General features: G+C 42.8%; 27 protein-coding genes (2 of these 27 only partly in view). 1 reads left to right on the top strand and 26 read right to left on the bottom strand.

All coding sequences use genetic code 11. The features are described 5' to 3' along the window. The 14 genes from ACFEL9_RS04270 to ACFEL9_RS04335 all read right to left on the bottom strand — a co-directional run. Positions 1 to 1355 carry the 5' end (the start) of a family 43 glycosylhydrolase gene (locus ACFEL9_RS04270; RefSeq protein WP_385886430.1) on the bottom strand. Its footprint begins 2029 nt before the window's first position, so only the first 1355 of its 3384 coding nucleotides appear in the window; it begins with the start codon at positions 1353 to 1355; the stop codon falls past the left edge of the window. A 20-nt stretch (positions 1356 to 1375) separates the two neighbouring features. Beyond that, positions 1376 to 2800, bottom strand: a complete 1425-nt coding sequence (locus ACFEL9_RS04275; RefSeq protein WP_385886431.1) for a glycosyl hydrolase family 28 protein — start codon at positions 2798 to 2800, stop codon at positions 1376 to 1378. A gap of 281 nt (positions 2801 to 3081) precedes the next feature. Beyond that, positions 3082 to 4011, bottom strand: a complete 930-nt coding sequence (locus ACFEL9_RS04280) for an ROK family protein (RefSeq protein ID WP_385886432.1) — start codon at positions 4009 to 4011, stop codon at positions 3082 to 3084. A gap of 244 nt (positions 4012 to 4255) precedes the next feature. Then, on the bottom strand, positions 4256 to 5662 hold the full coding sequence (locus ACFEL9_RS04285; protein ID WP_385886434.1) for a sugar porter family MFS transporter: 1407 nt from the start codon (positions 5660 to 5662) through the stop codon (positions 4256 to 4258). 40 nt (positions 5663 to 5702) lie between these two features. Further along, positions 5703 to 7385, bottom strand: coding sequence for a GH39 family glycosyl hydrolase (locus ACFEL9_RS04290; RefSeq protein ID WP_385886435.1), 1683 nt, complete (start codon positions 7383 to 7385; stop codon positions 5703 to 5705). 22 nt (positions 7386 to 7407) lie between these two features. Continuing rightward, positions 7408 to 9306 (bottom strand): glycoside hydrolase family 97 protein, encoded by a 1899-nt coding sequence (locus ACFEL9_RS04295; RefSeq protein ID WP_385886437.1) that lies wholly within the window; start codon positions 9304 to 9306, stop codon positions 7408 to 7410. A 7-nt stretch (positions 9307 to 9313) separates the two neighbouring features. After that, positions 9314 to 10525 carry a glycoside hydrolase family 88 protein gene (locus ACFEL9_RS04300; RefSeq protein ID WP_385886438.1) on the bottom strand — a complete coding sequence of 404 codons (1212 nt, stop codon included), beginning with the start codon at positions 10523 to 10525 and terminating at the stop codon, positions 9314 to 9316. Between the two features lie 358 nt (positions 10526 to 10883). Continuing rightward, the gene (locus tag ACFEL9_RS04305; protein WP_385886440.1) at positions 10884 to 15011 is read right to left on the bottom strand and encodes a DUF4979 domain-containing protein; all 4128 of its coding nucleotides are present in this window, start codon (positions 15009 to 15011) and stop codon (positions 10884 to 10886) included. 199 nt (positions 15012 to 15210) lie between these two features. After that, a complete protein-coding gene (locus ACFEL9_RS04310; protein WP_385886442.1) occupies positions 15211 to 22434 on the bottom strand; it encodes a LamG-like jellyroll fold domain-containing protein in 7224 nt (2407 codons plus the stop codon). A gap of 43 nt (positions 22435 to 22477) precedes the next feature. After that, positions 22478 to 25297, bottom strand: coding sequence for an RICIN domain-containing protein (locus ACFEL9_RS04315; protein ID WP_385886444.1), 2820 nt, complete (start codon positions 25295 to 25297; stop codon positions 22478 to 22480). Between the two features lie 466 nt (positions 25298 to 25763). Continuing rightward, entirely contained in the window at positions 25764 to 26966 is a 1203-nt protein-coding gene (locus ACFEL9_RS04320; RefSeq protein WP_385886445.1) for a DUF5013 domain-containing protein, read from the bottom strand. Positions 26967 to 27008: 42 nt separating this feature from the next. Beyond that, entirely contained in the window at positions 27009 to 28796 is a 1788-nt protein-coding gene (locus ACFEL9_RS04325; protein WP_385886447.1) for a RagB/SusD family nutrient uptake outer membrane protein, read from the bottom strand. A 20-nt stretch (positions 28797 to 28816) separates the two neighbouring features. After that, positions 28817 to 32008: a SusC/RagA family TonB-linked outer membrane protein gene (locus tag ACFEL9_RS04330; protein WP_385886449.1), complete on the bottom strand. Its 3192-nt coding sequence runs from the start codon at positions 32006 to 32008 to the stop codon at positions 28817 to 28819. 135 nt (positions 32009 to 32143) lie between these two features. Then, positions 32144 to 33187 (bottom strand): LacI family DNA-binding transcriptional regulator, encoded by a 1044-nt coding sequence (locus ACFEL9_RS04335; RefSeq protein WP_385886451.1) that lies wholly within the window; start codon positions 33185 to 33187, stop codon positions 32144 to 32146. 413 nt (positions 33188 to 33600) lie between these two features. On the opposite strand from ACFEL9_RS04335, the gene ACFEL9_RS04340 reads away from it, so the two are divergent. Further along, positions 33601 to 34641 (top strand): LacI family DNA-binding transcriptional regulator, encoded by a 1041-nt coding sequence (locus ACFEL9_RS04340; protein ID WP_385886453.1) that lies wholly within the window; start codon positions 33601 to 33603, stop codon positions 34639 to 34641. A gap of 240 nt (positions 34642 to 34881) precedes the next feature. Here the strand turns inward: ACFEL9_RS04340 and ACFEL9_RS04345 are convergent, their stop codons facing one another. From ACFEL9_RS04345 to ACFEL9_RS04400, 12 genes are all read right to left on the bottom strand, one after another. After that, the gene (locus tag ACFEL9_RS04345; protein ID WP_385886455.1) at positions 34882 to 37452 is read right to left on the bottom strand and encodes an alpha-L-arabinofuranosidase family protein; all 2571 of its coding nucleotides are present in this window, start codon (positions 37450 to 37452) and stop codon (positions 34882 to 34884) included. 431 nt (positions 37453 to 37883) lie between these two features. Further along, complete coding sequence (locus ACFEL9_RS04350) at positions 37884 to 39857, bottom strand: glycoside hydrolase family 97 protein (protein ID WP_385886456.1); 1974 nt, start codon at positions 39855 to 39857, stop codon at positions 37884 to 37886. A 203-nt stretch (positions 39858 to 40060) separates the two neighbouring features. Further along, positions 40061 to 42142 carry an alpha-L-fucosidase gene (locus ACFEL9_RS04355; protein WP_385886457.1) on the bottom strand — a complete coding sequence of 694 codons (2082 nt, stop codon included), beginning with the start codon at positions 42140 to 42142 and terminating at the stop codon, positions 40061 to 40063. A 10-nt stretch (positions 42143 to 42152) separates the two neighbouring features. After that, positions 42153 to 42620: a DUF1565 domain-containing protein gene (locus ACFEL9_RS04360; RefSeq protein ID WP_385886608.1), complete on the bottom strand. Its 468-nt coding sequence runs from the start codon at positions 42618 to 42620 to the stop codon at positions 42153 to 42155. Positions 42621 to 42780: 160 nt separating this feature from the next. After that, a complete protein-coding gene (locus ACFEL9_RS04365) occupies positions 42781 to 43917 on the bottom strand; it encodes an acyltransferase family protein (RefSeq protein WP_385886458.1) in 1137 nt (378 codons plus the stop codon). A gap of 128 nt (positions 43918 to 44045) precedes the next feature. Further along, entirely contained in the window at positions 44046 to 45683 is a 1638-nt protein-coding gene (locus ACFEL9_RS04370; RefSeq protein WP_385886460.1) for an alpha-L-fucosidase, read from the bottom strand. 42 nt (positions 45684 to 45725) lie between these two features. Further along, a complete protein-coding gene (locus ACFEL9_RS04375) occupies positions 45726 to 47678 on the bottom strand; it encodes a sialate O-acetylesterase (RefSeq protein ID WP_385886461.1) in 1953 nt (650 codons plus the stop codon). A 31-nt stretch (positions 47679 to 47709) separates the two neighbouring features. Further along, on the bottom strand, positions 47710 to 49641 hold the full coding sequence (locus tag ACFEL9_RS04380) for a glycoside hydrolase family 97 protein (protein ID WP_385886463.1): 1932 nt from the start codon (positions 49639 to 49641) through the stop codon (positions 47710 to 47712). 272 nt (positions 49642 to 49913) lie between these two features. Further along, positions 49914 to 51740: an alpha/beta hydrolase-fold protein gene (locus ACFEL9_RS04385; protein ID WP_385886465.1), complete on the bottom strand. Its 1827-nt coding sequence runs from the start codon at positions 51738 to 51740 to the stop codon at positions 49914 to 49916. Positions 51741 to 51872: 132 nt separating this feature from the next. Beyond that, entirely contained in the window at positions 51873 to 53474 is a 1602-nt protein-coding gene (locus ACFEL9_RS04390; protein WP_385886466.1) for a GH39 family glycosyl hydrolase, read from the bottom strand. Positions 53475 to 53753: 279 nt separating this feature from the next. Next, on the bottom strand, positions 53754 to 57290 hold the full coding sequence (locus ACFEL9_RS04395; protein WP_385886467.1) for a T9SS type A sorting domain-containing protein: 3537 nt from the start codon (positions 57288 to 57290) through the stop codon (positions 53754 to 53756). A 121-nt stretch (positions 57291 to 57411) separates the two neighbouring features. Further along, positions 57412 to 57671: the end of a cellulase family glycosylhydrolase gene (locus tag ACFEL9_RS04400; RefSeq protein WP_385886469.1), read on the bottom strand. It continues 1204 nt past the right edge of the window; only the last 260 of its 1464 coding nucleotides appear in the window; its start codon lies off the right edge, out of view; its stop codon occupies positions 57412 to 57414.

Below are 57671 nucleotides of genomic sequence, written 5' to 3' on the forward strand. Positions count from 1 at the left end.
AATGAAGACCATGTAACACCATCCTTGCTGACTCCAATCCGGACATTGTTCCCACGGTTTTGAATTTTTACAAAGAAATGCTTCCCTATTTTATTGGGAACTTTCAATGAATCTTTTGCATTTTTATAAACTGTAAACCAACTTCCGTCAGAAATCAATCCCGCATACGCTTTCTCATTGTAATAGAGGATTAAACCGGCAGCATTTCCTTTGCCTGCTGTTACTTCAACTTGTGTTTCATAATTTTTATCAGTAACAGTGGTCAGCAGAATACGACCATCAGCAGGAGTTGTTCCTTTTGCTTCAACAAAAAGACTTTGTTGTTTGAATGCAAGAAACTGCAGTGCATATTCTTTCCAAAAGGTCCATTGAATGCCTAACGTATCGCTTTTAAAATCGTCGGAAAGTTCAAGTCCATGTTTAATACTTGTTGAAGACTTTATAGGAGGGTTTGTGGCCTTGGTCCGAAACCATCCGTCACTTGTCCACTCAATCGGTTCTATCAAAGTTTGCCTTCCCAGTGTATGATAACCATTTGCATAAGCATGATATACCATCCACCAGTTTCCATTCACATCATCAATCAACGTACCATGTCCTTTCGACCACCAGTTATCATCCGCACTATACGTATGCACAATTGGATTGTAAGGAGAATTTTCCCATGGACCGAAAATACTTTTTGAACGGGCTGAAACAACCATATGGCTGGTTGCCGGACCAGCAGTACCGCCTTGTGCAGAAGTCATGTAATAATAACCATTGTGATAATTCAGCTTTGGCGATTCGAGGCACATACATTCTGTTACCCAGCTTTTGGGATACACCCAGCCTTCATACATTTTTTTCTTTTGGCCAACAGTTGCCAAACCATCTTCGGTTAGTTGAATCATTTCACCTTCATTCACATACAGGTAGCGGCTCCCTTTTTCATCAGTCACATGCCCGGGATCAATGCCTGCAACTTTCAGATCAATGGGTTTGCTCCATGGCCCTTTTATGTTATCTGCCCAAACAACCCAGTTGGTATTGGCAGCCGGATAGTAGATGTAATATTTTCCTTTATACTTCACCAGATCCGGCGCCATTGCAGAACCTTCATATTGTGTGATTGCACGGCCAACCGGTTCCCAGTTCATCAAATCTTTCGAATGCCAGATCAAAAAACCGGGAGCATAATAAAACGGTGAATGTGTCATGTAATAATCCTCACCGTCACGTATAATCGAAGGATCGGGATAATCGCCTTGCAAAATGGCTTTCGGAAATTCCTGCGCCTGGCTGAATAAAGATGCCAGAACCAGCAAACTAAAACACAATACTTTTTTCACTTCTCTTTTAATTAGATTATTCATTCTTTTTTTGAAGGAGATAATTATTTTCTGAATTCAATTCCCTCTGCATCCTCACCTACAAAGAATCTTGCCATATCAGAAGTTTTATACCATTTGGGTTTGCCCGGCATATCATCGGTAATAAGCTTGCCATTTATCTGCAGGTTTTGGAAGATCACATTTTTAATCTTGCGGCTTTCATCATAACCGGATATGATTGATATTTCAGCATTCTTTCCGTTATAGGTAATATTCTTAAATAAAACATTTTCGATTCCCCGACCGGGTGCCGTACAATATTTCTTATTATAAAAGACACGGAGATTTACCAGTTGTCCCTGCCGGAAATCTTCCACCCGGATATTTTCAAACCGTACATTACGCACCAGGTTATTATCCCCTGCATTAATGCTCATGCATCCCTGGTAATCCAATTGAACCTCTTTATGATCGAGAATATCAATATTGATGTAATTCAGGTTTTCAAGAACTTCCGGATTGGGGCTGTTACCATGTGTGCCGATCAAAATAGGATGGGCAACATCAGCCCATAGTGTTGAATTTTGCATGGTGATATTTCTGCAACCGCCTGTAAAGCCGCCCCGGGTTCCATATACGGTGGTACAATCGTCTGAATTGCGGCAAAAAACTCCATCGAACAGCACATTGTTACTTGCAAAAACATTCATGCCATCACCCCAACCGTAATAACTGATGCTTTTTACATTCCGAATTGTTACGCTGTCCGATCCGCCTGTAGCACATTGTGTAGTCAATATCCCTTCGACCGATATATTCTTTGAATTTGCAATGCGGACTCCCATTTTTACTGACGGATCTATAACTCCACGTCCCATCAGTTTCACATCACGAACACCTTCTATCAACACTTGCCCCATGAGCACGGCACCGCCAGCCAAGTAAACTGTTTTTCCCGAAGGCACTTTCAGTTTACCACTGTCAACCTGGTGAACACCTGCTCCGAAATAAACCAGGTTGGTGTCTTTTTTATTGGGAACAAAATCATCAATGGGATTTGCAAAAAGATGAAGGTTGTGAAAAATATCGTCATTAATTTCTACAGAAAGATTTCGGGGCTGATTCAATTTAAAACTAAGTGTATTGCCTTTTATATTGGGCTTGATGCTATAAGACAACGGCCGTATACGTGCCTGCCGAATGTTGACTCTATTGCTTGTAACCGACACCTCCACTTCGCCTGAGAAATCAAAGCTGCACATTGAAGCGTTCTCAACATGATGAGACGTTCCCTTTACTTCATCCACCTTTACATTGTATTCATAAAGATCCTGCCACCTGCCACCTGGTTTTCTTACCCTAACAGTAAAATCATCATTATGCATAGAACTCTCTGCTTTCGCAGGAGCCGGATAAACAACCAACTGCTGTGTATACCCACTTGTATAAAAAAAGAAGACGGGAAAAAGAATAAACAAATTTTTCATCTGTATATTTTTTAATTTGATTTTAGTCAGATGGAACTTACCATGATAATCCGCCGCGACGGAATCCTGTGTGATAAACATGAAAATTTTATCATGGACGTTTCATGTGTTAATTTCTATTGTGTTGTTTGTCATCCCGAAATGTTTCGGGACAGCTAATTGAATCCATCTGCCGGCAGACAGGTTCGACATAAAATTTGCATTGGCGGTCCCGATAGCTATCCGGATAATTTGTCCCGAAAATTTTATGTCTCATTTCATTCGGAAACAATGGGTAATTTTTAATGAGTTATGCCTGCAGGAGCGGCTGTTTTTTGCCACAACAATGCTGCCCCAAATACTCCGGCACTGTCGCCGAGCAATGGTTTTACTATCGGTGTAGAAAGCCGGCCATCATTAAACACATATTTTTTGATGCGTTCATAACCTTCTGTATAAAGCAGGTCAATATTACCCACGCCGCCACCGATAACGATCAGGTCGGGATCAATCACATTGACCAAAGTGGAAATAGCCCTGCCATAATATTCCAGCAGTCGTTTGATTGTTGCCGTCGCATAGGTATCGGCTCCGAGCTGGTGACGCTGGTATATCTCAGAAAGTTTTAAATGCACACCGGAAATTTTTTCATAAAAATTTTCCAGCGCAACGCCACTGATCACCTGTTCTACGCAACCCTTCTTCCCACAATAACAGGGAGCACCACCTTCTTCTAAAATATTATGCCCCCATTCGCCGCCGAGCCCCTGTCTTCCTTCAATGATCTCATTATTTACCACCAATCCTCCACCGACACCGGTACCCATGATAACGCCAAACACCAGTTTTGCATCGGGATAATTTTTCCCCGCTCCCATCAATGCCTCGGCAAGGGCGAAACAGTTGGCATCATTGGCGATCCTTACCGGCGCATTTAAAACATTCTCCAAATCATCTTTCATTGCCTGGCCATTCATGCAAACCGTATTGCAATTTTTCATTGTTTGCGTTTCGGGTTCCAGCATACCTGGTGTGGCAAAACCAACCCTATCCGGTCTTTCATTTATTGCTTCCGCCACTTCATCCACCAGCTTCAGCACCTGCCACAGAATATGTTTATACCCTTTCTGTGCTTCAGTAGGTATGCGTTTGCGAATGATAACACTCATATCTTCATTCAGTACGGCACATTCAATCTTTGTTCCGCCCAGGTCAATACCCCATAGTTTCATTTGTATATTTTTTATTGTTTATTGGCCAAATGAAATTCACCATAAGAATTTTCATCACCCGATCCTTCGACAAGCTCAGGACTATCGGGAGTATGATTTTGCCCGAAAATTTGTATGGTTCATTTCATCGTATGATTATTTAAGTTTTAAGTATGTTAAGTAAAACATGAGTGGTGAGTAATCAGTAAACCACTTTCACTATTGACTATTGACTATTGACTATTGACTTTTGACTATTCACTATTCACTCTTCTTTTACCAATTTCATTTCCAATTCTTCCAGCGACACTCCTTTTGTTTCAGGCATTTTTGTCAATACCCAAATCAACTGAAGACACATCATAAATGCAAGAAAGGCAAATATGGGCCAGGGATTGTCTTTATATATCCCATTAGTTTCATCCAAAAAAACAGGAGTGATCAATGTGATAATGGCTGCAAATACCCAGTGTGTACTTGCTCCGAAAGATTGGCCCCTTGCTCTTATTTTATTGGGAAAAATTTCCGCAATAAAAACCCAGATCACGGCGCCCTGCCCGATAGCATGCGATGCAATAAACAGCAACAAGAATGTAAGCAAGAAGGCGGGACCTGCTGATGCCTTAAATGCATAAGCTACCAATGCCAGACTAAGGATATAACCTAATGAGCCAATGATCAATAATGTTTTTCTTCCCAGCCTGTCAATCAGGTATAAACCAACAAATGTAAAAATGAGATTGGTGCCGCCGATATAAATGGAATTTTTCAATGAATCGACAGAGGCAAGCCCGGCCCTTTCCAATATCTCCGGCGCATAATATAAAATGAAATTGATGCCCGACCATTGATTGAAAAATGCGATCATGAAGGCGAGCCACAAAATTGTTTTATGCCTGCGATGAAAAAATCCAATATCATGTCCGTTTGAAGTTTCATGCCGGATGCCTTCCTTTACCGATTCAATCACTTCATCAGCATTAGCAACACCTATTCTTTCAAATACTTTTTTGGCACCGGCCGTATCATTCTTCCTTGACAGCAGCCACCGCGGGCTTTCGGGGATACTCGTTACCATCAATGTATATAGCAACGAAGGGATTGCCATTACACCAAGCATCCAACGCCAGTCATTTTCACCTCCCACTCCTTTTAGAAAATAATTGGAAAGGAAAGCGATCAATATTCCGAATACAATGTTGAACTGGTACATAGCAACGAGGCGGCCTCTTGTCGCCGGGGTAGAAATCTCCGAAACATAAGCAGGCGCAGCAACAGAAGAAACGCCGATACCCAAGCCACCCATAAATCGAAAGAACGAAAACGTATATGGATCGGGCGCAAGCGCAGAACCGATTGCCGACACACTAAAAAATATTCCAATCCAGAACAGAACTTTCTTCCTGCCAAATTTATCGGTGGGTATGCCGCCAAATATTGCGCCAACTACAGTACCCCACAGGGCCATTGACATAATAAAGAAACCATGAAACCACGGAGAAATTTCCGTAGTATGCCAAAGGTCTTTGATAGGTTGGTTGGCGCCGGAGATCACCACGGTATCAAAACCGAAAATAAATCCGGCCAGCGCAGCTATCAATGAAATACCAAAAAGATTGGAAGAGCCTTTTACCGTCACAGATGCGCCGGCGTCGCTTGCTTGTATTTGCATAATGATAATTTTAAAAAAGATATGCTTTAATCATGATTTCTCAATAATCCAACTTTATTAATGATACGCCCTGGCGTGGGAGCGACAGCTCAATTACTGCTTCTCCTTTTGCCGTGCTTATCCAGGAAGGTGATTGCAACAATTGCAATTGCCCTTCTGTCTCCAAAATTTTATACTGCTCTTCGGTTACGTTTTGCGGCGAACCCATTTTTTTCCAAACCTCATAAGCATTGCTATGGTTAGCATCTATGCGGTAATGCTGTAGCAATACTTTCTTAGCAGGAATATTTTTGATAATAAGTTTTACAGGTGATGGTTCATCTGTTACATCAGCATCATGATAATTCCAAACCATCACGGATGTGGATGTTTTATCAGCGGTAGCCAGTGCATGGATGTCCGGCTGATTGCCACGAATACTGTTTTTTAATAAACTATCCAGCAAAATTTCATTGGCATTTTGCACGTTTATCCTGTTGCCTTTCATCAAACCATACATGCGGAATACGTTCAGCACAGGTTTATCAATACCATTGGTAGCAAGATCACGAAAGCCATCAAACCATTTTTGATTTTCAAATTCAAATGACCAACTGGTGGCGCCTTCTAAGTTTACCTTATATTTTTCAGCAAGATCATATAAGCGGGCAAAAGACGAAGCCGTATAACTTGAATACATGGTGCCGTTGCGATAAGCATTTTCAGGATTGGTAGTCATACCGCAGGCGGCACAGCCTTCGGGATCAAATTCAGTAATGAAGATGGGTAACTGTTTAAATGGGGATGCAGCTACTATTTCAAAACCTTTGGCCACATCTTTCAACTGCGGCGCCATATTCATCTGCACATGACCACTCACCACTTTCGGACTACCTTTTGCATGAAAGCTGATGAAATCCAGTGGAACTCCTTTCTTTCCCGTTGCATAATTTTTACCTTCAGCACAATGCAGTAAAAAAATTTTTAACCAGCCTGCCGCTTTATCCCATCCGGGGCCAGTGGTAGAAGGTCCGCCAATGAGTGCAGCAGGCAAAGCTCTTTTCACTGCATCGGCTGCATAATCATAGATCATAAAAAATTCTTCCTGTGTGCCCTTCCAGTAGCCGATGTTGGGTTCATTCCACACTTCCCACAACCATGTTTTTACTTCAGCTTCACCATAGCGCTTAATGGAATGCTTTACCCATTGATAAATCAGTTCGCCCCACTTTTCATAGTCCTTCGGGGGATAAGTCCAGCCGGTATAAATGCTGTCGTACTTCACGCCGGGTTTCCAGTAGTGACGATAAGGTTGCGGATGTGTTGACATCGCTTCGGGCATAAAACCAATTTCAACGAGCGGTTTCATCCCTCTTTGAATGTAAGTATCAACAATGCTGTCCACAATGCGCCAGTCGTAAACGGGATTGCCATTGGCATCTTCCGTGTACGCATTTGTAGAACCCCATTTCAATGCAGCCGTTCCATCGCCGGTGGTTAAGAGATTATGACATCTTACATACACCGGCACGGGACTTAATGCTGCAATTTCACTCAACAGTTTTTTCCCATCTTTCATATAGGTGTAGTTCGGTTCATCATAACCGAAATGAGCCCATACAGGTTTTAATGGCTTGCCTTGTTTTTTTAAATCAACATTTATCTGCCATACATCAGGCTGAGTCATGGCCTTTGTAAGTATTGCAAATAAAAAAACGATTGAAACAAAATATTTTTTCCTCATAAGAAAATTTTTCGGCAATATATTATTTAACTGGTGTTATCCATACAGCCTGACCGCCCGACGCCTTCAACTTCACTTCCATCATTGTTGCTGATGTTATTGTTTTTCGTTCCACTTTCACTTTGGTCTTTGTTTGCACGGCATCATCATCGCTATAAAAGCTTGCTGTATATTTTTTTCCTTTCGGTAAAAAATCAAAAGATAACTTCAGTGTTCTTGAATCATCATTTGTAATGGTTCCTACAAACCAGTCATCGCCTTTTCTCCTTGCCGTGGAAACAAATTCGCCGGGTCTACCCTGCAATACTTTTGTTTCGTCCCATGAGACGGGTATCTTATCCCAGAATTCCAGCTCGGGTTCATTGTTGCTGTAAACTGGCTTATCGTACCAGTACAATGTTTGCAACGGGCTATAATAAATAGCTGCTAATGCCAATTGATGAGCATGTGTTGTTTTTATTCTTTTATCGTAATAACAAATAGTATAATCAGCTGCCCCGGCAATATATCTTGTAAAAGGAAGAACAGTATTGTGTGTGGCATCCGGCATTTCTTCGTTGCCTCTTATACCTTCCGCTGTCATTAAGTTGGGCCATGTTCTTTGTTCTCCGGTGGGTCGCCAGTCATCATGTACATTTACCATTATTTGGTTCCCGGCGCATTTCTTAAACATTTCTTCGATCCATGTTGTCCAGCGATGCGAGCCCACCTGTACAAATCCAAATTTCACTCCTTTTACGCCCCATTCCTTATACACCCTGAACAACGAATCAGATTGTGCATACAATCCCTGCAGGTTACAGTACAGCCAAACACCAACACCTTTTTCTTTTCCGTATTGAATAATAGCAGGCAGATCAAAATCAGGGATGGCGACCTTCGTAGCGTCGGAATTGAAAGTAAAGGAAGGCCCGTACCACTTCCAGTCGAACAAAATGTATTGCAGGTTATGCTTTTCGGCAAAGTCAATGTTTTCAAAGGCATCTTTGGTTGTTTGCGTCATCACCCGTATGATCTTGCCGGGCTTTATCCAACTAAAATCTTTGATTTTTGAAGGTTCATTTAAATTCAATAAAAGATCATTGTTCTCAACAAGGTCGCCGGCTTTTTCCGCCACCATGATCACCCTCCACGGTGTAGCGAAAGGTGAGATCAGGTCGGCCGGCGTGTACATGGATGTAAGAACTGTATTTGGTTTTTCATTGCTCAGTTTAAATTTGGTTCTTGCATAGTCCACCATCTGTGCTTCTGCAAGACAGGCAAACCATCCATTGGGTAACTGCAGTGTCAACGGTCTTTCACTTTCATCAGGCCAGTTGTTTAACGGCAATAATTTGTACGGCGCCTGAGCCCATGAATGATGCCACGCTTTTGTTCCTTCGGGCAAACTGAATTCCGTGTTCTCACCCATCACCCGGTAATAAGTTCCTTTACTATTTTCAGGAAAAAAATATCGCAAAGCCACCCCTTCATTATAAGCTCTTATTTCCACATTCATTAAGTAAATGGGATTGTCATCTTTGATCATTTCAATGGTCACTGCATTATAATGATCCCTGATTTTATTTCTTTCTCCATAAACAGGAATCCATGAAGTATCAAACGATGAAGAATTGATTTTTTTAACTGTTAAATTCTCACACCACTTCGCATGCCGGTCAACCGGCAGCGCCATTGCTCTTTCAGAAAGATTATTGTCAAGCTGAATGTCCAATACCGATTCATGAATCACGGGTTGATTTTTAAAATCAACTTTATAAAACATGGTTCTTGTGCCATCCATATTTTTTTTCTGATAAAAAGAAACAGTGTAATTCTTATCCGGGGATGCCACCGTTGTTTTAGTGGAATCAATAATGTGCTGGCCGGATACATCAGCTAAAACAAGTAAAAAAATAAGTATAGTGAAAAATGTTTTCATTAGATTCTTATAGCTTTTCAAAAATAGTTTTTCCTTCCTGCAATTTCTTAAGACGCAACAGGGCTTCTATATAATAATAATCTGCATAAATAATAGAAACGTCTATCTCGCCACCATTTGGCTTATGACCGGTGCTGTGCAGCAGAAAGGCATTATTCACATTCCGGCTTTGATATTCATCCGATGAAAGAGTTGCCAGCATTTTCTCTGCTTTACTCCTGTATTCTTCTGATTTCATTTTATCGGCAACAAATGTCGATAGTTCCAGCAAAGCTGAAGCTACCACACTGGCAGCCGATGCATCTTTGGGAACATTGGGAGTAGCAGGATCATTAAAATCCCAGTAAGGAATCAAATCGCCGGGAAGATTTTTCAGATAAACATCTGTTACCTTTTGAGCAAAATCTAAAAACTTCGGATCCTTTGTTTCCCGGTAAACCATTGTATAACCATAGATGGCCCAGCTTTGTCCTCTTGCCCACATGCTGCTGTCGTTGTATCCCTGGTGTGTGATGCCTTTTATTTTCTTACCAGTTGCGGTATCATACACCACTACATGATAAGAACTGTGATCATCACGAAAATGATTCTGCATGGTTGTTTCCGCATGCTTCACTGCTATATCATATAAACTTTTACTGCCACCATTCTTCGCAGCCCAGAATAACAGTTCAAGATTGATCATGTTATCCATAATAGTGTTGTGACGCAAAGGCCAGTCAACACCCGGCACTTCCCTCGGCCATGATAAAATGGTTCCTACTTTTGGATTGTATAGTTTAGAAAGGGTATCGGCAGCTCTCAGCAAAATTGTTTTATAAGATGAATCATTTGTCAGCCTGTATCCATTACCAATGCTGCAAAAAACCTGAAAGCCGAGATCATGATCAATAGCTGCCGAATCAACAAGGGGTTTGAGTACGGAAGAAAAACGGGCCGCTTCTTTCTTCCATTTATCGTCCTTTGAGTATTCGTATGCATACCAAAGAATACCCGGCCAGAAGCCGCTTGTCCAGTCGCGATAGTTCACAAACCGCCATTCTGTTTTTCCATTGGCGATGCTGCGTGGTATGAGGGACGAATCTTTCAATGTACCGGTCGTTTTCGATGCCTGGGCCAGGCAATATTCAATCTCCCTGTTGACACCAGGCTGAGGCGAATCCGTTTTGCAGGAAGCAAACGATATCCAAAGCAGTAATATGATAAAAAATGATCTCATTTCAATTCAATTTTTTACAAAGAGTGATGCGGGTAGTTCAAAAAAGACACAAGCTATCAAAAAACATAACATCAATACCGGTTCTGACATCATTGTCGTTTAAAGATATTAGGAAATGGTTTTATGTTTTTGAATGTTATAAAATATAAAGTCTATGCAGGTAGTATTTTTTGGCGCCTGTCATAGACTTTATTGTGAACTCATCAAGGGCAGCCATTGAAACGATCAACTGCTAAACTGATTATGAAAAAACTGCTGCCCTGATGAATCCTTTCTAGTAATTATTGCCAACCCCACGATTTAGTCCCAGTCTTGTTTGCCTCATACGTACTATTTGGTTTTTCATATGTTGGTTCTTTTATTGTTTTACAATTTTCTCCGTAGTAATAACACTGCCATTTATTACCTGCACATAGTATATGCCTGCAGCCAGTGTTTGTACAGGAAGACTTTGTGTGGCATTGGTCAACCTTGCCGATGCAACCACCGCTCCATTTACATTGTACACATTCACCAAAGCGCCTTCCTGCAACCTGTCCACTTTAATAGTCAGCCTGTCTGCGACAGGATTTGGATAAACTATCGTGCCTTCGTTAATTGGTTCTACTGATGCAACTGCTGTATTTGTATTTGCCGAACGGGAAGCGATAGCATTGCAGGTTCCCAAATAATCGCCGTGATTCAAATGATCCTGTACGTCGGCAGATGCGATACATATCGTTTTACTATTGTGACAGATCATAACTTTATCACTTCCATTGCCGCAGCGTACATCCAATAGCTGTATTGTAATAGATGTCGTTTGTACGCAGCCCTTTTGATCTGTAACTGTCACGCTATAAGTTCCTGCTGAGCTTACCAGTAAGGACGACGTAGTTGCACCAGAACTCCATTGGTAAGTATAGGGCTCTGTCCCACCATTGGCCATTGCATGAAGGTCAAGAGAGGAAGGACCGTAACCCAGGTAAAGGGTGTTCTTCAAATCCACTTCAGGGTTCATGGCATATATATCAGGGATGCTTGCGGTAAGAGGTGCATTTACTGTTACATTAGTAGTAACCGTTTCTACATTACTATGAACATCGGTAACCGTCCATGTTATGACAGACTGGCCTGCATTAAACAAACCGCTTGCATCTGTTCCTGAACCGCTTCTCGTGGTAGCGCCACTGATCGCATAACTTACAGAGGCAATAGCACAATTATCAGTTGCCTGGAGAGCGGGAACGGGGTAAGAACCCGTTGCGTTATAGCAAAAGAACTGTTCAGACAATAAAACCAGCACCGGCTTTTTATCATCTATAACCGTAACGGTTGCCGTTGCAGTATTCACATATCCTTTTTCATCCGTCCCCGTAAGTGTTACCGTAACAGGAGTACCAATATCGGAACAACGAAACGCAGATTTGTCAATGCTTAAGGTCAATGCTCCGTTAAAGCTGACAGAACCGCTATCCAGTTGTTCAGGCGAAATAGAAGCGTTGCCATTTTCATCCACCGCTATTTGTATATTTTTTGCTTTTACAACCGGTGGCAAAAACGCCGTAAGCATCCGCTTCACTGCATCGGCAGCGTAATAACTATTATCTCCGGGCTGCGATGCAGTTATTTCCGTTGTGCCTGCGCCCACAATATGTATTACTCCATTTATAATTTTAGCAACTGATGTATCGGAAGTACTGTAAGTTACTGGCAAACCTGAGCTGGCGGTTGCAGGAGAAAAATCTTCATCGCCAACTTTCTTTTCCGCTATTGCGGGAAAGGTGATGGTTTGATACATGGGTACAACAAAGCTTTGCAGTTCGTCAACCGTCTTTGCTGTTTTTACCCAATCCACCTGGTAGCTCAATTCTCCCGAAGTAATATCAGCCACTTTAAACTGGAATAAAGTCAAGGCCGTAGGATTAGTCAATAGTGTATTGCCGGAACCAAATCCTGTTTTTGTAAGATCAAAATAAAAAATATTCTCACCGACTTTACCAGTGTACTTATTAGAACCGTTACCAAAAGAACCGAGGTTGGTATCAAAAGTCAAATTTACTACGGCTGGCTTCTTTAGTTTAACCGCTACAATGGGATAATTGCCCGCATACAGCGTAGCCCCCGCTGTTCTTTTAATATCACCCCGATAACTACCGCTGGATTGTTGCGCCAGGGTTATTCTTAGTTGCCCATTTTCTGCTACAGCAGAAGAACCTGATGTTGCGGCTAACCAACCATCGGTGCCCGAACTAAAATTATCATTGATCAAACCTGTATTAGGATCAAAGGCCAAAACATCATTTAAACTTTTAAAGGTTTTTACCCAATCTACCGTATAAGTAGTATCGCCACCTGCCGGAACATCTGCTACCTTGAACTGGAACGTACTTAAACTGGTTTGACCAGCGGTAGAAAGAAAATTGGGTGCAGAACCAAAACCCTTGGTGAGATCGTAATAATAAATATCGGAACTTACTTTACCTGTCCACTTATTGGCACCGTTTCCATAAGCACCCAAATTCGTATCGAAGGTCAGGTTTACCACCGGTGGCTTTTTCATTTTAATAGCCAGTATGGGATAGTTGCCTGCATGCAACACAGCTCCTGCACTTCTTTTAAAATCGCCGCGATACGTGCCATTGGTTTGTTTTTTCATGGTGATGGTTATCTCTTGCGAACCAATGGTGGCAACTGCGCCACTTGTGGCTGCAATCCAGCCATCCGCATAACCGTTGAAATTATCATTGATCAGGCCCGCCGAATTGTTTCCGTTACTTCCGCCGGCAAATACATAATTGCTATCCGGATTCAAATAAAAGAACAAAGAACCATAACCCGGATTGTCAGCACCAAAAGGAGCACCTTCCGGACCGATAACAGTCGCTAACGCTTCCAGGGTGTAAGGCATAGCCTTGCTCCTGCGATATACATAATGGCTATAGCCGATCTCAAAAACGGCGCGGAAATTTCCACGGCCATTTGAAGAGATTGATTCCGGAGTATAGTCCTGGTAATTTTTTTCGCAATAATCATAACTGGTTTGATACGGCACATCATAACCCAAATTGTATTTGGCTGTATATTCATAACCACGCATAATGGCGTTATTGTTTGCCGAGTACAAATCAAATCCCTGCTTCAACGCTACCTCGGCCAGTTCGGCCATTGAACCAATAGCCAGCATGGTGTGAGGCTGGTCGCGGTTGCTTTCCTGCAACTGACCGGCATCCGTCAATACATAATTTTTAATACTGCCATTTCCTTCGCCATAATAAAAATAGTTGACTACTTTATTGAACATGGCATTGTCGTTACTGAATACCGCAATGGCCATTAGTGCTTTCATACAGATTATATCCCAATTACCATGTGCACAGGGTCTGAAGTTTTGCAGCGTGGGATAAAATACATTTTTAAGCATGTTCTCACATTGCAGCACTTTATCCTGTGCCCAGGATGGATAGGTATGACGCATAAGTTCCGCTGCATTGGCCAGCATAAAACCATACAAACCGTTCAATTCAGCATCGGCGCCAATAATGCCAACCGTATAAGCAGAATAAGCATCCAAAATTTCTATCGCCTTAAGAGCATGTGCTTCATTGCCTGTAATATTCCACATTAAGGCATTGTAGTAAGCCGCTAAAAAATCGCTTTCCACGCCATTCTTTACTGTTCCACCAGCAGCAGTGCCGGAAGGTGTTTCAATGGTAAGGGAAGCATCACGGGTCAGGTATTTAAACGGGCCAGCCTTGGTATAATTAAAAGATGAACGGCTGGAAGCCAGCAATAGCTGATAACTTTTATAAGGTCTCGACACCTGCCGTGTCACTAAATCTTTGATCCTGGTTAAATCTGCATTAGTATGAAGCAACCCCGGATGCGCAAATGCGCCGTTATATTCAAATACTGGATTGGACGTCCCTGAAGGATTCACAAAAGCTCTCAGCTCATCTACCGAGCTAAAAGTTTTTACCCAGTCTATTTCGTAAGAATAATCTCCGGCAGCCAATTCAGCAGAAGAAAATACAATGTCTGCGATTTTGAATTGAAACAAACTGACTGTGGTTGGTTGCGTCAACGATAGCACAGTGCTGCCAAGTTTACCAGTTGACAAATCCCAGTAATAAACATTTCCACTATCGGTTACAATTTTAGTGGAATTGTTATTGGAGTTATTATATGAACCCAGGTTGGTATCAAAAAACCAGTTACATCTCGGAGGCTTGTTTATTTTGATGGCAACAATAGGATAGTTACCTGCATGTAGAGTTGTGCCACCAGTCTTTTGAAAATCGCCGCGATATTTTCCGCTGCTTTGCAAGGCGGCAGTAATTACAAATTGGCCGTTCACTACCTGGCCTGTCGCACCGCTTGTAGCAGTTGTCCAGTTAAAATTGTTTCCTGTAGAAAAATTATCGTTGATCAGCCCATCCTGTGCCAATACTGTTTTTTGACACAGTAGTGAAACAAGAATGAGTAATAAATAAAAAGAGATCTGCAATTTTTTAAACCCGCTTTTTGATTGCGATGTTAAAGCGCATTGCAGAAAGATTTTATGTTGGGTAAAAAGGGTCATGACAAAATCGTTGGTTGTTTTAATTAGCCGTATGTGTTCTGTTTTTTTAAACAGAAGGGGCAGAAACCCCTTCTGTACTTGTCATATAAAAATGTTTGTTTGCCGAAAGTCTTACTGTCTTTTTTTACAGCTTCATTATTTTTTGTGTTACCAGGCTGTTGCCATTTTTTACTTTTATAAAATATACACCAGCCGCAAATCCTTTCATTGAAATTTCCTGCGTAAGATTTGTTAAACGGTATGAACCTACCATTGCACCATATGCATTGTATAATTCTATAGCGGCATTTGGTTCCAGCTTACTTACATTAACTTTCAAATTGCTGATAACGGGATTAGGATAAATAACAATAGCGCCATCGCTTATACCAGCCCGCAAATCGCTTTTAGCTGAAATTTGGGCCGTTCTGCTGGCTACTGTTCCCGAACAAGTTCCCAACTCATCGCCGTGGCTTAAATGATCCTGCACATCTTCATAAGGAACGCATAGCGAATTACCACTATGACACACCATTCTGCTTTTGTTTTTATTACCGCAGCGTACATCAACTACTTTAATTGTGATGGAGACAGTTGCCTCACATCCTTTGGCATCTGTTACAGTCACAGTGTATGTCCCTGCTGTAGTAACAGTAATTGCCTGTGTTGTTGTAACCGGAGAAGTGTTCCAACTATACGTATAGGGAGAACTGCCACCTGCAGGTAACGCAGTAATGACAAGCGATGTAGCGCCATAGCCGGTATAGATCGTGTTGGCATCAACGCCTGCGCTTAATGCATATACATCGGGAATGGTAACAGCAAGCTGTGCATTTACAGTTACAACAGTACTTGCAGTACTTACATTTCCATGAATATCTGTTACTGTCCACGCAATTGTTGATTCACCTGCATTAAATGAACCGCTTGCATCTGACCCATTGCCACTTCTTACAGTAGCACCACTTACACTGTAACTAACAGAGGCAATACCACAATTATCCGTAGCAATCAATGAAGGAACAGTATAAGAACCTGCAATACTGTAACAGAAGAATTGTGCTGATGGCATTGTTACAGTTGGCTTCATATCATCAATAACAGTTACCTGCGCCGTAGCAGAACCCGAATGCCCATCAGCATCTGTTGCAGTAAGCGTTACGGTTACTGGTGAACCAATATCAGCGCAAGTGAAATCTGTTTTGTCTAAACTTAATGTCAGAACTCCTGAATAACCTATCGAACCATCATCCACTTGTTGGGGTGTGATGAATGCTTTTCCATCTGCGCCCACTGCTGCTTCGATGTTCTTTGTTTTAACAGTTGGAAATCTGTACACCGTCAGTGTCATTGTATCATTTACCGAACCCCAATCATTTGCTGCAGTAAGTATTACAGAAAAAGTTCCTGCAGTGGTTGGTGCACCGGAAATAATACCGTTGCAGGTATTCAGCGTTAAGCCATCGGGCAAACCTGCGGCACTGTAACTGTTTGGTCTGTTGCTGGCTTGTATTGAATAATTGAATGATGAATCATACCAAATGTTTTGTGTACCTGCCTTAGCCAATATCTGTGGTGCACTGGTAAGAAGTCCGTAAAATTCAACTTCAGCAACATTACCAAAACCGGTGCTTGAAGAGATATAACGGACATAGCGGAAAGCTGTAGTATCTGCAATGGCCTGCTCTGTATAAACACCAACTGTTGGTTGGGCCGTAACAGTGAACAATGTTGTTGCAGTACTGAAATCTGCAACATTAGAACCCTGGAACATGCCGCCTACCATGCGAGGTGCAAAATTGGCACGTGGCGCATATCTCAGCCGGGTAATGACATTGTTATTGTTTGCTCCCAAATCATATCCAACCCAGGCTGTACCTGTTGGAGCATCAAAGAAAGTAGCAAGGTTGCCATCCACTGCTGCTGCTTTGGTAGTAGCAGCATTATTGCCCCATGAACCGTTTGTACCGATGAGTGCACCTGTAAGCTTTTTACCAAATGAAAGACTTGCTACCGATGAGTTTGTTCCTTCACCTACACTGTTAATTGCCGATACTACATAAAAATAGGTTTTGCAATTTTCAGCCGTAGTATCAACATAGCTAGTGCTGGTTACGTTCGCAATAGTTGTGAAAGGCCCTTCAGCAGTTTCGGCACGTTTTACATTATAGCCGGCAGCACTCGTTGGTGCAGACCATGTCAATGCTATTTGATTATTACCACCAATAACAGAAAGATTGATTGGTGAGGGCGGCGGTACCGATTGGTAAACCAGTGCCAATATTTCTGATGCACTTAAACCTTTATTGTAAATTCTGAACTCGTCCACCGAACCATTGAAGAGTGGATCGCTACTCCATTGCGATTTGCCAATCCAGTTCTGTGTGGTATTGCCCAGTGAAGAGGGTTTTTTCGTCATAGCAGTATTACGTCCTATTTCAACTCCATCAACATAAAGTATTCCCACTGTACCTGCCAGCGTTACGGCAAAATGATGCCAGCCACCAACAGGAATGGCAACAGTACTATTGATTTGCTGTACCACACCGCCATTGATAATTTCATACCGTACATAGCCGTTGCTTGCCCTTGCTGTTAAGAACATATAGTTAGTAGTGCCTGAACCAAAATCAAAAATCCGTGCCCAGGTTGCACTCGCATCTACCTTTGCCCATGTAGCAATGGTGAAATCATTGACAGAACTCATCAATGCTGTTGGAAGTGTTACATATCCACTGCCATTCAATTTAACAGCCTTACCCTGAAGGCCGTCTGTCCAACTAGCTCCGCCGGTAAGTGCACCATGACGGGCACCCCAGGAATCAATAGCTTTTGTACCGGTGCTGTCGTTAAACTTATAATAATCCCATTGGCCCAATTGCGGAGTAGCAGCTATTGGAGAAGTTCCGGGATATTCTACACTTCCATCTATGCTTGATATAATGTAATAATAGGTAGTGCCATTGGTAAGCAGAGAATCCGCAAATCTTGCAGTTGTGGAAGTGCCCACCAAAGTAAACGGACCAGACTGTGATGTAGAACGTGTGATGTTATACGTCAGGTTCAGAATGGGATTCCATTCTAAAACCACCCTAGTATCGCCTTCGGCAGCCAGCACATTTTCCACTACTGTTTTCAATACTGCAAGACGCAGTGTATCTGTTGCTGAAGCTGTATCATTAGCTGCCGTTAAAACAATTGCAAAGTTGCCGCTTACAGTTGGTATACCGGATACTACACCGGTTGATGTATTTACACTCAGGCCATCAGGCAGTCCTGCAGCATTAAAGCTGGTTGGCGAATGAATAGCCTGTATGGTATAACTGTATGACTTGCCCACCAGTGCAGTATCTGCTTTAGCACTTACGATGGTCATTGGCACAACACGTTCATCCCTCAGCACAACATCATTACCATCACCTCCGATATAAGTAATGCGGAAATTATGGTTGCCAAGTTTTATAAGACTTAACTCGGGAAGATCTTTGAAAGTGCCTTTTACCGCATTACTGCCGGTGTTTTCGATAATCGTAAAGTTGGTTCCTAATGCCAGAGCAGCAGAATCCATATTGACTACTGATAGTGTTGGGTAACCCACCAGATTAACAGTGCCGGCCTTTATTTTATCTGCTATTGTATCTTTTGTGCTTACCTGTACATTATAGATTGCATTGCTATTGAGTGTGAGACTGCTTGTAGTAGTGAACGTACCGATACTGCCATTGCCGGGTTCGAGCATAGCGGTTGCGGAAGTTCCCGTACCGATTGTTACAGATGCCTGGCTAAGACCAGTTCCTCCGAATATACCGCTGCTGTCCACAACCGGGCTTGCAAAAGCGCCATTAGTTGAACTATTGCTCAAAAGGAATGCACCGTCTTTGATGGTGGTAGTTCCCCAATAAGTGTGGTTACCGCCAAAAAACAGCGTTCCTGTACCTACTTTCACAACATCAAAATAATTAGCCATAGTTCCACCAAACCATGTTGACTGATTTAATGCACCAATGCTGATCGTTGGTGTACCGCCACCATTATTACGAATATAACCACGGCCAGAAAGCGCACCAAAATGAAGTGTGCCTGTCTTGAAACCAATGCCTATGCAATCAATTCCATTTGCATCAAGATTCCAATATGCGTTGGCACTGCCGGCCTCCGGAACCATAAAACGAACCCGGTTTCTTCCGCTGCGAAGCGCTGCAACAAATGTTCCTGTGAATCCGCTATTATCTCCATAAAGATTGATGCCCGGATAATCGTTACCATCTTCCCACAAAGTGCCACTTCCTGTAATCCTGCCATAAATCGTCATGGAATTGACAGTTTGATTGAGAAAACTTCGTTTCCCGGCAACAACTTCAATATCATTATAGATGGTAGCTGCACTATCACCGGATTGTATGGTGCCTCCGTTCATAATGATTTTACCTGTGCCCAGCGGACCTGATGTTGGTGCACCTGATGTTCCTTTACCATGCGCCTGAATAGCAACAACCCCGTTAAGGATAGTATTACCGGAGTATGTATTTTGTCCCGACAGCATAAGCCAACCACCGCCATTTTTTGTCAAGCCTCCTGAGCCACTCAGAACACCGGTGTATTTAATGGTTGAAGTAGCAGTTACATTCACCTGTTCATTAATTGTAATAGGTGTTGTGATGGTTTGTGTATTGGAAGATATGTTCACCAGGTCGGTCTTCAGCGTAAAGCTGTTACCATTGACGGTATAAGCGCTGGCTGTTGTATCGAACAGCATTCTTGAAACCTCGAGACCTGTCAGGTTATTTGTCAAAACACTATCTGCAGTGTTTTTGAACGTTATGACAGCAGGGCTTTGCGGCACGCTGTTCTCCACCCAGTTGCCTGCTTCGCTCCATAGATCACTACCAGGAGCAGTACTCCATGTAGAAGAATTAGAACCAGGTACACCGAACGATTCTAATGAATTGGCACTTTCAAGACTGGTGCCCGCAGACGAAACCACATAATAATACCCTGTGCCGTTGATGACATTTACATCAGAATAACTGTTCGCCGAAACTTGTGCAATAACCGTGTAAGGTCCGCCGGTAGTTAATGAACGTTTTACTTTATAGGAAGTGGCGCCGTTAGCTGTAGCCCAGGTCAGGTCTACCTGCCCGTTTTTGCTGGTTACTACTGGCTTGCCGGGAATTGCCGGTGGCACAGAACCAAATACTTCGCTGGAAATTCCGCTTTCCAGTTCACCGGTAAGAGCTGTTACCACATAATAGTTGTTCACTTCAGGAACAGGAGCAGCATCGGTAAAGCTGGTGACATTAATACCACTCTGAATAAGAGAATAAGGTCCGCCCGGAGTGAGTGAACGTTTAACCGAATAACCGGTAGCGTTGGCAGAGGCCTTCCAGGTAAGTTTAATTTGCGTGGTATTAACTACTGTTGCCAGCAGGGAATCGGGAACGGCAGGTATATCACTGCCAATAACCTTAAGCATTAAAGTAGCCATACCGGTACCAATGCCATTGGTGGCAGTTAATGTTATCTCACTTTGACCCATTGCAGTTGGTGTTCCTGATATAACGCCAGTTACAGCATCAATGGATAAACCTTCGGGCAAGCCACTGGCACTATATGTTGTGGGAGTTCCGCTCGCCGTAATAGTATAATTAAACGGAGCGCCAACTGTAGTTGTGAGGGAAGTAGCGCTACTGATTTCAGGAGAACCGGCAGGTGCAGCCTGGCTGAAACCTACATTGGTAAAATTGGTCGTATTCAGAGCCGAAGTATTGTTAGACAGAGTATAAAAGCCATAATAGAGTTCAGTAGGATATCCACTGTCAGAATAAAAACAATTGAGACCCGTCCAGTTTACACCGTCATGCGAATGATAAGTAAAGATGCGGTTGCCTACCCTCTCTATCTTAAGCCACCAAGGGGCTTTGGGCTGCCAATGCCTGCCTACCCCACCCGATGCTGACAGGTAGATGTCCCAAAAGGGAGCACCAGGTGCCAGCGACTGCCGGATCATGACGCCGGAACCGCCCGAACTTAGAGACATATTATCAACCTTTACCACCAGGCCCGCATCTCCGCTCATCTTCTTAAATGTATAATTGAATGCACTGCTGGTTGAATTGCCAGCTGCCTTTACGGTCCACACGCCGTTGTTGTAAGAAGCACTGCCTGCTATTCCGGGGTTGCCAATATCTGTATTGGTTAAATGACTTACCGGCTGTACATGCTCTGCAGGATAATACACCGGAGGAAGAACGGTAGCGGTTGAAGTATCGGAAGATTTCAGGTAAAGAAAATCTCCACCTGCTCCTCCCAATGCTGTCCGCATCATATCGTTATAAGGTGTAGCAATACCTTTGCGCAACTTATAGGCTCCGTGCAGAATGTTCGTATAGTCTCCCTGCTTATAACCTGTTGGAATTCCCCAGTTGGTCCAGAAAGAAGCATAACCGCCAAAGGGAATGAAGGTCATGGTATCACCTTCAAATGAATATTTGTTATACAACTCGCCAATAGCTAAAACACGTTTATCCAACTCTTCATACATATCGATGCCTTGCTTATAAGCCACTTCAGCACCCCAAACCAATGCTGCTGCCTGCACACGCCAGTGGTCGTCACGGCCGGCATCGCCTACTTCGCCGTTGGTTAATGAGTTGCGCATGCCGCCGCCGGCATCCATGCGATATACGTCAATAGCCTGGTTGAACCGTGTGACATCATCACAAAAAGCCGCTGCCGCTAAAGCTATTTTCAACTGAAGGGCTCCTTTGTTTGCATCACGCAGTTGATAAGGTACAAACGAAGTTGGATAAAGCACATTGGCAAAATAATTCTTGACATGGACGGTATTCGAGTCCGTCCAACCAGGAAAAGTGCTTTTCAATATATCAGCGGCAGTAGCCCAGTATTGCACAAAATCACCGATGTCGAGCATGGATTCATTACCACCCCAAACGTTATTGGTTATTGCCCACGCATCCAGCATGTTTGTAGCCTTGCGGGCATAAGCGGAGTCGCCGGTAAACCACCACATAAAGGTGAGATTATGAATAGCCACCATATCCGTTTTCCAGGCCTCGTTGTTCAAATTCGGGGCACGGGTTACTGTAGCAAATGGCCCTCTCATGCTGTAAGAAAGTTGGGAACGATAGTCGCCTTTAAAAGCATTATAGGCCGAGAGCCAGGGCTCCTTTGTAATATTGGCTTTCAACTGTTCAAGGTCATACTTTGTAAATGGTATGCCGGGATGTTGGAAGGTCTGCGACCTCACGCATAGCGGAGCAAACAGGGTGATAAAAATGATAAAGAGCAGGTGTAACAAGAGCAGGGAGGTAGCGGAATGCATCTTGCCCCGGGTCAGATTTTCTTTCATAATAGCAATGTTTGATAGTTAGTTGAAGGTTGCGGTAGGTATCTTATTGTTTTATAATTTTTTTCGTAATGCTTTTTTCCCCGTTATTTATTTTTATAAAATAGACACCGGATGATAGAGCGCTGAGGGGCAACACATATTCAGTTCCCATTACCGGCAGGTTACGTAACAAGCGGCCGGCAACATCGGTAAGTGTAATTACTGATCCTTTTTCAAATCCATTGGTGAGTTTAACCACCAGTTCACCGGCTACCGGGTTGGGGTAAACAATAATATCATGGGCAGCAACTTCATCAGTAGTCATCGTTTGTATTACCGCCGCAGCTGTCCGGGCAGATAGCTGGCTGGTTACAGGCACCAGTTGCCATTGCTGGTTATTGCCACCATTATAGGTCCACTGTTGAACATTAGCACCATCGGCCAGGGAGCTGTTCGCAACATCTAATACTTTACCACTGTGCACTGCCGTGATCCGGAAATAGTTACTATCAGTAAGAGTAAATGTCCACTTCTGATTGTTGCCACCGGTATTTTGCCAGATTTGAACATTTGCCCCATCTGCGGTTGACACAGCATTTACATCTAAGTATTTACCGCTTTGCAACCCAACAATACTGTACTGACCATTGCCTATGTCTGTTACATTCCATTGTTGATTGGTGCCATTAAGCCAAGCCCATTGGTGAACGTTAGCACCATTCGCTGTTGAAAGGTTCGCAACATCTAATACTTTGCCACTGTTTCGATTAATGATACGATACGTGCCATTGGCAATTGCGCCACTCGTCACTGTTACGCTGTCGTAAGTAGTGGTAATTAAATTGGAACCGTTGGATGATACAGCCAGTCCCACATAATAAGTGCTGGCCATTGATGCGTTAACAGAAGAGCCCACTGCAAACCATGTTTTTCCATCTGTTGATTGATAAGCGGTGAAGGTGTTACCAGCTCTTTGCAGGCGAAACCAGGTTGGACCGGTAGTGTAAAGATTTCCTGTTTGAAAACCCATAGAGCCACCTGTAGCAGTACGCCTGCCAAATCTTGCTTCACGGGCACCCACATCGCCTGAGGTCATGCTGAATGCAATGGCATTGGAAGAAAGCGATTCACGGATCATGATGCCCGTCTTCTGTGAGCCACCACCACCCCATGTATTCACTGCAACTCGTGCCGTAATGGTTGCATCACCAGTTATACTTTTGTACAAATAACTCAGGCCATCTGCAGTGCCACCAATGCCTGCACCGGAACCGCTCAATACATAAGTGCCACTGCTCACATTAGCATAACCGGCACTTCCTGCAGTGGCAACTGTTCCAATATCCTGTTGTGCCCAGCCTGCAGGTAACGCACTTGTTGCTGTTGGACTTGCACTTACCTGTGTAGAGTTGCTGCTGGTACCAGCTTGATTGATTGCAGACACTACATAATAATAGGTAGTGCCATTGCTTACACTTGCATCTTCATACAAGGGATAGGTGCCGGTGTAAGTGGCAATAGTAGTATAGAGCCCACCACTTGATGTAGCACGAAGCACATTATAACCGGTAGCTGTAGTAACAGGCGTCCATCTCAACCACACTCTGCCCACACTTGCTGTTGCTTTCAAACCTGTAGGAGTAGAAGGAGCAGGCGATGCAGGATAAGGCGATGCCGATGCATTCAATGTATAACACAACGTACCAAAACCAAGATTATCATCATGCACAAAACCCTCCGGCCGGTTCACTTCTGCCATTGCTTTTATATTGGGAGCACTCAAACCTTTCCGCACCACATAGTGGTTATAAATCATTTCCCAAATGGGACGCTGCAATCTTCCTCTGCCACCTGTGTTTTGTTCGGAAGCCCAAAAATTGTTGACGTTATCGCAATTGTTGTAGGTCGTATATGGAACATCTTTCCAAAGATTATACTTAGCTGTATATTCTGCACTTGCCAGCAAACGGTTGTTGTCATAACCATACATATCCTGTCCCTGGTTCCATGCTATTTGACAAAACGTTGCTAACATACCTACACCTAATAGCGCATGCTCCTGGTCACGCCCACTCTCCTGCCATTGTCCCAAGCCTCCACTATGCAAAAAAGGAACTGCCCTAGCAAGGCTACCGTTACCTGCACCGGATTTAAAGTATGTGATAGCCTGATTGAACTTTGCAGTGTCATCACATAATACGCCGATACCCAAAATGGCTGTCATGTTGCAGATGTCCCAGTTTGCCCAATAATGGCTAATGCATGTGCCCCTGTGATTGGTCAAAAAATCATTGCATACAGGGTACATATAAGTAGTCATCATATTTTTAAACTGGTTAAAGTCTGCCGATGACCAATTGGGATAAAGACGCAAGATTTCTCCTGCTACCGCAAATTCATAAATAGCAATACCCATTAAACCTGGTATATCAGTGCCGCTGGGCACCTGGTTAACTGCGTAGGCCCAGGCATTACAAATTTTTCTTGCACATGCTGCATAAGAAGTATCACCCGAAATATACCAGCGAAGAGCATTGAGATAAGCGGCTGTTGCATCAGCTGAAGCTCTCTGGCGGCTGGCTCCCATATTCTCTCTCGCAGCCGCAGTATAAGTATTTTGTGCTTTCGGGTGAGCAATCAAGGCGTTCCAACTATCGATCCAGGGATGCGCCCCTGCAGCCACCTGCACTTTCATACGATCGAGGTCTGTTTGCGTATGTAAGCCGCCGGGATGTACAAAAGTTTGTGCGCCCAGTTGGAGCGAGGCCAACAGAAACAGGCAACAACTGGCAAGCACCAGTATATTCAGTTTGGGACGGAGACTGAAAAAATTTTTTCTTCCGGATATCCGGTTCGAAAGGGTCGTGTAAATGTTTTTTGCCATTTAGTTTTGTTTTTAGATCTGGTAAGGAATATTTTTTCCTCATAAGATGGAAGACCACTGGCACATTCACTATTCAACACACACTACATGCTTTGTTCGTTTTTGATTTAATCTGTTTCATTTTTTAAAAAGTGTCATCTTCATTTAGTTTTATTGACACTTGTTCTTTGATCGAATATTTTTTTGGGAAAGCATCCGGTAATTCATATCAAATGCAGAAGACAGCAATCAATTAATTTTTTAAAAAATAGGAAAAGGTAGAAACCTCTTCCGCTATTGCTTATGATTGTCTGCTAAAAATTTTAAACTTTTCATTACGGGCAGCCAACGCTTGCCTGCCATACGAGAATAAAAGCTGCCCGTAATGAAAAAAAATTCTTTTACCTGGTTTTTTTTACATACTGATTTCTGGTTCGGAGAAAACAGCTTTGGAGATGTCTTATCTCTCCAAAGCTGTAATGAGTGTTTAGTTCTTAACTAATTTGATCCACTCAACTTTCCAATAACAACCCGGGTTTGCACTGCCATTGCCCCATGCGATGTTTCCTAAAAATCCTATCGAAACCACCTCGGACGATGCCAACGAAAAATTGAGCGTTTTGGTTTCAGTAAGATTGGGACTTGTAGCACCAACATTTGCGGGGTTTGCCAAGGCCACAGATGCTAAAGCAGTGGATATATTGGCTAAAGTTGGAATGCCGCTATTACCAGATGCAACGGCCATGTGAACGGTAGAATTTTGTTGAACCTCTGTGAAATACTTAACGGATAGCGTGTAACTACCAGCGGGTAGAGGCATGGAAGTAGGCTGATAGATGATACCATCTGTAATTGGTGTATTACCCCATGTTTCCCAACAAAGAGTACCTCCTCCATCTTTAGAGTATCCGCCTTCACCGCTTTTATTTTTTGCAGCAGCATTCGTAACCCATGGAGCGGCTAACGTTCCCCATCTGTTGGAAACTAATGCACCGCCATTAGTAAATCCACCACCTTTTGTCGTGTCGCCGGTATTGCTTAAAAAGTAAGGCGTGATGTTACCGGGTGCATTGGGATTAATTATTGCAGGTGTTGCTGTAATTGTTAAGCCCCCCATTGTAAGCGTGACATTACCAGACGAAAAACCATTGGGTGCAACAACCTTGATCAGCGTATCATTGATAAAAGGAATGTCAGTAGCAGTTGTTCCATTAAATTTTATTGCCACCTTGGAAACATCTGTCCCGAAACGAATACCTTTTATTGATATAGTGTCTCCCGGAAAGGCAGCATGCTTTTGTGCATTTTGTGAAGCAATGGAATTAATCACCGGCGAAGGAATTACTGTATACGTTCCTACCGAATCCACTTTTGTAGTCCATACCTGGAGACTGACTTTACCTGATACTGCATTTGCCGGCACTTGCACTACTATTTGATTGCCTGTAGCGCTTACTATATTGGTTGCCTGTATGCCGCCAAACCAAATTTTTACAGCTCCTTTTAATGTGTCGAGATTGGTACCGACAATCGTAACATTGGTCATAGCATAACCACTGGCCGGGCTCATACCTGATGGCACTGCTACAGGATAATTAAACTCCCTGAACTGAGGGCCTTTTTCACAGCGGGTGCCGAGAAGAACTATTGCGATTAAGCAACAGACTATATTTAAAAATTTATATTTCATAAAAAACTTTAAGAAATGAATAATGTTCGTTGATGATGACGATTAATAACCGGGGTTTTGCAGCAATTGCGGGTTCAACCTCAGTTGTTCTGCATGTATGGGAAACAAATAATGTTTTTTAACCACGGCGTGGTTTTGTTTACTATCTACCACCACACAATTAAGCACGCCTGCAGGTGTTTGTACAGCTTCTTCACCGTAAACATAAGAGCCGGGTTTATATGCAGCGGTTGGATTGCCGGAGGTATCTCTGAAATCCGTAGGATAAGAGGCGTCGCCAACTACTCTTCCAAGGCGGGAAGGATTCAACGAAGCTTCTAAAATACCCCAGCGTTTCAAGTCATCAAAACGCTTGCCTTCGCGGTATAGCTCCACAGCTCTTTCTCTTCTGATTTCTTCTTTCATATCCAACCCGTTGGCGGCTGCCAGTGCATTGGTGAGCGGAGCTACATTTGCTCGGGCTCTTAATTTGTTGATGGAAGCATCTAACTGGCCATCAGTAATGCCACCGGTTAATTCAACTAAAGCTTCTGCGTACATTAAATACACTTCTGCCAGGCGGATGATGGGATAATTAGCCGATTCAGTTCTATCTGTTCTGCGTCCATCAGGAGCAGGGCCAAATTTGTACACGCCAAATTTGCTGTTGCCATAACCGCTGAAACCTAAGCCTCCAAAGTCTAAAGTAATGGACGAAGGAGCTGTGGTGGAAGCATATAAATAATTCAACAAACGCAGGTCCCTGTTCTTAAACTCATCGCCTGTTTTATGATAGCCCTGGAATAAAGTTGATTTTTCAGGAGGCAGTCCATCCGTGCATACGGCCAGGTCCACAAATTTGCGACTGGGATATAATTGACCTACCGTCCAGGTTATGTTTATACCACTTTGTCTGAAAGTAAAATCATAGACAGATTGCAGAATGAACTCTTTATTGGTTGATTTATCAAAACCACCCGGGTTGCTGCCTGCATCTTCAAGATTGAACAGATACCAGTAGCTTAAATTGTTCATGCCGGCGGCTGAGTTTTTATTCCATAATTCATACCCCCCATTAGTTATTACATCCTCACACATTGCTACAGCATCAGTTAAATATTTATTTACGTTAGCAGGATCATATCCAGCCTTACCAGCTCCAACAGACGTACCATCACCATCAGGCTCTTGTCCCACATATTTTTCCCAGGTGGCTTCATACAATTCCACCTGGGCTTTTAATGCTTTGGCAGCCCATTTGCTCACCCTGCCTTTATCGGCGCTGGGTATGATTTGTTCTGTGGGCAGCTTTGCAATAGCTTCATCCAGGTCTGCTAAGATTTGGGTAACTACTTCGTAGCGGCTGTTGCGCGGTGCTTGCAATTCAGGCGAGGTAAGTTCCATCACCGTAGTTATAATAGGCACACCACCAAAGTCTTTCAACAAACCGAAATAAGCAAAGGCACGGAAGAAATGAGCCTCGCCTACATATTGGCTGATGTCACCGGTGCCTTCATACGATGCTGCTTTGGATAATAATATGTTGCAACTGCGGATACCGGAATAGTTCCAACCTCCACCTGACGGAACCGCGATGGTACCCCGACCCATATCGGCGCCGTTACCGTTTGCGTTTGCAGACAAATCGGAACCATTATCCATGCTGCCAAAATTCCACCCAGGAAGCTGGCCATAAAAACTTGCAGTATATGCTTTAAAATCACTTGGCTGTTTAAAATAAACGGCATCCGAAAATTGAGCAGGGGGGTCTAAGTCGATAAACTTTTTCTGGCAGGAGAACATGCTTAAGCAAAGCCCGCCTATAACTATTTTATTTACTATTTTTTTCATTGTATAATGATTTCAGATTATTAAAATCCGATGTTTAATCCAAAAGACCAGGTTCTTGCAAAGGGATAACCTGCGTTTTGGGAAGTTTCACCCATTTCAGGGTCGAATCCATCTTTTATGCTTGCCAGCTCCCATAAGTCATTTCCGGAGAAATACACCCTGGCTCTTTCCATCTTCACTTTTCTCGTTAAGGATGCAGGCAGCGTGTAGCCAACAATAAGTGCTTTTAAACGGATGTACCGGTTATTCTGCAACATGAAATCATTGTTGGCATAATTCCATTTTGCACGGGTGCCATTCACAGTTAAGCGGGGGAAAGTAGCATTTGGATTCTCTGCAGTCCATGTTTTGCCCAGGAATGCAGGATTTTGATTGGTCCAGATGGCGGCAAATGGGTAAGCCATATATCCGTTTCGCATAATCAATTGCTCTAGCTGTCCCTGGAAAAAAGCCGAAAAATCTATCCCCTTCCAGGAGGCTCCCATATTAAAACCGAAGGTGTAATGTGGGGTGCCATCGCCCTTGTACACCAATGAACTTTTTTCATTGCCATTGGATGTGATGTTTCCGGTGCCACTGACATCTACTTTTTTAATATCGCCGGGCCGCAATCTTACATCGGGATTGGTGGCTTGCATACCAGCCAGGTCCTGGCTGCTGCCATATTTTGCATAATAATCATCAACCTCCTTTTGATTCTGAAAATAGCCATCGGTTTTATATACAAACCAGGGTTGATTAGGATAACCATTCACTATCCCGTTTTTTCCTGCTCCATAACCATCAGCGTTTTCTACACCGGTTACTAAGGTTTTAGCATCACCGATATTGAACGAAATATTATAAGAAAAATCTTTCTTGCTATCTTTCCAACTAATAATAGCTTCCCAACCTTTCGTATTAAAATGACCACTGTTGGTTTTAGGCGCTCTACCTCCTAATACTGCGGGGTAAATCACCTGTGATAACATGCCGATATTGTCTTTCTCAAATAAATCGAAGGCTACTGAAAGGCGGTTGTTTAAGAAGGCCAAATCTATACCGATATTTTTTTGATCAACCCTTTCCCATGTTCTCAGTGTAGTTATTAAGCCATTATTCTGCAGGCCCGATGATGGCTGTTGGGAAGCCGGCACACCCAAAATGACAGCACGGGGATCTATCAGGGAAATATACTCGAAGTTACCAAGGCCGGCATCATTACCGGAGCTGCCATAACTGGCTCTTATTTTACCAAAATTCACGATTGAAGTAATGCCCTGTAAAAAATCTTCTTTGGTAAATACCCAGCCTGCCGAAGCGCCGCCAAAGTTTTTAAACTTAAATCCTGTGGCAAACCTGGAGTTGCCATCTCTTCTGCCCATAAATTCCACCAAATATTTTTCGGCATAGTTATAATTAGCTCTTGCTATGTAGGAATAATACCCATTTTGGTTTTTAAACCCGTCATTTGATTGCGCTGCAGCCGAAGCCAAACTTATATCCTGAACGCCCAAATTTTCGAATCCAATACGTGTTGCCGAAACAAACTGATACCTGTTTTTTTCAGCATTGATACCGGCCACTGCCGAAATATTATGTACGCCTTTAATCGTTTTATTATAGCGCAGCAAGGCCGAATAATATTGATAAAAAGATGTCTTTGCCTCTGTATAATACCTATTATTCGTGCCGCCTGTATTGTTACCCGTTCCGGTTTGCTTGCCATACCAGTTATATACCGGCACTTGCAGTACATATCGTTCCTGGTTGAACCGTTCATTTTGCAATGAGGCCAAACCTTCAACCGCCAGATCTTTATAAATCTGGTAGGTAGCCTTTAGATCCACCCTTCCGGTAAGGGAATTTTTATTATCTCTGCCGCCATCGGTGGTCATTGCAGCAGCATTTCTGTTTGCGCCTCCATCCACTCCGTTAAAACAGGCAAACCACTGACCAAAAGGATTTTTGGCAGGAAAGAACGGCATATCATATCCATAAAGCGTATTATCAAGGCCCACAGAAGGTGAACCTGTTTTGGCATTCACCAAACTGATGCTGGATTCCAATTTCAATTTTTCAGACAGCTTATAATCATAATTAAACCGGGCGTTGTATTGTTTTTGCCCATCGTAAGCCGTTGCCAGGTTGCCCTTATTATCAGCAAAACCTAACGACAAACGATAGCCTGACCTATCCGTACTGTTGGAGATACTTAAGTTGTGCTGATGAGAATAACGGCGGGCAAACATCTCATCAATCCTGTTGGCATTGAAGATATAATAGTCGATGCCGAAAAGGGGATATGCACCTTCGTAACCCTGCTGCATCCTCAGCATATTCTCTTGATTTCCCCATACCCACCAGTTGGGTTTGGCTTCTTCTTTATTGGCTTCAATCCACATGGTAGCATATTCTTGCATACTGGGCGAATAACCGATAATGCCATTGGTAGTAAAGCGCAGGTTACTGGCGTAGTCCACTTTTACTTTTCCCTTTCCCCTTTTAGTGGTGACCAAAAGCACCCCATTGGCAGCACGTGCACCATAAATAGAAGCAGCACCATCTTTTATCACACTGATACTTTCAATATCATCACTATTCAGATTTTGAAAAGCAATGCCATTTACGCCGCCAAGAGCGGGAACTCCATCAATTACAACCAGGGGATCCCCGCCATTTGCAGATATATCACCACGAATTTTAAATTTCAGACCCTCATTTCCAGGGCGTGGAGAAGAACGTGTAACTACTAAACCAGGAGAAGCGCCCTGTAGCGCTAAACCGATATTCGTTATGGCACGGCTTTCAAAAGTCTTGGCTGTTATCTGTTCAACAGCGCCTGTTAAAGTGGCTTTCTTTTGCTTTGAATAACCTACTACTACCACATCGCCCAAATCCTTTTCTTTAAGTGATAAATTCACTAGCAAAACGCCCTTGGTCCTGGAAGGTTTTACTTCCACGGCCTGGTAACTTACAGACCCTATTTCAAGAACTGCCCCTTCGGGTGCTTCAATGGTGAATGTTCCGTCGGCATCGGTGGTTGTACCTTTTGTAGTGCCTTTTACTTGTACCGAAGCTCCTGACAGAGGTTCCTTGGTATCGGTATTTACCACCTTTCCGGTTACTGTTTTAGTTTGTGCAAAAGAGGAAGGACTGAAAAAAGCCAAAAGGAAAATGAGCATCGTAAATGCAACCATTTTTCTTCCCTGCTTTGACTTAAAATTTCTCATACCGCAAGTTTTTTTTGTTTTTTAGATTTGATTGATTTGCGCTTAATTTTTAATTCATAGGGTTCGGATCGGGCAAAAGAACTCCTGCTTCGATTTTCATCGAAATTTTTTACAACTGTTCAATATGTAACCGGGCTAATTTTCTATTCCATTCCTTCTCAGCGAGGACTCCCTTATCACAAGTTTTGTCGGTAGTCGGATCGTTGTATTTTTGGTTTTCCTGTTTTCATCTTTTATGCAAAGCATCAGCTGTTCCATCACCTTCGCCGACATCTCTTCAACCGGTTGCGCCACAGCAGTAACAGAAGGTGAGAACAATGAAAAATGTGTATTATCATCAAAGCCGATCACAGCAATATTGCCGGGTATTGTAAGATTCAAATCCTTTAGCGCCTGCAGGCCCGCGATGGCGAGATAGTTTGTCGCAAATAAAATGGAATCAAGACCGGGATTTTTATGCAAAAATGCTTTAACCTGTTCAACTATCTTATCATGTTTGTCAAGCGCAGTATCGTAAGGTACTTTTTGAATAAACGGCTGGAGTGCATTTTCCGATGTTGCACGTAAATAGCCATTCAACCTTTCCTGCATTTGCACCTGCGCTGAATCGAGGGTCACAAAACCAATACTTCTATAACCATTTTCTACAAAATGCTGCATCGCTTCGTAGGCTCCGCCGGCATTGTCAATAATAATATTATGAGTGGGTAATTCCGGAAAATACCTGTCGAAAAGAACCACGGGAAAATTGTCATCTACGAGTTGCTGAATCTCTTCTTCGATGCCGGGCGAAGGAGCTATGATATAACCATCTACCTGCCTTTCCCTGAAAACTTTGATCAAATCCCTGGCGCGGATTGTATCATTCTCTGTACTTGAATTAAATATTTTATAGCCCAGCTTGTAAGCTTTTTCCTCTACCACCCTTGCTATGCTTGAGAAAAACGGGTCAGAAATATCTTCCACCAGCATGCCAATGATCTTAGTTTTACCGGTGCGGAGGCTTTTGGCCACCATGTTGGTCTGGTATCCTGTTTTTTTGATATGCGCCAACACCCTTTCCTTAACATCATTGCTGATTCGCTTTTCTGTCGCTTTTCCATTTATCACAAATGAAATGGTGGTGGCAGAAAGGTTCAGCTCTTTGGCCAAATCGTGTATGGATTGTTTGCGTTTCAAGCAAATCGTTTTAAAAATTAAACCAGCGTTGTAAAAGGAGAACGAAAGACTGTCGGGCCGACCGGAAGTATTATTGTAGCTATGCCTGGCTGAATCAGCAATCGTTAACCTTAATTCCTATTCTACATTTATTCAATTTTCATTAATCGATTTAGCAAAAAGAATAAGTGTAAAAATGACAGTATAAAGGAATATCAATTAATCGATTTAGCAATCAAACCGCCAAACTTAATTTGGGCAAACGTTTGCATAGATTAGCTTTTTAGTTGGCAAAAGAAGGAATACCACTGGCTATTATAAGGTTTTATATCACTATTAATCAACGAATTATAATTGTATCTAAGATTTATCTTACTTTTAACAATTGCTAAACGCGGCCATTAAAAGAGCCCATCAGCAATGCCCGATTTTTAATGAAGCATGAGTCAATAACTATAAAAGATATCGCTAAAGCACTCGATCTTTCTATAGCCACGGTGTCGCGGGCTCTTCGTGACAGCTATAAGATCAGTCCCGAGACCAAACAAAAAGTATTGGAGTATGCCATGGCGAATAATTACCGGCCCAACCTGATGGCACAAAGCCTCAAAAACAAGAAAAGCCGGACTATCGGGTTAATTATTAGCTCGGTACCAAATAATTTTTTTGCCGATGTCATCAGTGGAATAGAATTCGTCGCCAGCAATAAAGACTATCACCTTATTATCACGCAGAGCCAGGAATCGTATGAGAAAGAAGTTAAAAACATGGAACACCTCGCCTGGAAATCCGTAGATGGAATGCTTGTCTCACTTTCAACAGAAACAGAAAATGTAGAGCATTTTAAAAAACTTCACGAAAAAGGAGTGCCCCTTATTTTTTTTGACCGGATAACAAATGCGATCAAAACACATACCATCGTAGCGGATAACAAAAGAGGCGCAAAAGCAGCAACAGAACATTTTATTAAATCCGGTTATAAGCGCATAGCCCATATCACCAGTTCTTTGAATATCTCTATCACGCATGAAAGACTGGCCGGCTATTACGAGGCTTTGCAACAAAATGATATTCCTATTAATGAAGCTTATGTCAAATATTGCATGCATGGAGGCATGAATAAGGACGAAATTGAAACTGCGATAGATGAATTACTTTCTCTTGAGAATCCACCGGATGCCATATTCACTGCCTCGGATCGCCTGACAATTGGGAGTTTTTCCATCCTGAAAAAAAGAAATATTGCTATTCCCGGCAAAATAGCACTTGCAGGTTTTTCTAATTTTAGTGCTCCCGACCTTTTCGATCCATCTTTAACTACGGTTCGTCAACCTGCTTTTGAAATGGGCAAAGCAGCGGCAGAATTATTAATAGAACTTATTGAGGCGAAACGGCCTCCTTCCAGTTTCAAAAGAATCGAACTACCAGTAGAATTGGAGATCCGGAAGTCTTCAGTAAAATATCAACTGGAATAATACCATAAGGTATTACCTGATCGCAAGCCGGACATTGGATTGTTAAGCAACTTTTAGTTTAGTTTTATTTTTTTATCCGAATCGGATCAAAATTTTCTTCCATAATAATTTTATTTTCAAAGTTGAATCGCTCATACGACACTGACCATTGAAGTTGATTGTATTCGCAATGATATCAGCAATTGAAAAAAAATGATATGCATTTATATCAATTCGCCTGATTCTTTTTTTTCTTCTGAATTATCGAATTGACCCCATTCGAACTACTGTGAATGAATATGCCGGCAATTCGGAAGTAAACTTTTCTGAAACCAAACATTCCGTTTCCCCTGCTTTTGCACTTTTATCATCCCAACTTCCCTTCAACGTGATCTTCTTCGCATTTGTGCCGGGAATTGAAATACCTGACAAATCAATTGAAGCGTTGACAGTTTCCGGCAAAAGGTTCACAATTTTTATAATCACATCTCCTGTTTTTGTGTCCCGCACAATGGAATAAGCAATACGTTTTCTTACGGCTTCCTCGTTGTTTGAAAGCTTGATGGCGGCGGGAAGGTATTCATTGCCGGCATGGTTGCTAAAAAGTTTCTGCACTTCGTAATTAACCGTTGGCTTTACTTCGGTATTGTTGAAGTATATCAGATCCGGGTTCCACTGCGTATGACCTTCTTTTGCCAACAACGGCGCATACGATGTCATATGAACCACATCACCGTTTCGCTCCAGCGACGTCAGGTAAAGGGCTTCCGCAAGCGCATTGTACAACGTATTGCCGCGGGAAGCGTATTCACCCAGGTACACTTTTGATTTGGAACGATCGTAACGGTCATAAAAATCCTGGTTGTGTACAAACCATGCCGGGCTTTCATAGTAATGCTCATCAACCATCGCGAGTTTTAGCTTTGTTGCGATCTCCCATCCTTCCTCATAATCTGTTCCTTTATAAAAAGGGCCGACCGTTCCAATCACTGTTATTTCAGGATGTTTCTCTTTAAGAACATTATAGATCATCGAGAACCGCTCTTCAAAAACATCGGTGATCAGATCTTCATTACCAATGCCGATGAATTTTAAATTAAAAGGTTTTGCATGACCTGCCGCCGCTCTCAACTTTCCCCATTTTGTATTCACATCACCGTTGGCCCATTCTATCAGGTCCAATATATCCTGTATGTATTCATCCATCTCTTTCATTGGAATACCACCCTGCTGTCCCGCTCCTCCTGTACCGGAATTTTGACACGGAACACCTGCTGCAATTACCGGCAACGGCTCCGCTCCTATATCTTCACAAAACTGGAAGTATTCATAGTAACCCAGGCCAACACTCTGGTGGTAACCCCAAAGATTTCGCTGGGGGATCCGTGCTTCCAACGGACCAATGGTATTTTTCCAGCGATAGATATTGGCGAGGCCATCGCCATGCGCCACACACCCGCCTGGAAAACGAATGAAACGTGGATGGAGGTCTGCGACTACTTTTGCTAAATCGGAACGCAGTCCATTGCTTCTGCCTTTGAATGTTTTTTGTGGAAACAACGAAATCATGTCCAGTGCCAACCGGCCCGGAGACAAGGGCTGCAATTCAAGTGTTGCATCACTGGCATCAGCTAATGCTGTCAGAACAGCCTTTGTTTTTTTCCATTCTTTAGACGACACATCTATCGTTGCCTGTCCCAGCACTTCTCCTTTCTTATTGACTAAACGAGCCAGCAACTTTCCACCCTTTCCTTCCAATCGCTTTACAAAAAGCGACAGGTTGTAAGCCTCGCCTTTTTTCAAGGCAATGCCGTCGAAGCCTTCGTTTACCAAAGACGCTCCATGTGCCTGCGTCTGCAGCACCGCATAATGCGGATTGTTAACGTGAAGAGGTGAAATGCTATCAATCGTAAAGGTGGTACCCTTTCCATTCAGTGTCCACGAATGCGTCGGATTCCAAGTCTTGTCGCGATATTCTTTGTCTCCTGGCACATATTCGAAATCGCGGTTTTGAATGAGTTCTGCATAAAGCCCGCCATCAGCTGCGTAATTGATGTCTTCGAAAAATATGCCGAGCAGCATATCACTTATTGGTTTTGCTTGTCCGGCTTGCAGGGTGATACTTGCATTCACCGTTTGAAGGCCGGCAAACCGCGCAGCATCATCTTTTGCTGATTCGCTGTATAACCTGCTTTTATATTGCTGCAAATCGGCCTCCCTGATCAGCTTATCCACCACCGACCACGCCACGTAATACAATTGACCCGTAGCGTTACCAGTGGGCAATGGGACGGTAACACTGGTATTTTTGTATTCGGTTGCTGACACTTCGGTTACGTCGCTGTAGGTTTTAAAATCTTTCGTTGCAACACGGTAGTACTTGCCACTAACATCTGTATAGGTTATGGTATAGCTGCTTGCTATTTTATCATACCAGATTACCGGGCGAAGAACGTTTGTTCCAATTTTCGTCGCGGGGTAACTTTGCCTACTCCAGTCAACCAAATCATGTGAAGAGGCGTGTGCAAAAACCTTATCTCTTTCGTTCAAACTCCACACACATTGCCAAACACCGCCGGGACCTTGCACCAGGTAAGGGGTAATCATTCGTTTTTCAGCACCCCAACGCCCATAATCCGATTTCAGGTAAGAGAACTCATTTCCGATGCTATGCCAGGATATTTTGTCAACGCTCCAGGCAAAATGCAACCCGTTGTGATTATTGTTTTTTTCGGTTGCGTAAGAAAAAAGATAAACAGAGTCTGGCTCGTTGGCCAGCGCAACAAAGTCTATTGATACAAAAACACTGATGTATAAAAAAAATTTCTTCATGTACTGCTCTACGTTTTAAAATTTCATTTTTAATGTCCAATAAACAGCCGCTGGTTTTTTGGTGCGGTAAATATCGGTGCTAAAAACAGAAATTATACTTAGGGTGGAGAAAGTTTCACGTACGTTGGTTCATTCCTGTTGGCTGTAGGCCACCCCGGATTTAATCCAGCGACAGTCAGATTTAAGTCCCCGGGCTTATTCCTATCCTGATGAGGTTTAGTATTAGCGCAAGTTCGTCGATGCAGAGCTCCCGCAACAGATCCTTTATTTCCACTTCGGAGATTCCGCCGCGACCAATTATACTACGATTTCATCAATATTCTTTCATTCTCTGGTAAGAGAAGCCTTTATTCAAATCAGACTTTTTAGCAATGAATACAGAAACTGCACAAATTTTGAAATATGCCGAAGGCCCCTGTATTAGTCTTTAATCACTCAAGCACCATTACAAATCCACTATTTACATTCAAAGTAATATTACATTTCTTTTGTGCTGCGGTGCTCAGGACCGTTTTCGAAAACAGCTCCTCCTTTACACCGTCTGTGAAAAGAGTCGCCTTGCTTTTCTTAAAGGAGGTAAGGTCAAAACTTATTTTCTTTTCAGTTGTATCTCCATTAATACCGGCAATGTACCAGCGATTACTACTCCTCCTGGCGATAACAACATATTTCCCGGGATAGCCATCCAGAAACTTTACATCGTCCCAGTTGTCAGGAAGCGTTCTTAAAAAATCTTTCACATCATTGGGCACCTTCGCCATGCCTTCAGGCGCCTGGGCATAATGCTGTATGCCGGATAAGAATAAAACGGAAAGAGCCAGTTCAAAAGCGGGAGTAGTTTTTCTAATACTATTTGAAGCGGTTAGCCCCGTAAGATTCATAGGTGTAAAATCCATCGGGTCGAATGCGTTTCTTGTAAATGGCAACATGGCGCAATGATTGGCTTGCTTATCCGCCGCCGCCTGGCTGAATGTAACCATCTCCATTCCATAAATTGCTTCAGCAGTCACAAGGTGAGGATATGTTTTTTGCCAGCCCCGCGGCAGTGTAGCGCCATGAAAGTTGACAAGCAGCTTATATTTTGCAGCATCATTCAATATATCAATGTAGTATTGAATCATACTCTGACCATCGCCACCAAAGAAATCAATCTTTACACCTTTAATGCCCATTGCCTGCAAGCGACTGAATTCTTTTTCTCTTCCTTCTTTTTTCAGTAATACGTCTTTGGGATGATATGTTACCGTATTCCAGTCGCCTGCAGAGTTGTACCATAATATCAACCCGACATTTTTTTGTTTTGCATACCTTGCCAGTTCAGCTATCTTATCATATCCAATCTTTGTATCCCAGTTCACATCAATAAGGCAATACTGCCATTTCATTGCTGAAGCAAAGTCAACGTACTTTTTTTGTTCATCATAAACGATCATATCGTCTTTGCTGTTGATCCAGCTCCACGATGCTTTGCCCGGTTTGATAAATGATTGATCTATCGTAATAGCTTTCGGCGCCAGGTCAGTACCCAATGTGGATTCAGCAATTGTCTTCAAATTGCCAATGGTAATAATGCGCCACGGTGTAAACCAGGGCTTGTTGTTTTCTGGCAGATAACCACCGCCTGTAAAAACTTCTCTCGGATCGGGAAATCCAATTGAATAAACAGACGACGCAGAATCATTGGTCAATCTTGTGCCACAATAAGTACCGTCAATTGCTGCTTCAGTGATCAGCACCCATGTATCATTTGTTTTGAACAATGCCGGGTACACCCAACCTGACTTTAAAGGCGACACTGTGCCAACAGAAATGTCCTGCAAATAATACTCTTCATAAGAGGGATGACAACGCTCCCAACCTGTTTTTGCTTCACTCATGGGTTGCAACCAGGCTCTTGTGCTTTTGTCAAAAGCAAATGAGGAATGTTCTTTAATAATCGTTTCATTATTTTTTATCCAGGGAAAATAATAGCGGAATGCGACGCCGTCATTGGATAACCGGAAAATGATATCCATTTTTTTCTCTTCTTCATTGATAAAAGACACCAGCAATTGATTCGCCTGGTATCGAATGTTGCTTTTTTTTGCATTCTTCGTTTGGTAGCTATCCGTTATCCGCTCAGGTTTTGAAATCGTGATCAGTTTCATGCGTTGCGTGAAATTGTGCCCCTTCATCATCACTCCCAAAGCAGAAGGCTCAATGACGCTTATCCCAGATTTTTGTATCCTGTATTGAATTTCACCTGTAGCAGACAAGAATACATCTAGTACGACAGATTTGTCGGGACTTTCCAGTTGAGCAACCTGCTTTGCCTGTAACTGATTATGCATTGAAATAGCAGGTTGGGAATATGCCCATATGTTGATACCAACGAGGGCTAAAACTAAAAGAATGGTATTTTTCATATTCATCTTTAAAATCATCAAGGCTTTATAATTTTATCAATTCAAAAATAAAACATCATTTTCCGGATATCCACCGAAATATTCTTGCTGAGTTCCTGTCCAAAAACCAAGTGACCGGTTTGGTTCATTCCAGAACGCCGGTGCTTGGCAGAAACAAAAAAAGCGTTGTATAAAATATTTTTTTATCCCCGTTCAAAGGCAAATTAATTTGTAATCACATCCACTTCAGCATATCCAATTTCATCGTTGCCATCAATATTTCGCAAAGCACGAAATTTGATATAGCGGGCCTTTACCGGTGAAAAGCTTTTTGACTGCCACAATGGATTGTTTTTGATGTTGGAGAATTCTCCTGAATCGGCCAGCTTCCATTCTGCATTATCATTCGATATATAAAACTCGTAGTTGCTGATGATGCCGGGATTCCAAATGTTTTGGTCGGGCAAATATCTGAAGCCAGCCAGCATTTCTTCTTTGCCCAAATCAATCACCAGATCAACCGGCATTTTTTTGTCTTTGCTTTGGTGCCAGGCAGTTGATGGGTCGCCATCCAGAACAGCTCTTGCTTTTTCATCTTCAATTCCTATAATCTTCCAGCCTTTCCTGGAAATATCAAATTTTTCGTTTGTTACAGGACTGCTTTTGCCCGATGCAGGTTCGTAAGCGATAGCACGTACCTGCACTTTACCCCCGGTGGTAACGGGGCCTGAATATTTTTTTGATGTCAACGTAGGCACACTACCATCCATCGTATAATACAGTTCTGATTCTTTATCGGCTGGTATGATGTTTATTTCGCCATGCTGATTCCTGATAATGGAAGGAGGAGTAAGTATTTGCGGGGCATTATAAATGCCGATATTGGAAATTACAGGGACACTTTTTGCATCGGTAATATTGAAACGAACTTTTGTGGCCGTGATACTGGGAAAACGAAGGATACGTTTATAGCCAATAGTAGTCGCTTTCGCTAACTCTTTCCAGTTGCCATCAACCCATGCTTCTACGGTAAATGCTTTTACCCGTTGACCTAACCGAATATACTCTTGTACCAAAAAACGGTTGAATTTTGTTGGCTTGCGAAAATCTATTGTTAACGAAGCCTGCTTTACATTATCATCTGTAGCCCAATAAGTATTTTTATCGCCATCCATTGCCATTGCTGCTGCAAATTGTTTTGCCTTGCCCCGAATATTTGAAGCGGTTGCTTTCTTTTTTAAAGCAAGGTTTACTGCAAATGCTTTTTTCACTGCATCGGCAAAAGCAAGAGCTGCTTTTTCATCATTCTCGTGAATCAATCCCCTGGTATCAATCGGGAAATTGAGGAGTAATGTGCCATTGCGGCCAATGGAATTGTAGTAAGTCTCCATTAAATGCGGCACTGTTTTTACTCTTTCATTTTCGCCGGGATGGTAAAACCATTCGGGTCTGATGGAAGTATTTACTTCGGCAGGCACCCAGGCATTGCCATCTTCCAAGCCAAAGTGCAGCATATTCCACGTTACCTCGCCTGTTTTATTCAGTAAACTCCAGTTTGTTTCACCAACATAACCCGCTTCGGTTCCAACCCAACGCAGATCACCTCTGTCACCTCCATCGTTCCATATCACAATGTTGGGTTGCAGCTTGCGGATCATCTTATAGGTATTACCCCAATCATAATAAGTAGTGCGGTCTATCTTGCGGTTTTCATTGGCACCGCCATAATATCCTGTACCTCCGTTGGCGCCGTCAAACCATACTTCGAAAACAGGTCCGTAGTTGGTTAGCAGTTCGGTGAGTTGATTTCTGAAGTAAGTAATGTATTCCGGTTTGCCATAATCCGGATGGTTTCTATCCCATGGAGATAAATAGATACCCAGCTTCAAACCATATTCTTTACAGGCATTGGCCATTTCACGAACGATATCGCCTTTGCCATTTTTCCAGGGAGCATTTTTAACGGAGTATTCTGTATATTTTGAAGGCCAGAGACAAAAACCGCTGTGGTGCTTTGCGGTTATGATTATACCTTTCATACCGGCTTGCTTACAGGTACGTGCCCATTGGCGGCAATCCAGTTTTTCAGGATTGAACAGGTTGATATCTTCATTACCATAGCCCCACGATTGGTCGGTATAAGTGTTTAAGGAAAAATGAACAAAAGCATAATATTCCATTTCCTGCCATCGCATTTGATTGGCCGATGGCACAGGGCCAAACGGTACGGGAGCTTTTGTTTGGGCATAATTAATGCCGATTGTGCAGATGGAAAGAACAAGTCCACAAAAAAAGTATTTCATCATTCTCTTTTATTTATTCGCACTGAAGTAAAAAATTCAAATTTAATAACAATCTCACCAACTGACCATTCACAAGCAACTCATCAAAAATGAGGTCTTGTTTTATTGAGGCTTGCCATATTCCGTTTTTGTATTTTTTCCATTGCAACTTCAAAGGAACTCCGCCACTGATGGTAACTTTCTGATTGTTGAAATTGGTTAAGAGTAAACGTTTGTTTTCCTCTCCGAAATCTTTAGCAGTGAAAACAATAGGCTGTTTTAAGTAGTAAGTTCCCTGCAAAAGATATACTGTTACCGAACCTGACTTTTTCTTTGCTGCTGTCAGTGCTTTATCTATTGAAGCAAAGGGTTTGGCTTGTGTTCCCTCGTTGGCATTATTACCTTTGGGAGAAATAAAAATTTTGTTTGCGCAAACAATACTACCGGCAACAGGGCCGCAATTACAATCAATATTTTTCTGATCCCATTCATATTTGAAAATTCCTTAAACAAATAACCAGCAATTTATTCAGATTGAGAACAATTTCAGTTGCCTTAGGCAGTCGGTTGTTAATCCTTCGTTGGCACTTCCTGCACATTCTTTGAAGAAAGTATTTAATACAGCTGATGTTTATTTGCCTTGCAAAAAGACAGAGGCCCTGCTAGTCCCTTGAAGGAATAAACGTAAATCTCCTTTTCAACTTTAGAAATGGTTTTTCAAAAAATTTATAGGACAATACTGATATAATTACCGTGGCAAGGAAAGCGATAATAAAGCCAACATTGTTTTTCCATTCATGCAAGCCAATCATGGTACTAAAAAACGCCAGTTCATCTTTAAATATTTGATACACCAACCAAAACATGGTGATATGAAATATATACATCCCATAAGATATGCGACCGAGATATACCAATGCAGGTGGCATATATTTTGACGAAGCCCCATACAATGACAGAAAAAACATTACGACTCCTACAAGTATTAAAAACCAGCCGCAAATGGCTTGTGACATAGTTGAAAGGTGTGGGGCATCTGCATGAATTCCACAAACAATTGAGGCCAGCAACCAACATACTAATCCTGCTATAAATAGTACAATCCGGGTAGCGAAGTGCCATTTTGGTTGCCAGCCCCTGAAATAAACGGAGAGAAGAATTCCTGCTGCAAAAAATTGAAAGTGTACAAAGCTGTTCGTCCACTCGCTGCTAAATCCTTTTGTGGGTTTTTGGGCATAGTAAATAATAGTGGCGTAAGCTGCCAGGAGTGCCAGAAATGAAAAAATCTTTAGCCCTCTTTTGCCTGTATAAAATACTACTAATGGAAGCAAAATGTAAAGTTGTTCTTCAACAGAAATGCTCCAAAGCGGATTAATAGGATAAGACGACAGCCATTCATTAAAACTAATATACCAGTTGCCGGAAAATAAACTGAATGCAAGTTGTGTTCCCGGTGAAACATGCCCGAATTTATTTGAAAACTGCATGACTAATACCATTCCAAAAAAGAAGGCAAAATACAATGGCCAAATACGAAGTATGCGTCTTATGTAAAAAGATCTGATACTGATTTTTCCAAATTGTTCTTGTTCCTTAGTGAGTAATTCTGTAATTAAAAATGCACTGAGAAAAAAGAAGAGTGGTACGCCAAAAACGCCAACCAAACTAATATGGTGCCCCCAATAATATTGTGTCGGATTAATTGGGGCAAGGTCCATTCGGTGGGTGAAGAACACAAATAGAAATGCACAAAAGCGAAGCAGGTCTAATTCAGGTTTGTAATATCTTATTGGGATCATAAGGCAGTTTTGCTACAGGGTCTAATTCTTATTAGAAAGTCGAAAGGATTTTCGATTCATTGTTAAATAGCTGACCGAGATATTTTGTATTTCAGGTTTTCCGAAGTAAAATGATATTACAAGGCGATCTACTTCCATTCTATTTTAAACACAACCGCAATATCATTCGGAATCACTTTTGGTTTTTCAATTACCAGGGCGACTGCCTCTTGTTTCCAAAAAAGCTTTTCCCTGCTTCCAAGCACCGAGATTTTTTTAATTTTTAGTGCATGATTATTCTTTCCAAGCGATTTTATACGCACATCTCCCGACGGAACACCAAGCACAGTTGCGTAAAGTGTTTTGCCTTTTTGATTGAAGCGGATATCTTTTTCTGATAACTGCACGTTACCTTCATTAAAACCCGATCCAGTCAGGGGATTAACAGCATCTGCTGCAAGTCCTTCACCATAAATCTTCCAGGGACGTGTATCAAAAATGCTTTCTTTGTTCACATCCATCCATGCTGTTATGTCCTCTAATATTTTTATTTCTTTCTCATCTATAGAACCATCACCACGAACAGGGATGTTCAGCAACATATTGCCGTTTTTGCTGACAATATCTACGAGCATGCGGATAACGGTTGCTGCCGATTTGTAACGGTTTTGCTCGTACACAGCCCTATCGTAATGCCAGTCCCCGATGCAGGTGCATGTTTGCCAGGGTAAAGCCTGCGCTTTGTCAGGCGCACCACGTTCTACATCCCAAACCATACATTTTTTTTGTTCGTCGGTAAGCACTTTGCCAAACAGCACCGCATCCAATTTTCCATTATGCGTTGCTATGTAATGATTGTAATAATGTGCAGCAAGCTTTAAACCGGCGTCGCTTACAGGGTAAAGAGGAAGACCTGAATCATCAAAGTAAAGCAGGTCAGGGTTGTATTGATTGATCAGATCCATAGTACGGTTGTAAAACTTCTGGCAGTATTGCTGTGAAGGAATCGAAGCGCCGTTCTGCCAATACCACTGTTTCCACAAAGATTTAATGTCTTCGCTTCCCTCACTCAGGTTGTGGTTTTGTGCATACAACTCCTGCGGGTCAAGCCCCTCCCACCATTTTCCTTTGCCATCAGCGGCTGTAAGTTTTCCATCGTAGGGAATGCCGGTTAACGCTCCACTTTTATCTGATCGCTGAGCTGTTTCAAACCACGTCCATGCATGCGCAGCATGAACGCTTAACCCAAAGGGAATCTGGTATTTTTTAGCTGCTTTTGCCCAGGCAGTAATAATATCTTTTTTGGGACCGACACGAACTGAATTCCATTCCTGGTATTTACTGTCCCACAAATCAAGATTGTCGTGATGATTGGCCATTGCAAAGAAATACTGTGCGCCTGTACGTTTATAGAGTGCCACCAGTTTTTCCGGATCCCAGTTTTCAGCTTTCCAGTCATTAATCACTTCTTTAAACCCGGCTTTTGAAGGATGGCCGTAATGCGCTACATGCCATTTATATGGTTCACTACCCTCGTCGTACATAAACCTGCCATACCAATCGCCCTGTTCGGGTTGACACTGTGGCCCCCAGTGAGCCCATATACCAAACTTTGCATTCTTAAACCATTCAGGAACTCTATATTCCTGCAACGACTGCCATTCAGGTTTAAATTTTCCTTTTTCAACAGGTTCCTTATTTTCACTTACAGGAGACGGAAAATTTTCCTGGGCCATGAGTGAATGACAAAACAGGATACAAACAGTAAAAATTATTTTCGCTTTCATATTTTCTTTTAAGAATTGTATAGTGCTCGTTGAACTTTGCTTTTATTTTTGAGTAATTCCTTTCCATTCATCTGTTCTGAAAGGCACAGCAGGCAAGCCTTCTGAATTTACAAGATTGCATACAGGATTGTCAGCCCAGGCATAACGCACAGCCACAGGTTCAACAACTTTATCAGCATAAACAACAACTTCATTCCCTTCAATAATTGCTTTTGCCCAATAAAATTGTTTGTCATTACCGGCAATGGCAAAACCTGTCAATTCTTTTCCATCTTTTGTTGAAAGGCCTTTACCGGTATTGGTAAAACCGATCCGGATACGATTGCCATCTTTCCGGAAACTTTTATACGTTGGACCGAATGCAATACAATTCTGTTTGTACACAAGTTTGTTGGCAATTAAAGCTAACCGACGGCCCACTTCCTGTTTGTTTACGGGATGAACGCTAGCCGCTTCACCAATATCAATTGTGCAGGCCATACCCGTGTTGGGTTGCGATAACGTTAGTGTTTGTGCTTCTCTCAATTCTGCCCATTCACTTTCTGATGGAAGCGGTTTTGTTTTCATGTAATTGGCCAACTGAACAAACAAGAACGGAAGATTGCCCTGCTGCCAGCGTTGTCTCCAGTCTGCAATCAGCATGGGAAATAATTTTCGATAATCATAAGCCGCTGCTGCATTCGATTCGCCCTGGTACCAGATAAATCCTTTGATGCCATAAGGAATAACCGGGTAGATCATGTTATTAAAAATCACAGCAGGGTTATGCTGATAGTTGCGCATTTTAGGGAGTGCGGTTTCAAAATCTTTTTTATATAACCATTTACCGCTTAGAGAAATTTCAGATGAACCATCGGTAATAAAAATACCATCTGCCGGATTCAAACCACCACCAGTCCATAACATAGCCATTCTTAATGCGAGGATGTTTTCTCCCTTCTTTACCAGGTTGGCCGGAATGGTATAAGTATGCGTTGGATTGGAATACCAAACATTTTTACAAATTTCCCGGCCATTAAAGTAAAGCGAATAGTTCATCTCCGGATGACCAAGGCTGATGGTTAGTTCTTTTTGATCAAAAGATTCAGGCAAGGTGATTTTTTTTCTTAACCAAACCATTCCTTCATAAGAACCGATTCCAAAATTTTTTATCAAATTGGGCATTTCAATTGCTGTCCAGCCGGCATCATCAAATTCCGCAGCCGGAACTAACTTATCCGCATTATTTTGCGGATTATATATTATTTCCCAGAAGCGTATCTGGTTCAGACTGTCCTGAATAACATCTTCCCGACTTGCAGAAAGTGTATCAGTGATAAGCGTTCTTGCCCTGGTAATGGGCGAAGTAAGCAGCATCTCTCTGCTTGTCCATGATTCTATTGCTGTGCCACCCCAGGTGCTTTGAATAATACCAACCGGAACATTTTGATCGTGGTGAATTTTACGGGCAAAAAAGTACGCAACCGCCGACCAATCCTTCACATTTGCCGCATCACAAACTTTCCATTTACCAGCAGGTATATCCCGTTGAGGTTTTAATTGATTATCGTGTTTAACAACGAGAAAACGAATTTTTGGAAAATCTGCATTTGCAATTTCCTTAGCAGCGTCTAAAGACTGTTGTACCTGCCATTCCATATTGGATTGACCTGAAGCAAGCCATACATCGCCAATGAGAATTCCTTTCAGTTCTATTTTAGAGCCCGGCTTTCCTGATTCTGCAATTTCAAGTGCATAAGGTCCGCCTGCTTTAAATACAGGGAACTTAATCTGCCATTTCCCCTGCTGATTAGCTTTTGCTGTAGCCTGCACGTTTCCAAGTTTTGCAACGATCAATGTACCCGGTGCGGCATTTCCCCAAATGGGAATTTTGATGCCCCGCTGTAAAACCATGCTATCCCCAAATACTTTGGGTAAACTGATTTGAGCATGAGCAGATGTTTGAAGAAGAAATATTATAAGAAACAGCAACGATGCTTGCAGGCGGAATCTCATTTTATTTTATTTTATTCGTTTGTTTTTAAAATCATTCAAGTACCATTACAAATCCACCCTTTCCATTCAGGGTAAGATCACATTTCTTTTGCTTTGTTGTGTTCAGGACTGCTTTTGAAAACAGTTCACCTTTTGTACCGTCTGTATACAGAGTTGCCTTGCTTTTCCTGAATATAGAAAGGTCAAGATTTATTTTCTTTTCTGTTGCCTCTCCATTTATACCGGCAATGTACCAGCGATTACCGCTGCGCCTGGCAATGACTACGTATTTCCCGGGATAGCCATCCAAAAATTTTACGTCGTCCCAATGATCAGGAAGTGTTTTTAATAAAGATTTTATATCATTTGAAACCCTCACCATTCCTTCCGGTCCCTGGGCAAAATGCTGTATGCCGGATAGGAATAAAACAGAAAGGGACAGTTCAAAGGCGGGAGTGGTTTTCCTGATACTATTAGATGATGTAAGTCCCGTAAGATTCATGGGCGTAAAATCCATCGGATCGAAGGCATTTCTTGTGAACGGCAACATAGCGCAATGGTTGGCTTGTTTATCGGCTGCATTCTGGTCAAATGTTACCATCTCCATTCCATAAATTGCTTCGGCTGTCATAAGATGAGGATATGTTCTCTGCCAGCCTCTTGGCAATGTAGCGCCGTGAAAGTTTACAAGCAGCTTATAATTTGCAGCATCGTTCAAAATATCAATGTAGTATTGAATCATACTTTGTCCATCGCCACCAAAGAAATCAATCTTTACACCTTTAATGCCTAATGCCTGAATACGACTGAACTCTTTTTCTCTTCCTTCTTTTGTAAGCAACATATCTTTTGGACTATATGTTACCGTATTCCAATCGCCTGCTGAATTGTACCATAAAAGCAAACTGACATTTTTTTTAGCAGCATAATCGCTGAGAATTTTTATGCTATCATAACCAATCTTCTTATCCCAGGCTGCATCTACCAGGCAATATTGCCAATGCATATCAGCGGCATAGTCGATATACTTTTTTTGTTCATCATAAACGATCATATCATCCTTACTGTTGATCCAGCTCCACGATGATTTGCCCGGTTTAATAAATGACAGGTCTTTTGCAGTAGCTTTTGGCGCCAAATCAGTACCCAAGGTTGATTCTGCAATTGTTTTCAAACTTCCAATTGTTATAATGCGCCACGGTGTAAACCAGGGCTTGTTGTTTTCTGGCAGATAACCACCGCCTGTAAAAACTTCTCTTGGATCGGGAAACCCGATTGAATAAACAGACGACGCAGAATCATTGGTCAATCTTGTGCCGCAATAAGTACCGTCAAGCGCTGCTTCAGTGATCAGCACCCATGTATTATTTGTTTTGAACAATGCAGGGTACACCCAGCCTGACTTTAACGGCGACACTGTGCCAACAGGAATGTCCTGCAAATAATGTTCTTCATAAGACGGATGAACTTTCTGCCAGCCTGTTTTTGCTTCACTCATGGGTTGCAACCAGGCTCTTGCTTTTTTGTCAAATGCAAATGAGGAATATTCTTTAATGATCGTTTCATTATTTTTTATCCAGGGAAAAGAATAACGGAACGCCACGCCGTCGTTGGACAGCCGGAAAATGATTTCCATTTTTTTCTTTTCTTCATTAGTAAAAGACAGCACCAATTGATTGGACTGGTAAACGATGCTGCTTTTTTTTGCGTTCTTAGTTTGGTAACTATCTGTTATACGCACCGGTTTTGATGTCGTCAACAATTTCATGCCTTGTGCAAAATCGTGCCCCTTCATCATCACTCCTAAAGCCGAAGGTTTGATGACGTTTATGCCGGATTTTTTTACCCCGTATTGAATTTCTCCTGAAGCCGATAAGAATACATTTAGTACAATAGATTTGTCCGGACTCTCCAGTTTAACAACCTGGGCGAAGAGTGAATGACAAAACAGGATACAAACAGTTACAATTATTTTCGTTTTCATTTTTTTCTTTAAGAATTATTATAGTGCTGGTTGAACTTTGATTTTAGTTTTGCGTAAGGGCTTTCCAATCATCCGTTCTGAAAGGATTAGCAGGCAAACCTTCAGAATTAATAAGATTACAATCCGGGTTATCGGCCCACGCATATCGTACGGCTAAGTGAATTAATTGCAATTAATAATAAAACTGATAAGAGAGATTTTTTCATTTTTACTTTGTATTACCATCCCGAATCATAATACTATCTGAGTTTATCTTTATCCTTCTTCATTATTCATTTTATTCTATTCATCAGCCCGTTCATCTTCAACCATTTTTCACATGCACCCGTCCATGTGGTTTCCGTATTAGTCGACCGGCCCATACCATAGCCATGTTTCCCTGTTTGATATAAATGCAGCTCACAGGGAATATTGTTTTGGTGCAGCGCCATTGCGTAATGAATACTGTTGGCTACCGGCACCGCATCATCATCTATAGAATGAATTAAAAACGCCGGCGGTGTATGGCTATTTACCTGCGATTCGTTTGAAAAATATTGTACCAACTTTTCAGATGGCGTTTTACCTAACAAATTATACCGGGACCATGTATTGGTTAATGCTGAATCCATTGTAATTACCGGGTAAATTAAAATAGAGAAATCGGGCCGGGCACTTGTTGTATCGGTTGTTTTGTAAACGACGTCATTATAATGCACCGAAACCGAACTGGCCACATGCCCGCCGGCAGAAAAACCAAGCACCCCTATTTTTGAAGGATTGATATCCCATTTTATTGCTTGTCTCCGCACCAGCCTTATCGCCTGCTGGGCATCCTGCAACGGAACAATTGTTTTATCGGTAGCAGTTGCATCGTCGGGCAAGCGATAGTATAACACAAATGCAGTAACACCAAGTGTATTTAACCAACGGGCCACATTGTACCCCTCGTGATTTATTGCCAGCGCCGAATAAGCGCCGCCGGGGCAAATAATTACAGCTGTTCCGTTTGCTTTGCTTTTCTGAGCAGGAAATATTTCTAAAGTTGGTTCGGTAACATTTTTCATCTTCACCCAGCCATCGGCAGAATCGATAGTCTGTTGCATAGTGGGATTAGCTATGGAATTAGGCGCTTTGCCTTCCCACAGCGAAATGATCTTTGTTTGCGCTGAAAGGTTTGCCGGTGATGTTTCGTTTCTCTTGCGTGATCTGAAAATATGCTGTACAAAAAGATACAGATTATTGGCCCACTCGGTATCATCGTGACCATTGCCATCCACATGCCATACATGCGGCACCGCTTGTTCTTTGAGGTGCTGGTGCACACGCTGGCTGACACCGATCAGCCTATCCTTATCGCCACAGGCAAGCCAGAGTAGTTTGAGCTGTTCCTTAGCCGCCATCAAATCCGGTAACAGTTTGGTGTCGGATAGTCCCCCGAATTCATGGGTATTCGGGGCTGACGAAAATCCACCGACATAAGCAAAAGAATTGATATGCGAAAGGCCGATATTCAGGGATTGGCCACCACCCATGGACAACCCTGCGAGTGCACGATGTTTGCGGTCGGTGTAAACCGAATAGTGAGATTCGATGTAAGGGATGATATCGTTGAGCAAATCGTTTTCGAAAGATTTGCCATAACCTTTAAATCCGTCTTTTCGCTCTTCCTGTTCATCAGGTTTGGGATTGGACACAGTTACGTTGGTATTACAATTAGGGAAAACCATAATCACAGGTTCGATTTTACCGTCGGCCAGCAGGTTGTCGATGACATTATCAGCACGGACCCAGTACGGCCATTGACCGGCACCGGAATTGAGACCATGCAGTAAATAAATTACCGGGTACTTTCGGTTGGGCGAATAACCGGGAGGTGTATAAACGAGCATCTCCCGTCGTGTAGAGAGCGATTTGGAATCATACTGAACAGTAGCAATAGCACCGTGAACAATATTATCCCGCTTGTCCCTGAACCCGGCAGGTGGGTTGTCAAAGGCTGGCTTATCATCCGTTCCCAATTTAATAGATGGGTTTTCCTGTGCCAAGGCACCAGGACCAGCCAAAAAAGCAAAGCTTAAAATACCAATTTGCGCAACAGCATATATTTGTTTAAACATTCGATACCTCCTTTAATTACCTTATTCTTTAATTTTTAAGCATATTACCTCGCCGTTTAGTATCCGATAAAACCTTCAAACTGATTTCTCCTGCGTTTAATTGGAACGGTGTAATTTAACAGGCGATAGCATTTACAGTTTTATAATATTTAAAAAGAAAACATCATTCTCACGAATTTCCAGCTCTTTTGAAAACGGAACTCCATTCTTTACAGTAATGATTTCTTTCAAAATTGCTGAACCATCATTTTGCTTTTTGATTTGCTCCACTTGTTGCTTTGTAAGTTGCTGTGGCTCTCCCATATCGAGATAAGTGGTGTATGCATCATTGTTACGATAACCAACTTTATAAACTTCCAGAGCATAATTACCATTGGGAATGTTTGCCATATTGATCTTCAATTTTCCTTTTGACCTGGATGGCAGGTCGCGGATAAAATACTGCTGGTTATTGGTGGAATCTGGAATAGTGTAAGTGTAATCCCAAACCAATGCCTGTATATTTCCGGATGAATCTTTGCAGATCCAGGATGCAGCATCATTATTTACGAGTTCAATATTTCCAAGCCTGTTTAAAAACTGATAAGCATAAAACACCGGCTTGTTAATGCCTTGTATGGTCAACATGCCAAAGCCGCCGTGAAAAGGTTCAAAGCGGGGGCCTGGTTCTTCAAATATGTCAGTAAATACCCAATACGACATGGAGTTGGCAGCATGACCCACCTGCTTCATTTTTTGCAGCACATAGGAAGCTTCATGATAGCTGTCGTGAATAGGATCTGCGGGAGTATAAGATGCACTCCACTCGGTATAATGTAATTCAAGATTAGGTATCGGAGAAGTTGCAATTTCTTTTCGTGATTGCAGCACATCGCCGCTTACTGCAAATTCTTCTTTAGCGAGCACGGTGCCTGAATTTCCATATTCATCCAGAAATCCCTGATTCACTCCATAAGAGTGTGTGCTTACAAAATCGATTGGCACATTGTTTTTATGACAATAAGCTATCATTTCCGGCTCCCATGCTGCTCCGGCTGTACCAGGCCCACCAACACGATATTCCTTGTTTACACTTTTAACTGCCTGTGCGGTGTATTTGTAAAGTTTGAAATATTCTTCCTGTGTTCCCGTCCAAAAACCAGGCGTAAGATTGGGTTCATTCCATACTTCAAAATACCATGTCTTTACCTCGTCAGCGCCATAACGTTCGGTAAAATGCTCGGTAAGATTTTTGATCAATGCTCCCCATTTATCATAATCCTTAGGAGGAGTGACATTGCCTTTCCACCAAAAGATTGTTCTGTTGCCGCTGGCAAGATATCCCGGCATGAATCCCAGTTCAACAAAAGGTTTCATCCCGATGCTTTGCAAAAAATCAAACAAAGCATCCACATACATGTAGTTGTACACAGGATTTCCCTTGCTGTCTTCTTTGTAAACAGCCATGTCATCCGTTAGCAAACCATGCATGCGGATGTATTTGAAGCCGCATTCTTTTTTTACATAAGCCAGTTGCTGTTGCCAGTCGGCTCTTAATCCTTCATTCGCTCTGCCTGCACCAACACATTCTTTGAAAAAAGTATTTAATGCATTTGATGATTTACTGAAGTCAACGCTTATTACCCTTTCCTGTACCGGGGGCTTATTTTGTTTTGAACGCTTAGAATTCTGAGCAAGTAGTTTTGTTGAAATTGAAAAAAATAAGATTGCTGATAACAGAAAAGTTTTTTTCATCCTGATTTTTTTTAATAAATCTTATTAAGATTAATACGACACTCTTAAAGCATATACAATGCGTTGCTTTGTTGAAAAAGATTGTTACGGAGAACCATAACAATCTCATCCCATAAAATGGACAATCTGATTGCCGGAAAATTTTCGCCCTATTTTATTTCGCACCTGCGTTAAATGCATCAATAATACGCTGACCTTTATAGAATAATTTGCTCGTCGACTATGCAGGAAATTGGGAATGCTCCAGCGAAGCATTCCCAATAACTAATGAAAGATTTGTCAATTAACGATGAGCTTCTTAGTGAAACTAACTGTTTGCGAATCTATCCTGACAATGTAGAGTCCTGCCTTAAGCCGCGAATTGATCTCGATCTTGTTATCGCCTTGAGCGGTCTTTTCGTAAACCAGTCTGCCCAGGTTATCATAAATTCTCACGACGGCATTTTCGGAAATTTCCGGAAGAAGAATCGTAAACCTTCCCTCGCTGGCGGGATTCGGATACAGGCTAATGGCATCCTGATTAATGTTGGCTGCTGTTCCCTGAGCAGATGACATTCTGGAACCAGTTCCTCCCGGAATGAACGGAGAGAGATAGCTTCCGGCGATTACCTGTTGTGTAATGCCGGGACCCTGCCAGGCTACAGCTACATTATCTCCACCGGTTCCTTCCTTGTGAAGTACTTCGATGTAATACTTCTGCCCTGCAACCAGGTTAACGGCAGCAGACTGCTGTGTGCTGTACTTATTCCATTCTCTCGAATTCGTCCATCCGTTCACGTAGGCTATCCTTGATGCACTAGCGGGGTTGTCGCTGGTGCTCAGGTATAATTCCGTGTTGTCGTCTCCCGCTACCCAGAAGGTGTAGCTTCCACTTGCAGTAGGATGGATATATCCACGAATCCTGGTTCCATAGTTATCCGCCCAGTTTGTGGGGGCTTCGAGGCTGGTGAGCTGCCCGCTACCCGTAGGATTGTTTGGATAATTGGTATTGGAGGTCAGGTTGCTGATAGCGGTTCCGTTAATTCCTGTCCAGTATTGTCTCAGTATGGAGCCGGTCACTGTGACGTTAAAAGTCTGCGTGCTTTGGCATCCTCCGCTATTGGTGTAAGTGGCCACATAGTTCCCTGCCTGGTTGGCCTGGATATTTGAAATGGTTACTTCACGTGTGGTAGCACTGAAACCATTCGGTCCGCTCCAACTCCACGATCCTCCCTGCGTAGGCTGAGGGCCAAACTGCACACTGCCGCCTGCAGTCAGAGAAGCATTGGCGGTTTGCTGCCACGCACCGCCATTAATCTGTACGTACGGAGTGATAGTAGTAGGTGTACAGGGAACGGTCACCGTGACGTTAAAAGTCTGCGTACTTTGGCATCCTCCGCTATTGGTGTAGGTGGCCACATAGCTCCCTGCCTGGTTGGCCTGGATATTCGAAATGAATACTTCACGTGTAGTAGCACTAAAGTTATTCGGACCGCTCCAGCTCCATGATCCTCCCTCGGCAGGCTGTGGGCCAAACATCACCGTGTCACCAGTAGTGAGAGAAGCATTGGCTGTCTGCTGCCATGTTCCGCCATTAACTTGTACGTATGGGGTGATTGTAGTAGGCGTACAGGCGGCAGGCTCCCAATAAATTAAACCTCTTCCGCCGCCGGCACTCATAAATACCCTTCCGGCAACGTTCATGTCTCCAGCGAGCAATGGCGCGCCTGCGAACTGATGGGCGTCATCATTTAACTTGAGCCAGGTAGCGCCCTGATCTGTTGATCTGAAAAGGCCTGTTACGCCTGACACCGTTCCCCAGATGAAAACAGTTGGATAGCTGGCTCCGGGCATCGCCTTTCCTATTCCAATGGCTTTGCAATAAGTTACATTGGAAACAGTTGTATAAGCCACCCCGGCGTTGGTTGAATATTTTAATCCATTGAAGAAAAGCGGTACCCACACATGACCTTCAAAGCCCGGCACTGTCCGCATCTGGGCTGGTTCCCATGGATAATTCGCAGTTGATGCGCCCGGCGTGCCTGCCAGGGAGAAACTGACTCCCTTATTGGTGCTTCTGAATAACTCCCCGGTTCTCGGCGAGAATATGTAGAAATAATTTGCATTTACCTGGTCAGCCACCGGAGCAGCATATTGGACGGATACACCCGAACAGGCCGACCAACTGGCTCCGTTGTTAGTGGTATAGTAGGTTGTTGAAGAACTTCCGGGGCAATGCAGGATAGTGCCTCCATCGGCACTGATGGAAACCTTTCCGTCTGTACCCATATTGGTAGAGGCTCCCGTCCAGGTAGCGCCCTTATCATTGGAATAGTAAACAACGTTTCCCCCGTTAGAAGCTCTTACTACCCTGTTTGTGTTGCCGGCCGCATAAGCAATGCTTTGGTTATTCCCATCGGTAGGAGAAAGTCTTGCCTGCGGAACAGCAGTCAGCGGCTCATGCACAAAGCCGGTTACGTCGCCGAAAGAAGAGATAACCGAACCGCCGGGAATGCTTGTTACGTCGAGCAAGGCGGTTTCTTCAATGCCGATCACATCATATTTCCAGGAGCAATTTGCGGCGGTGATATCAGGACAGGTATATACGCCGCCTCCGCCGATTACCCGCACCCGGTTTACATTGGCCTGGTCAAACTCGATACAGTCCATCCAGTTAACGGCGCCACAGCAAGACCATCCCATGCCATTAGCATCATAGGTGGCATTGGTGCCGTTTTTAAGCGTCCAGGTCGATCCGCCATCGGTAGTGAGGAAAACGAAGTCGCCCCAGCCGGTACCAAACTGGTTGTTAGTATAACTGCCACAGGAAGAAACTATTACCCGGTTTACATTAGTTGGGTCTATACTTACTCCGCCGTATGAATGGTCCTTCCAACTAACAGGGGTAACGTTTGTCCACACACCGGTAGAAGTGTTAAGCTTATATACTTTTCCATCTCCGTTAGTTGATTGCGGACCTTCATTGTCTGAATAGGTAACATACATGGTAGTTCCCTGCAATGCGGCCCGGTGCGGCATAAAACTGGTGGTCGGGGAAATATCGGTAAAGCTGGCGCCCCCGTTTGTACTCCTGTAGAGAGTCGCCCCTCCGGTGCGGGAAACACCGATGTAAATGGTTTGAGTTGCTCCATTCACTACGCTGCTTGAAGGGTCAAAAAGCACGAAACAAATACCGTTGCCGTTGGCAGTGGTAGTTACATCGCTCCAGGTCTGGCTCCAGGTTACGCCGGCATCTGTACTCTTCCACAATCCGTTCGCCCTTGTGCCACAGAATAATATATTACTATTTTTGGGATCAACTGCCAATCGTTCACCGTTACCGCGCCCACTTCCATTTCCATGCACTTTAAACGTATTGGTAAGGTCTGTATAAGTAAAAGTATTTCCTTTATCGGTGGACTTTAATATAGCCGACTTTCCTGTGCCAATATAATTGGTTCCACAGAGCATATAAATATTGTTGGCATTCTGCGGATCAAGCGCCAGGGCCTCAACTCCATAAAGGTCACTTTGTGAATCGCCAAGCCAATCGAGCAACTGAACCCATTTATTGTTCGTGGCATCCCAGCGGTAAGCACCGCCTACATCGGTGCGGCAATACCTATCGCCCGATGTTTTGTGGGTAACGATGCCGGTTACAAATCCGCCACCGCCAATAGGTGCGTGTTTCCACGTATAACCTGAGGTTTGAGCCTTTACTTCATAGTCCTGAAACAGATTAACTAAAAAAAATAAACATAGTAAGGCAAGTGATTTTTTCCTGAACTGTGAGGATACTTTAGCAGACAAGAAACTGAATAAATGAAAATGCGGCATAGTCGTTAGTTTTTCAGTTATAAATTAGGTTATCGAATTACAGATGACAAAAGGCAAGTCGAAAAACGCTGGAGACATCCCTTTACCAGCGGCCCTGTATCCGGGCTGGTCCGGGCTATCTCTATTTCGCTCCTGCCATAAGCGCATCAATAGTACGCTGATCTTTTACTGTATTGTTACTCCTGTCCAAAGCACCGCCTGTATCCCACCAAAAAGGTTTTATTCCACGGGCTAATGCTTCTTTGGTAACAAAAGTTATCCAATAGTCCACAGAGGTGTTATGCAGGGCCAAATCTTTGGGAACATTAGCAGAGTTATCACGCCTGTAAGCGCCATACTCACCCATTATAACCGGGATTCCTTTATCAACAAATTTTTCCT

Origin of the sequence: Terrimonas alba (genome assembly GCF_042434975.1) — a bacterium.
GTDB classification, from domain to species: domain Bacteria; phylum Bacteroidota; class Bacteroidia; order Chitinophagales; family Chitinophagaceae; genus Terrimonas_B; species Terrimonas_B alba.

Excerpts from the sequence above, each read along its gene's own strand:
- ACFEL9_RS04325 (WP_385886447.1), bottom strand. The coding sequence starts at position 28,796 with ATGAAAAAAATAGTAAATAAAATAGTTATAGGCGGGCTTTGCTTAAGC.
- ACFEL9_RS04390 (WP_385886466.1), bottom strand. The coding sequence starts at position 53,474 with ATGAAAAAAACTTTTCTGTTATCAGCAATCTTATTTTTTTCAATTTCA.
- ACFEL9_RS04365 (WP_385886458.1), bottom strand. The coding sequence starts at position 43,917 with ATGATCCCAATAAGATATTACAAACCTGAATTAGACCTGCTTCGCTTT.
- ACFEL9_RS04350 (WP_385886456.1), bottom strand. The coding sequence starts at position 39,857 with ATGAAAAATACCATTCTTTTAGTTTTAGCCCTCGTTGGTATCAACATA.
- ACFEL9_RS04280 (WP_385886432.1), bottom strand. The coding sequence starts at position 4,011 with ATGAAACTATGGGGTATTGACCTGGGCGGAACAAAGATTGAATGTGCC.
- ACFEL9_RS04340 (WP_385886453.1), top strand. The coding sequence starts at position 33,601 with ATGAAGCATGAGTCAATAACTATAAAAGATATCGCTAAAGCACTCGAT.
- ACFEL9_RS04395 (WP_385886467.1), bottom strand. The coding sequence starts at position 57,290 with ATGCCGCATTTTCATTTATTCAGTTTCTTGTCTGCTAAAGTATCCTCA.
- ACFEL9_RS04290 (WP_385886435.1), bottom strand. The coding sequence starts at position 7,385 with ATGAGGAAAAAATATTTTGTTTCAATCGTTTTTTTATTTGCAATACTT.
- ACFEL9_RS04380 (WP_385886463.1), bottom strand. The coding sequence starts at position 49,641 with ATGAAAACGAAAATAATTGTAACTGTTTGTATCCTGTTTTGTCATTCA.
- ACFEL9_RS04355 (WP_385886457.1), bottom strand. The coding sequence starts at position 42,142 with ATGATGAAATACTTTTTTTGTGGACTTGTTCTTTCCATCTGCACAATC.
- ACFEL9_RS04295 (WP_385886437.1), bottom strand. The coding sequence starts at position 9,306 with ATGAAAACATTTTTCACTATACTTATTTTTTTACTTGTTTTAGCTGAT.
- ACFEL9_RS04300 (WP_385886438.1), bottom strand. The coding sequence starts at position 10,525 with ATGAGATCATTTTTTATCATATTACTGCTTTGGATATCGTTTGCTTCC.
- ACFEL9_RS04375 (WP_385886461.1), bottom strand. The coding sequence starts at position 47,678 with ATGAGATTCCGCCTGCAAGCATCGTTGCTGTTTCTTATAATATTTCTT.
- ACFEL9_RS04330 (WP_385886449.1), bottom strand. The coding sequence starts at position 32,008 with ATGAGAAATTTTAAGTCAAAGCAGGGAAGAAAAATGGTTGCATTTACG.
- ACFEL9_RS04370 (WP_385886460.1), bottom strand. The coding sequence starts at position 45,683 with ATGAAAGCGAAAATAATTTTTACTGTTTGTATCCTGTTTTGTCATTCA.
- ACFEL9_RS04345 (WP_385886455.1), bottom strand. The coding sequence starts at position 37,452 with ATGAAGAAATTTTTTTTATACATCAGTGTTTTTGTATCAATAGACTTT.
- ACFEL9_RS04310 (WP_385886442.1), bottom strand. The coding sequence starts at position 22,434 with ATGAAAGAAAATCTGACCCGGGGCAAGATGCATTCCGCTACCTCCCTG.
- ACFEL9_RS04315 (WP_385886444.1), bottom strand. The coding sequence starts at position 25,297 with ATGGCAAAAAACATTTACACGACCCTTTCGAACCGGATATCCGGAAGA.
- ACFEL9_RS04285 (WP_385886434.1), bottom strand. The coding sequence starts at position 5,662 with ATGCAAATACAAGCAAGCGACGCCGGCGCATCTGTGACGGTAAAAGGC.
- ACFEL9_RS04385 (WP_385886465.1), bottom strand. The coding sequence starts at position 51,740 with ATGTTTAAACAAATATATGCTGTTGCGCAAATTGGTATTTTAAGCTTT.
- ACFEL9_RS04320 (WP_385886445.1), bottom strand. The coding sequence starts at position 26,966 with ATGAAATATAAATTTTTAAATATAGTCTGTTGCTTAATCGCAATAGTT.
- ACFEL9_RS04275 (WP_385886431.1), bottom strand. The coding sequence starts at position 2,800 with ATGAAAAATTTGTTTATTCTTTTTCCCGTCTTCTTTTTTTATACAAGT.